The 56,791-nt window shown below is 69.3% G+C and carries 49 protein-coding genes (2 of these 49 cut by a window edge); 18 read left to right on the top strand and 31 right to left on the bottom strand.

From position 1 onward, the window contains the following. Positions 1-1,068 carry the 3' portion of an MFS transporter gene (locus EX20_RS09000; RefSeq protein ID WP_014722882.1) on the top strand. 171 nt of this gene lie to the left of the window's left edge, so 1,068 of the gene's 1,239 nt are visible here — the last part of the coding sequence; its start codon lies off the left edge, out of view; the stop codon is at positions 1,066-1,068. 66 nt (positions 1,069-1,134) lie between these two features. Here the strand turns inward: EX20_RS09000 and EX20_RS08995 are convergent, their stop codons facing one another. Both EX20_RS08995 and EX20_RS08990 read right to left on the bottom strand, forming a co-directional pair. After that, entirely contained in the window at positions 1,135-1,932 is a 798-nt protein-coding gene (locus EX20_RS08995; RefSeq protein ID WP_034193315.1) for a 5'-methylthioadenosine/adenosylhomocysteine nucleosidase, read from the bottom strand. Further along, complete coding sequence (locus EX20_RS08990) at positions 1,929-4,292, bottom strand: UvrD-helicase domain-containing protein (RefSeq protein ID WP_011884498.1); 2,364 nt, start codon at positions 4,290-4,292, stop codon at positions 1,929-1,931. Before EX20_RS08990 ends, EX20_RS08995 begins: the two co-directional genes overlap by 4 nt. A 226-nt stretch (positions 4,293-4,518) precedes the next feature. Here EX20_RS08990 and EX20_RS08985 point away from each other — a divergent pair, with 226 nt between their 5' ends. Continuing rightward, entirely contained in the window at positions 4,519-7,386 is a 2,868-nt protein-coding gene (locus EX20_RS08985; RefSeq protein ID WP_034193314.1) for a valine--tRNA ligase, read from the top strand. Between the two features lie 85 nt (positions 7,387-7,471). Next, positions 7,472-8,356 carry a UTP--glucose-1-phosphate uridylyltransferase GalU gene (galU, locus tag EX20_RS08980; protein WP_011884488.1) on the top strand — a complete coding sequence of 295 codons (885 nt, stop codon included), beginning with the start codon at positions 7,472-7,474 and terminating at the stop codon, positions 8,354-8,356. Between the two features lie 49 nt (positions 8,357-8,405). Here galU and EX20_RS08975 read toward each other — a convergent pair whose 3' ends face one another. From EX20_RS08975 to EX20_RS08945, 7 genes are all read right to left on the bottom strand, one after another. Further along, the gene (locus tag EX20_RS08975) at positions 8,406-9,023 is read right to left on the bottom strand and encodes a DUF4136 domain-containing protein (protein WP_034193313.1); all 618 of its coding nucleotides are present in this window, start codon (positions 9,021-9,023) and stop codon (positions 8,406-8,408) included. A gap of 37 nt (positions 9,024-9,060) precedes the next feature. After that, positions 9,061-11,448: a CHASE2 domain-containing protein gene (locus EX20_RS08970; RefSeq protein WP_034193312.1), complete on the bottom strand. Its 2,388-nt coding sequence runs from the start codon at positions 11,446-11,448 to the stop codon at positions 9,061-9,063. Positions 11,449-11,458: 10 nt separating this feature from the next. Beyond that, on the bottom strand, positions 11,459-12,781 hold the full coding sequence (locus EX20_RS08965; RefSeq protein ID WP_045579220.1) for a FecR family protein: 1,323 nt from the start codon (positions 12,779-12,781) through the stop codon (positions 11,459-11,461). 35 nt (positions 12,782-12,816) lie between these two features. After that, positions 12,817-13,521 (bottom strand): response regulator transcription factor, encoded by a 705-nt coding sequence (locus tag EX20_RS08960; RefSeq protein ID WP_011884479.1) that lies wholly within the window; start codon positions 13,519-13,521, stop codon positions 12,817-12,819. Positions 13,522-13,800: 279 nt separating this feature from the next. After that, a complete protein-coding gene (locus EX20_RS08955; RefSeq protein ID WP_051974417.1) occupies positions 13,801-14,193 on the bottom strand; it encodes a hypothetical protein in 393 nt (130 codons plus the stop codon). Positions 14,194-14,408: 215 nt separating this feature from the next. Further along, a complete protein-coding gene (locus tag EX20_RS08950; RefSeq protein ID WP_011884475.1) occupies positions 14,409-14,636 on the bottom strand; it encodes a sulfurtransferase TusA family protein in 228 nt (75 codons plus the stop codon). Positions 14,637-15,000: 364 nt separating this feature from the next. Beyond that, positions 15,001-15,936, bottom strand: coding sequence for a LysR family transcriptional regulator (locus EX20_RS08945; RefSeq protein WP_011884472.1), 936 nt, complete (start codon positions 15,934-15,936; stop codon positions 15,001-15,003). Positions 15,937-16,043: 107 nt separating this feature from the next. Here EX20_RS08945 and EX20_RS08940 point away from each other — a divergent pair, with 107 nt between their 5' ends. Next, entirely contained in the window at positions 16,044-17,564 is a 1,521-nt protein-coding gene (locus EX20_RS08940) for a CoA-acylating methylmalonate-semialdehyde dehydrogenase (protein ID WP_034193311.1), read from the top strand. A 64-nt stretch (positions 17,565-17,628) separates the two neighbouring features. Here the strand turns inward: EX20_RS08940 and EX20_RS08935 are convergent, their stop codons facing one another. From EX20_RS08935 to EX20_RS08910, 6 genes are all read right to left on the bottom strand, one after another. Further along, positions 17,629-18,513, bottom strand: a complete 885-nt coding sequence (locus EX20_RS08935; RefSeq protein WP_014722874.1) for a MurR/RpiR family transcriptional regulator — start codon at positions 18,511-18,513, stop codon at positions 17,629-17,631. A gap of 255 nt (positions 18,514-18,768) precedes the next feature. Then, positions 18,769-19,941, bottom strand: coding sequence for a Gfo/Idh/MocA family protein (locus EX20_RS08930; RefSeq protein WP_034193310.1), 1,173 nt, complete (start codon positions 19,939-19,941; stop codon positions 18,769-18,771). A gap of 151 nt (positions 19,942-20,092) precedes the next feature. Further along, positions 20,093-21,106, bottom strand: a complete 1,014-nt coding sequence (locus EX20_RS08925) for a bifunctional inositol 2-dehydrogenase/D-chiro-inositol 1-dehydrogenase (protein ID WP_011884463.1) — start codon at positions 21,104-21,106, stop codon at positions 20,093-20,095. Between the two features lie 128 nt (positions 21,107-21,234). Continuing rightward, entirely contained in the window at positions 21,235-22,260 is a 1,026-nt protein-coding gene (locus EX20_RS08920; RefSeq protein ID WP_034193309.1) for an ABC transporter permease, read from the bottom strand. Positions 22,261-22,287: 27 nt separating this feature from the next. Next, positions 22,288-23,862, bottom strand: coding sequence for a sugar ABC transporter ATP-binding protein (locus EX20_RS08915; protein WP_034193308.1), 1,575 nt, complete (start codon positions 23,860-23,862; stop codon positions 22,288-22,290). A gap of 68 nt (positions 23,863-23,930) precedes the next feature. Next, positions 23,931-24,857, bottom strand: a complete 927-nt coding sequence (locus EX20_RS08910; RefSeq protein ID WP_011884459.1) for a sugar ABC transporter substrate-binding protein — start codon at positions 24,855-24,857, stop codon at positions 23,931-23,933. A gap of 315 nt (positions 24,858-25,172) precedes the next feature. On the opposite strand from EX20_RS08910, the gene EX20_RS08905 reads away from it, so the two are divergent. The 5 genes from EX20_RS08905 to EX20_RS32815 all read left to right on the top strand — a co-directional run bounded on the left by EX20_RS08905 (position 25,173) and on the right by EX20_RS32815 (position 31,258). Next, positions 25,173-27,128, top strand: coding sequence for a bifunctional 5-dehydro-2-deoxygluconokinase/5-dehydro-2-deoxyphosphogluconate aldolase (locus tag EX20_RS08905; RefSeq protein WP_034193307.1), 1,956 nt, complete (start codon positions 25,173-25,175; stop codon positions 27,126-27,128). Positions 27,129-27,216: 88 nt separating this feature from the next. Continuing rightward, a complete protein-coding gene (iolD, locus tag EX20_RS08900) occupies positions 27,217-29,100 on the top strand; it encodes a 3D-(3,5/4)-trihydroxycyclohexane-1,2-dione acylhydrolase (decyclizing) (protein ID WP_034193306.1) in 1,884 nt (627 codons plus the stop codon). A 60-nt stretch (positions 29,101-29,160) separates the two neighbouring features. Then, positions 29,161-30,090 (top strand): myo-inosose-2 dehydratase, encoded by a 930-nt coding sequence (gene iolE, locus EX20_RS08895; RefSeq protein ID WP_034193305.1) that lies wholly within the window; start codon positions 29,161-29,163, stop codon positions 30,088-30,090. A 45-nt stretch (positions 30,091-30,135) separates the two neighbouring features. After that, positions 30,136-30,954 carry a 5-deoxy-glucuronate isomerase gene (iolB, locus tag EX20_RS08890; RefSeq protein ID WP_014722868.1) on the top strand — a complete coding sequence of 273 codons (819 nt, stop codon included), beginning with the start codon at positions 30,136-30,138 and terminating at the stop codon, positions 30,952-30,954. Between the two features lie 115 nt (positions 30,955-31,069). Further along, positions 31,070-31,258 carry a heme-degrading domain-containing protein gene (locus tag EX20_RS32815; RefSeq protein WP_014722867.1) on the top strand — a complete coding sequence of 63 codons (189 nt, stop codon included), beginning with the start codon at positions 31,070-31,072 and terminating at the stop codon, positions 31,256-31,258. A gap of 47 nt (positions 31,259-31,305) precedes the next feature. On the opposite strand, the gene EX20_RS08880 is transcribed toward EX20_RS32815, so the two are convergent. The 8 genes from EX20_RS08880 to EX20_RS08845 form a co-directional block, all read right to left on the bottom strand. Beyond that, a complete protein-coding gene (locus EX20_RS08880; protein WP_011884441.1) occupies positions 31,306-32,052 on the bottom strand; it encodes a glucose 1-dehydrogenase in 747 nt (248 codons plus the stop codon). 207 nt (positions 32,053-32,259) lie between these two features. After that, the gene (locus tag EX20_RS08875) at positions 32,260-32,964 is read right to left on the bottom strand and encodes an ABC transporter ATP-binding protein (protein ID WP_014722866.1); all 705 of its coding nucleotides are present in this window, start codon (positions 32,962-32,964) and stop codon (positions 32,260-32,262) included. Next, positions 32,961-33,710 (bottom strand): ABC transporter ATP-binding protein, encoded by a 750-nt coding sequence (locus EX20_RS08870; protein WP_011884438.1) that lies wholly within the window; start codon positions 33,708-33,710, stop codon positions 32,961-32,963. Before EX20_RS08870 ends, EX20_RS08875 begins: the two co-directional genes overlap by 4 nt. After that, positions 33,710-34,951, bottom strand: a complete 1,242-nt coding sequence (locus EX20_RS08865; RefSeq protein ID WP_034193303.1) for a branched-chain amino acid ABC transporter permease — start codon at positions 34,949-34,951, stop codon at positions 33,710-33,712. Before EX20_RS08865 ends, EX20_RS08870 begins: the two co-directional genes overlap by 1 nt. Next, on the bottom strand, positions 34,944-35,882 hold the full coding sequence (locus EX20_RS08860; RefSeq protein ID WP_034193337.1) for a branched-chain amino acid ABC transporter permease: 939 nt from the start codon (positions 35,880-35,882) through the stop codon (positions 34,944-34,946). The genes EX20_RS08865 and EX20_RS08860 overlap by 8 nt, the downstream gene beginning before the upstream one ends. Positions 35,883-35,901: 19 nt before the next feature. After that, entirely contained in the window at positions 35,902-36,339 is a 438-nt protein-coding gene (locus EX20_RS08855) for an acyl-CoA thioesterase (protein WP_011884432.1), read from the bottom strand. 97 nt (positions 36,340-36,436) lie between these two features. Beyond that, positions 36,437-36,973: an NUDIX domain-containing protein gene (locus EX20_RS08850; RefSeq protein ID WP_011884430.1), complete on the bottom strand. Its 537-nt coding sequence runs from the start codon at positions 36,971-36,973 to the stop codon at positions 36,437-36,439. A gap of 127 nt (positions 36,974-37,100) precedes the next feature. Beyond that, positions 37,101-38,483 carry a YbfB/YjiJ family MFS transporter gene (locus tag EX20_RS08845; protein WP_034193302.1) on the bottom strand — a complete coding sequence of 461 codons (1,383 nt, stop codon included), beginning with the start codon at positions 38,481-38,483 and terminating at the stop codon, positions 37,101-37,103. Between the two features lie 118 nt (positions 38,484-38,601). Between EX20_RS08845 and EX20_RS08840 the strand changes: the two genes are divergently transcribed. Beyond that, complete coding sequence (locus EX20_RS08840; protein ID WP_034193301.1) at positions 38,602-39,516, top strand: LysR substrate-binding domain-containing protein; 915 nt, start codon at positions 38,602-38,604, stop codon at positions 39,514-39,516. A 524-nt stretch (positions 39,517-40,040) separates the two neighbouring features. On the opposite strand, the gene alaS is transcribed toward EX20_RS08840, so the two are convergent. Further along, the gene (alaS, locus tag EX20_RS08835) at positions 40,041-42,665 is read right to left on the bottom strand and encodes an alanine--tRNA ligase (protein WP_034193300.1); all 2,625 of its coding nucleotides are present in this window, start codon (positions 42,663-42,665) and stop codon (positions 40,041-40,043) included. Positions 42,666-42,902: 237 nt separating this feature from the next. On the opposite strand from alaS, the gene EX20_RS08830 reads away from it, so the two are divergent. After that, a complete protein-coding gene (locus EX20_RS08830) occupies positions 42,903-44,123 on the top strand; it encodes a CaiB/BaiF CoA transferase family protein (protein WP_011884420.1) in 1,221 nt (406 codons plus the stop codon). A gap of 243 nt (positions 44,124-44,366) precedes the next feature. On the opposite strand, the gene EX20_RS08825 is transcribed toward EX20_RS08830, so the two are convergent. Both EX20_RS08825 and EX20_RS08820 read right to left on the bottom strand, forming a co-directional pair. After that, positions 44,367-44,930, bottom strand: coding sequence for an RBBP9/YdeN family alpha/beta hydrolase (locus EX20_RS08825; protein ID WP_014722858.1), 564 nt, complete (start codon positions 44,928-44,930; stop codon positions 44,367-44,369). Between the two features lie 168 nt (positions 44,931-45,098). Further along, entirely contained in the window at positions 45,099-45,308 is a 210-nt protein-coding gene (locus tag EX20_RS08820; protein WP_011884418.1) for an ornithine acetyltransferase, read from the bottom strand. A 252-nt stretch (positions 45,309-45,560) separates the two neighbouring features. Between EX20_RS08820 and EX20_RS08815 the strand changes: the two genes are divergently transcribed. Then, positions 45,561-47,270 (top strand): glutamine--tRNA ligase/YqeY domain fusion protein, encoded by a 1,710-nt coding sequence (locus EX20_RS08815; protein WP_034193299.1) that lies wholly within the window; start codon positions 45,561-45,563, stop codon positions 47,268-47,270. A 133-nt stretch (positions 47,271-47,403) separates the two neighbouring features. On the opposite strand, the gene EX20_RS08810 is transcribed toward EX20_RS08815, so the two are convergent. The 3 genes from EX20_RS08810 to EX20_RS08800 all read right to left on the bottom strand — a co-directional run bounded on the left by EX20_RS08810 (position 47,404) and on the right by EX20_RS08800 (position 49,781). Continuing rightward, positions 47,404-47,874 carry an NUDIX hydrolase gene (locus EX20_RS08810; protein ID WP_011884413.1) on the bottom strand — a complete coding sequence of 157 codons (471 nt, stop codon included), beginning with the start codon at positions 47,872-47,874 and terminating at the stop codon, positions 47,404-47,406. 11 nt (positions 47,875-47,885) lie between these two features. Continuing rightward, a complete protein-coding gene (locus EX20_RS08805; protein ID WP_011884411.1) occupies positions 47,886-48,272 on the bottom strand; it encodes an RT0821/Lpp0805 family surface protein in 387 nt (128 codons plus the stop codon). Between the two features lie 156 nt (positions 48,273-48,428). Beyond that, entirely contained in the window at positions 48,429-49,781 is a 1,353-nt protein-coding gene (locus EX20_RS08800) for a cytochrome-c peroxidase (RefSeq protein WP_034193298.1), read from the bottom strand. Between the two features lie 218 nt (positions 49,782-49,999). Here EX20_RS08800 and EX20_RS08795 point away from each other — a divergent pair, with 218 nt between their 5' ends. After that, the gene (locus tag EX20_RS08795) at positions 50,000-51,586 is read left to right on the top strand and encodes an acid phosphatase (RefSeq protein ID WP_034193297.1); all 1,587 of its coding nucleotides are present in this window, start codon (positions 50,000-50,002) and stop codon (positions 51,584-51,586) included. A gap of 415 nt (positions 51,587-52,001) precedes the next feature. Here the strand turns inward: EX20_RS08795 and EX20_RS08790 are convergent, their stop codons facing one another. Further along, positions 52,002-52,682, bottom strand: a complete 681-nt coding sequence (locus EX20_RS08790; RefSeq protein WP_011884406.1) for a YoaK family protein — start codon at positions 52,680-52,682, stop codon at positions 52,002-52,004. Further along, a complete protein-coding gene (locus tag EX20_RS08785) occupies positions 52,679-53,593 on the bottom strand; it encodes a VOC family protein (protein WP_034193296.1) in 915 nt (304 codons plus the stop codon). Before EX20_RS08785 ends, EX20_RS08790 begins: the two co-directional genes overlap by 4 nt. 132 nt (positions 53,594-53,725) lie before the next feature. On the opposite strand from EX20_RS08785, the gene EX20_RS31815 reads away from it, so the two are divergent. The 5 genes from EX20_RS31815 to EX20_RS08765 form a co-directional block, all read left to right on the top strand. Beyond that, the gene (locus EX20_RS31815; protein WP_131929045.1) at positions 53,726-54,121 is read left to right on the top strand and encodes a hypothetical protein; all 396 of its coding nucleotides are present in this window, start codon (positions 53,726-53,728) and stop codon (positions 54,119-54,121) included. Positions 54,122-54,310: 189 nt separating this feature from the next. Beyond that, positions 54,311-54,574 carry a DUF1427 family protein gene (locus EX20_RS08780; RefSeq protein WP_034193295.1) on the top strand — a complete coding sequence of 88 codons (264 nt, stop codon included), beginning with the start codon at positions 54,311-54,313 and terminating at the stop codon, positions 54,572-54,574. Further along, positions 54,571-56,151: a cation:proton antiporter gene (locus EX20_RS08775; RefSeq protein WP_011884401.1), complete on the top strand. Its 1,581-nt coding sequence runs from the start codon at positions 54,571-54,573 to the stop codon at positions 56,149-56,151. The genes EX20_RS08780 and EX20_RS08775 overlap by 4 nt, the downstream gene beginning before the upstream one ends. Before the next feature lie 48 nt (positions 56,152-56,199). Further along, a complete protein-coding gene (locus EX20_RS08770) occupies positions 56,200-56,592 on the top strand; it encodes an OsmC family protein (RefSeq protein ID WP_011884400.1) in 393 nt (130 codons plus the stop codon). 26 nt (positions 56,593-56,618) lie between these two features. Beyond that, a protein-coding gene (locus EX20_RS08765) for a pirin family protein (RefSeq protein ID WP_014722848.1) crosses the window boundary here: on the top strand, positions 56,619-56,791 show its 5' portion. 712 nt of this gene lie beyond the right edge of the window; the window shows 173 of its 885 coding nt (coding positions 1-173); its start codon is at positions 56,619-56,621; the stop codon falls past the right edge of the window.

The raw sequence follows: 56,791 nt of genomic DNA, 5'->3' as shown, positions 1-56,791 counted from the left end.
TTCGCGCTGTCGTTCGCGCAGATCGGCCTCATCACGCTGACGTACCAGATCACCGCGTCGCTGCTGCAGCCGCTCGTCGGCCTCTACACCGACAAACGGCCGAAACCGTATTCGCTGCCGGTCGGGATGGGCTTCACGCTGGCCGGGCTGCTGCTGATGTCGGCCGCGAACAGCTTCCCGATGCTGCTGGTCGCGGCGGCACTGGTGGGCTGCGGCTCGTCGGTGTTCCATCCGGAATCGTCGCGCGTGGCGCGGATGGCGTCGGGCGGCCGGCACGGGCTCGCGCAGTCGCTGTTCCAGGTCGGCGGCAACGCCGGCTCCGCGCTCGGGCCGCTGCTCGCCGCGCTGGTGATCATTCCGCACGGCCAGCACAGCATCGCGTGGTTCTCGGCGGCCGCGCTCGTCGCGATGCTGGTGCTCACGCAGATCGGCCACTGGTACAGGAAGCACCCGTCGATGAAGAAGAAAGCGGCGGCCGCCGGCCATCCGACGCTCTCGCGCGGGCGCGTGCTGGCGGCGATCGGCGTGCTGGTGCTGCTGGTGTTCTCGAAGTACTTCTACCTCGCGAGCATCAACAGCTATTTCACGTTCTATCTGATCGACAAGTTCCACCTGTCGGTCCAGGCCGCGCAGATCCACCTGTTCGTGTTCCTCGCGGCGGTCGCGGCCGGCACGCTGATCGGCGGCCCGGTGGGCGACCGGATCGGCCGCAAGTACGTGATCTGGGTGTCGATCCTCGGCGTCGCGCCGTTCACGCTGCTGCTGCCGTACGCGAACCTGTTCTGGACCAGCGTGCTGAGCGTGATCATCGGCGTCGTGCTGGCGTCGGCGTTCGCCGCGATCCTGGTCTATGCGACCGAACTGATGCCCGGCAAGGTCGGCATGGTCGCCGGGCTGTTCTTCGGCTTCGCGTTCGGACTGGGCGGCGTGGGCGCCGCCGTACTCGGCCAGCTCGCCGATGCGACCAGCATCACGTTCGTCTACCGCGTCTGCTCGTTCCTGCCGTTGATCGGCGTGCTGACCGTGTTCCTGCCGAACCTCGAAAGCGCACGTCGCAAGCGCGCGTGACGACGCAGCCGCGGCATGCGTGCCGCGGCCGGCCGGTCGCTTCGAAGGGGAACGACGACGGCGGCTTCAGGCCGCCGTCGTCGCGTGCAGCGTCAGGAAACGCTTGAGGATGCCGGACGAATAGCTGCTCGCGATCGCCGACAGGAAGTGCGAGAACGACTGCGTCGCGTGATCGTCGGCCGTGTCGGAGATCGTGCGCACGAGGGCGAACGGCACGTCGTGTTCCGCGCACACCTGCGCGATCGCCGCGCCTTCCATCTCGACCGCGAGCGCGTCCGGCAGCGCGTCGCGCAGCGCGACGACTTCCGGCTCGCTCGATACGAAGCGGTCGCCGCTGATGATGAGCCCGCCGTGCAGCGTCGCGCCGGCGAGTCCGAACCGTTCGCCGAAGCGCGCGCCCTCCTCGGCGACGAACAGCGCGCACGCGGCCTTCAGCCGGGCCGTCAGCTCCACGTCGGTGGCAAAGTGCGTGATGCCGAGCAGCGGCACCTCGTAGCGCGGAAACAGCGGCGACGCGTCGAGATCGTGCTGCAGCAGCGTATCGGCGACGACCACGTCGCCCACGCGCACCGTGCGCGACACGCCGCCCGCGACGCCGGTGAACACCACGCCGGACACGCCGAACACGTGGATCAGCGCGCTGACCGTCGCCGCGGCCGCGACCTTGCCGACCCGCGCGAGCGTGACGACGCAGGCTGCGCCATGCACGGTGCCGACGTGATAATCGCGGCGGCCGAGCGTGACCGTCTTCATTTCGCCGTCGGCGCGCATCGCGGCGATCAGATCGCCGAGTTCCTCGGGCAGCGCGGCCAGGATGCCGAGCGGGCGCGCCGCGAGTGTATCCACCATGTCGATCCCCATCATTCCACCGCCTGCAGTTTCGCGACCGCGAGCGCGAGCCACTTCTCGCCGTGCCGCTTGAACTTCACCTGCGCCTTTGCATCGGCGCCGCTGCCTTCGAGCGCGGTGACCACACCCTCGCCGAATTTCGTATGAAACACCTGCTGGCCGATGCGGAACCCGGTGTCGGCCGCGCGCTGCTTGTCGGCGAACGCCGGCAGCGGCGCGGACACGGCCGCATCGACGATCTGCTCGCGATGGCCGCCGCCCGGCCGCGCGAACCAGTCGCGCCCCCAGCCGGCGTTGTCGGCGCGGCCGCCCCAGCGCGAACCGGCTTCCACTTTCGGCGTGAGCCACTTCAGCACGTGCTCGGGCAGCTCGTCGAAGAAGCGCGAGCGCACGTTGTAGCGCGTCTGGCCGTGCAGCATGCGGCTCTGCGCGAACGACAGATAGAGCCGCTCCTTCGCGCGCGTGATCGCGACGTACATCAGCCGGCGCTCCTCCTCGAGCCCGTCGGACTCGAGCACGCTGTTTTCGTGCGGGAACAACCCTTCCTCGAGGCCGGTGATGAACACGGCCGAGAATTCGAGCCCCTTGGACGCATGCACGGTCATCAGTTGCACGGCGTCCTGGCCGGCCTGCGCCTGGTTGTCGCCGGCCTCCAGCGACGCGTGCGACAGGAAGCCCGCCAGCGGCGTCATCGTGTCGGGGTTCTGCGCGGGGTCGTCGAGCGGCGCCGGATCGAGTACGTCGACCGACGGATCGTCGGCTTCCGCGCGCAGCGCCGGCGCCGCGATCGCGCCGGCGCGCAGCGGAATCGCGCGCGCCGGTGCATCGAGCCCGTAGCCTTCCTCGCTGACGAACGCGGTGGCCGCGTTCACGAGTTCCTGCAAGTTTTCGAGGCGGTCCTGGCCTTCGCGCTCGCCCTGGTAGAAATCGGCGAGGCCGCTCGCACGCACCACGTACTCGACCGTCTCCGGCAGGCTCATCTGCTCGGTCTCGGCGCGCATCTTCGCGATCAGCGTCGCGAACGCGCCGAGGCTCGTGCCGGCCTTGCCCGTCACGTACGGGATTGCGGCGGCCATCGAGCAGTCGTACAGGCGCGCGGCATCCGCGAGCTGCTCGATCGAGCGCGCGCCGATCCCGCGCGTCGGGAAGTTGACGACGCGCACGAACGCGGTGTCGTCGTTCGGGTTGTCGATCAGGCGCAGATACGCGAGCGCGTGCTTCACTTCCTGACGCTCGAAGAAGCGCAGGCCGCCGTACACGCGATACGGGATGCCCGACGTCATCAGCGTGTGCTCGATCGCGCGCGACTGCGCGTTGCTCCGGTACAGCACCGCGATCTCGCTGCGCGACATCCCGGTATTGATCAGCGAGCGGATCTCCTCGACGATCCAGCCGGCTTCCTGCGCATCGGTGCTCGCCTCGTACACGCGCACGGGCTCGCCGTGGCCGGCGTCGGTGCGCAGGTTCTTGCCGAGGCGGTGCGCGTTGTTCGAGATCAGCTGGTTGGCCGCGTCGAGGATGTTGCCGTGCGACCGGTAGTTCTGCTCGAGCTTGATCAGGTTGCGCACGCGGAATTCGTCTTCGAAGTCGCGCATGTTGCCGACGTTCGCGCCGCGGAACGCGTAGATCGACTGATCGTCGTCGCCGACCGCGAAGATCGCGTTCCCGGCGCCCGCGAGCATCTTGAGCCACGCGTACTGCAGCTTGTTGGTGTCCTGGAACTCGTCGACGAGAATGTGCCGAAAGCGCGCCTGGTAATGCGCGCGCAGCGGCGCGTTGTACGCGAGCAGCTCGTAGCAGCGCAGCAGCAGCTCGGGGAAGTCGACGACGCCCTCGCGCTGGCATTGCTGATCGTATGCCTGATACAGCTCGACGAACTTGCGGTTGAAGTTGTCGGTGGCGTCGACCTTGTCGGGACGCAGCCCCTGCTCCTTCGCGTTGTTGATGAAGTACTGGACGTTCTTCGGCGGGTATTTCTCGTCGTCGACGTTCGCGGCCTTCATCAGCCGCTTGATCGCGGACAGCTGGTCGGCCGTGTCGAGGATCTGGAACGTCTGCGGCAGGCCCGCGTCGCGCCAGTGGGTGCGCAGCATCCGGTTGCACAGCCCGTGGAACGTGCCGATCCACATCCCGCGCGTGTCGATCGGCATCATCGCGGACAGCCGCGCCATCATTTCGCGCGCGGCTTTGTTGGTGAACGTGACGGCCAGCACGGTGGCCGGCGACGCGTAGCCCTGCTGGATCAGCCACGCGATCCGCGTGATCAGCACGCGGGTCTTGCCGCTGCCCGCCCCCGCGAGGATCAGCGCCGGTTCGTTCGGCAGCGTGACGGCGGCGTATTGTTCAGGGTTCAGATTGGCGAGCAGATCGGGCATGGAGCGGCAGCGGACGGGCGAGAAAAATGCGGACCCGCCATTATAAGTCGGCCGGGCGATGGCGTTTTCGATCGGCTCGGCACGAGGGCTCGCCACGAGCCGCGCGCGGCGCCGGGCGAGCATGCGCGCGTCCCGCGCGGGCGCTGCGATGGCTGGCCGATGTGCATCCATTTATAATTGTCGGATTCAGCATCCAATTCACGCATTTTTCGGCAAATTTCCAACCATGAGCGACAACACGCTGGCGAAGAGTTTCGAGCCCCATACCATCGAGTCCCAATGGGGGCCGGAGTGGGAAAAACGCGGCTATGCCGCGCCGGCATTCGATCCGGCCCGCCCCGATTTCGCGATCCAGCTGCCGCCGCCGAACGTCACCGGCACGCTGCACATGGGCCACGCGTTCAACCAGACGATCATGGACGGCCTCGCGCGCTATCACCGCATGCTCGGCGAGAACACGCTGTGGGTGCCGGGCACCGACCACGCGGGGATCGCGACCCAGATCGTCGTCGAGCGTCAGCTCGATGCGCAGGGCGTGTCGCGCCATGACCTCGGTCGCGAGAAGTTCGTCGAGCGCGTGTGGGAATGGAAGGAGAAATCCGGCTCGACGATCACGGGCCAGGTGCGCCGCCTCGGCGCGTCGACCGACTGGTCGCGCGAATATTTCACGATGGACGACAAGATGTCGGCCGCGGTGCGCGACGTGTTCGTCACGCTCTACGAACAAGGGCTGATCTACCGCGGCAAGCGCCTGGTGAACTGGGATCCGGTGCTGCTCACCGCGGTATCGGACCTCGAAGTCGCGAGCGAGGAAGAAAACGGCCATCTGTGGCACATCCGCTACCCGCTCGTCGACGGCTCCGGCACGCTGACCGTCGCGACCACGCGCCCCGAAACGATGCTCGGCGACGTCGCCGTGATGGTCCATCCGGAAGACGAGCGCTATGCGCACCTGATCGGCAAGCTCGTCACGCTGCCGCTGACCGGCCGCGAAATCCCGGTGATCGCCGACGACTACGTCGACCGCGAATTCGGCACGGGCGTCGTGAAGGTCACGCCCGCGCACGACTTCAACGACTACCAGGTCGGCCTGCGCCACAACCTCGCGCCGATCGAGATCCTCACGCTCGACGCGAAGATCAACGACAACGCCCCCGAGCAGTATCGCGGCCTCGACCGTTTCGACGCGCGCAAGGCGATCGTCGCCGATCTCGACGCACAGGGCTTCCTCGAGTCGGTGAAGCCGCACAAGCTGATGGTGCCGCGCGGCGACCGCACGGGCGTCGTGATCGAGCCGATGCTGACCGATCAGTGGTTCGTCGCGATGACGAAGCCGGCGCCGGAAGGCACGTTCAATCCGGGCAAGTCGATCACCGAAACGTCGCTCGACGTCGTGCGCAGCGGCCAGATCAAGTTCGTGCCGGAAAACTGGACGACCACCTACTACCAGTGGCTGGAAAACATCCAGGACTGGTGCATCTCGCGCCAGCTGTGGTGGGGCCATCAGATTCCCGCGTGGTACGGCGAGAACGGCGAGGTGTTCGTCGCCCGCAACGAGGACGACGCGCGCGCGCAGGCCGCCGCGCGCGGCTACACCGGCGCGCTCAAGCGCGACGAGGACGTGCTCGACACGTGGTTCTCGTCGGCGCTCGTGCCGTTCTCGTCGCTCGGCTGGCCGAACCAGACGCCGGAGCTGCAGCACTTCCTGCCGTCGTCGGTGCTGGTCACCGGCTTCGACATCATCTTCTTCTGGGTCGCCCGGATGGTGATGATGACGACGCACTTCACCGGCAAGGTGCCGTTCCATACGGTGTACGTGCACGGCCTCGTGCGCGACGCCGAAGGCCAGAAGATGTCGAAGAGCAAGGGCAACACGCTCGACCCGATCGACATCGTCGACGGCATCGACCTCGAAACGCTGGTCGCGAAGCGCACGACGGGCCTGATGAACCCGAAGCAGGCCGCCACCATCGAGAAGAAGACGCGCAAGGAATTCCCGGACGGCATTCCCGCGTTCGGCACCGACGCGCTGCGCTTCACGATGGCGTCGATGGCGACGCTCGGCCGCAACGTGAACTTCGACCTCGCGCGCTGCGAAGGCTATCGCAACTTCTGCAACAAGCTGTGGAACGCAACGCGCTTCGTGCTGATGAACTGCGAAGGCCACGACTGCGGCGCCGACAAGCCCGAAGTGTGCGGCGCGGGCGACTGCGGCCCCGGCGGCTACCTCGACTTCTCGGCGGCCGACCGCTGGATCGTGTCGCTGCTGCAGCGCACCGAGGCCGACATCGCGAAGGGCTTCGCCGATTACCGCTTCGACAACATCGCGACCAGCATCTACAAGTTCGTGTGGGACGAGTACTGCGACTGGTATCTCGAGCTCGCGAAGGTGCAGATCCAGAACGGCACGCCGGAACAGCAGCGCGCGACGCGCCGCACGCTGCTGCGCGTGCTCGAGACGGTGCTGCGCCTCGCCCACCCGATCATCCCGTTCATCACCGAAGCGCTGTGGCAGAAGGTCGCGCCGCTCGCGGGCCGTTATCCGCAAGGCAAGGCCGACGGCGAGGCATCGCTGATGACGCAGGCGTATCCGCTCGCGAACCTGCAGAAGATCGACGAGGCGTCCGAACAATGGGCGGCCGACATGAAGGCGATCGTCGACGCGTGCCGCAACTTGCGCGGCGAGATGAACCTGTCGCCGGCGACCAAGGTGCCGCTGCTCGCGGCCGGCGACGCCGAGCGCCTGCGCTCGTTCGCGCCGTACGTGCAGGCGCTCGCGCGTCTGTCGGAAGTGCAGATCCTCGCCGACGAGGCGACGCTCGACCAGGCCGCGCACGGCGCGCCGATCGCGATCGTCGGCCCCAACAAGCTGGTGCTGAAGGTGGAAATCGACGTCGCGGCAGAACGCGAGCGCCTGTCGAAGGAAATCGCGCGTCTCACCGGCGAAATCACGAAGTGCAACGCGAAGCTCGGCAACGAGGCGTTCGTCGCGAAGGCGCCGCCGGCCGTCGTCGAACAGGAACAGCGACGCGTCGCGGAGTTCCAGAGCACGCTGGACAAGCTGCGTGCGCAGCTGGATCGGTTGCCTGCGTAACAAAGGGTAAGGTCGTTTGCGTTCACTATAATCGGAACGTGAACATAGACTCTGACAAGTCGATTACAGGAATAAAGGTTCGATCATGTTGAAAGTCACCAAGGCGGTATTCCCCGTTGCCGGTCTCGGCACGCGGTTCCTGCCCGCAACGAAGGCGAGCCCGAAGGAAATGCTGCCCGTCGTCGACAAGCCGCTGATCCAGTACGCCGTGGAGGAAGCGATCGCCGCGGGCATCACCGAGATGATCTTCGTGACGGGGCGCAGCAAGCGCGCGATCGAGGACCACTTCGACAAGTCGTACGAGGTCGAGGCCGAACTCGAGGCGCGCGGCAAGGAAAAGCTGCTGGAGCTCGTGCGCAGCATCAAGCCGAGCCACGTCGACTGCTTCTACGTGCGTCAGCCGGAAGCGCTCGGCCTCGGCCACGCGGTGCTCTGCGCGGAAAAGCTGGTCGCCGACAACCCGTTCGCGGTGATCCTCGCCGACGACCTGCTCGACGGCAACCCGCCGGTGATGAAGCAGATGGTCGACGTGTTCGACCACTATCACAGCTCGGTGATCGGCGTCGAAGAGATCCCGCCGTCGGAGACGAAATCGTATGGGATCGTCGACGGCAAGGAGTGGGAAGAGTCGATCGTCAAGATGTCGGCGATCGTCGAGAAGCCGGCGCCGGAAGACGCGCCGTCGAACCTCGGCGTGGTCGGCCGCTACATCCTGAAGCCGCGGATCTTCCAGCATCTGCGGGCGCTGAAGCCGGGCGCGGGCGGCGAGCTGCAGCTCACCGACGCGATCCAGGCGCTGCTCGCCGACGAGCAGGTGCTGGCCTACAAGTATCAGGGCACGCGCTACGACTGCGGCAGCAAGCTCGGCTACCTGAAGGCGACCGTCGAATTCGCACTGCGCCACCCGGAAGTCGGCGCGGAGTTCGAAGCGTACCTGCGCACGCGCGGCACCGCGCAACCGGCCGCCTGAACGCGGCAACGGGCCGCGCGCGGCCCGCAGTTCCCGAGCCGCCCGCGCGTCAGCGCGCGGCGGCCGGCTTCACCGAGACGACGCCCGGCATTGCGCCCGCGTCGTCTTTTTTCGTCTTCACGAGCCAGCCGCCGCCCTGCCCGAACGGCAGCTTCGCCAGCGCGCTCGTCACGAGCGCAGGCGCGGCGTGCTGCGAACCGGCATCGCGATCGCGCAGCGACGCCGACACGCGGTACACGTCCGCGCCCGATCGCGCGTCGACGAACAGCAGCGTCAGCACATGGCGATACACCGCGCCCGCGAACGGGATCGCGAGCGGCGCCGGCCCGTCGACGCTCACGCACGCACGGCTGCTCGCGGCGCCGCACCGCTCGGACGTCGCCGCGACCGACGCCGGCTGCGTCGCATAGGCGATCGACAGCCGGTAGCGGGCGTCCTGCCCGGACTGTGCGTCGAAGCCGCGCTGCGCGAGCGCATCGCGCACGAGCGTCTCGATCTGTCGGTACTCCGGATCGTCGGCCTGTGCGCCGGCGCGGATCACCTCGTAGCCGCGCGCCCCGGACGCGAACGCATCCGCTTGCCCCACGGCGCTCACGCCGGTCGTGATCCCGGCGCAACCGGTCAACAGCGCTACCGCCAGCGCGGCCGCTGCCCATTCCTTTCTCATGACTATCCCCAAATGCCAGCCGTCGCGCCCGGCCCTGTCAGGCCGACGGCTCGTCGATCGCGGGCAGCGACACCGTGACCGCGGTGCCGACGCCCACTTCGCTGTCGACCGTCACGCTGCCGCCGTGGCGCGTGACGACCGTCTTCACGAACGCCATGCCGAGCCCGGAGCCCGAGATCTCGGGCCGCTCGCCGGCATGGAATCGTTTGAAACGCTCGAACAGATGCCGCTGATCTTCCGGCGAGATGCCGTAGCCCTGATCGCGAATCGTACAGAACATCCGCTTCGATGCGTGCTCGACCGTCAGCGTACACGTGATCGCCGTGTCGGTCGGACTGTATTTGACCGCGTTGTTGAGCAGGTTGACGAACGCGCGCGTAAGCAGCGACCGGTCCGCGCGCATCCAGTACATGCCGGTGCCGACGTCGGTATCGATGCGGATGCGCTTGGCCTGCGCCTGCGGCCAGACTTCGTCGCACGCGTCGATCAGCACGTCGGCGAGGCTCGTCGGCTCGAGCTGGTAGGCCTGCGACTCGGCGCGCGCGAGCTGCACGAACTCGTCGGCGAGCGACAACGCGCGCTGCGCATAGCGCTCGACCCGCGCGAGCAAGGTGCGCATCGACTCGGATTCGACGCGGTCGCGCTCGATCTCGACCAGCGCGAGGATCGACGACTGCGGCGAGCGCATGTCGTGCGACAGCAGGTGCAGCGCCTCCTCGCGCTGACGCTCGGCCGCATGCAGCTCGGTCACGTCGACGAGACCGGCGATCCAGCCGGTCACACGGCCCTGCGCGTTCGTACACGGCGCGTAGCGCAGCAGATGATCGAGCCCGGCTCGGTCGCGCACCTCGATGCCGCGCGCCATCAGGTCGTCCTCGGCGCCGAGCGTCGGGTCGAGCGCGGCCGGCCAGCGGGCGCGGATCGCGGCGTCGTGCTCGGCGTTGCCGTCGACCGTCTTCATGAAGGTCAGCTCGCCGAGCGCGGCGCGCAGCGTCAGCCCTTCCGGCATCGGCAGCGACAGGCGCGCCGCGTAGCGCTTCGCCGCGTGGTTCGCGATCAGCACGGTGCCGGCCAGATCGGTGACGAAGATCGGCTCCGGCATGCTGTCCAGGCTGTCCCACACGAAGCGCTTCATGTCCTGCACGCGCTGCGCGGCCTGCGCCATCAGCGCCATCTGCCGTTCGAGCACGTCGCCGCCGACGCTGCGCTTGCGCGGCGCCTCGGGCAGCAGATGCGGCTCGTCGGCGAGCCGCTGCAGCTCGCGGCGCAGATACGACATCGTCATCTCGAGCCGCCGCCAGTTCCAGATCGGGTACACGGCGATCAGGCCGAAGATCGCGGGCGCGGGCGACAGCCACACGCGCGCCTCGAACAGCAGTGCGACGCTCGCGACGACGGCCAGCGCGGCGAGGCTCAGCGTGAGCAGCAGCGCACGCCACGGCGACAGCATCAGGAAGCCGCCCAGCAGCACGGCGAGCGGCAGCAGCGACGCGGCGAACAGCCCCGCGCGCGACGCCGGCAGGATCGCGCTGCCGGTCGCCAGCATGTCGAGCACGTTCGCGTGGATGTACACGCCCGCGAGCGGGCCGAAATCGCCGGACACCGGCGTCGCGAAGCGGTCGTACAGGCCCGACGCGGTCACGCCGACGACGACGATCTTGCCGCGCAGCGCGTCGGCTTTCACGCGGCCGTCGAGCACGTCGGCGAACGACAGCGTCGGATACGCGGGCGTGCTGCGGCTGAACGGAATCAGGTAACGGCCTTCGTCCGCCGCGTCGCGCGCGAGGTCGTGCACGTTCGCGCCGCGTGCGCCGCCGAGCGGCGGCAGGCGGCCGGCCCGGATCGCGCCGTACACCGGCACCATCAATTGCGGCCAGCGCACGCGTCCATCGCTTTCGAACAGCGCGACGCTGCGCACGATGCCGTCGGGATCGACTTCGAGATTGATGTGGCCGAGGCCCATCGCGTGCGCCGCGAGTTCCGTGACCGGCGGTTCGACGGTGCGCGTGCCGTCCGCGCGCTCGGGGCTCAGCAACACGGGCAGGAAGGTCGGCACGCGGGTCATCGCATCGGAGAACGCGCGATCGTCGGGCGACGGCTCGGTAAACAGCACGTCGTAGACGACCGCGGCCGGCCGCGCGCGCGACAGCGTGTCGAGCAGCCGCGCGTGCACGCTGCGCGGCCACGGCCAGCGGCCGAGCGCCGACACGCTCGCATTGTCGATGTCGACCACGACGACGTCGGGCGACAGCGGCAGGCTGCGCAACATCAGCAGCCGGTCGTAGATCAGCCCGTCGACATCCGACGACAGCCGGCCGAGCGCGCACCCGAGGACCACCGCGATGCCGAGACAGCCGATCGCGATCCATTCGATCAGGAAGCGGCGGCCGAGATGCCGCAGCGGAGAAACGGAGCCGTGCTTCATGCGCTGCGGATCAGCGCGACAAGGTGAACGCGCTGACCGGACTGGTCTTCTGATAGAACTTGCCGCCGTCGAACGCCTCGACCGTCACCGCCCAGTAGTAGTCGCCGGGCGGCAGGTGCTCGACGTTGATTCGACGCGCCTGCAGGCCCATCTCGTCGACCACGGGTGCGCTCAGATCCTTCGAGCGCGACAGCACGAAGCGATAGCGCGCGTCGTCGCCCGAGCCGTCGGCCGCCCAGCGGAACTCATACCCGCTCGGGCCGGGCGACGCGCTCGCGTCGAGCCCCATCCGGCGCCGCTCGAACGCGTAGATGTGCGGCGTGCCTTCGAGGCCGTTGTCGTCGATCGCGGCGACGCGCACGAAGTACGTGCCGTTCGGCACCTCACGGAACACCGCGCGCGTCGAGACGGTGCGCGTTTCGCTGAACAGGTCGAGCATCCCCGCGTCGCGCCCGAGCTGCAGGTGATACGCGTTCGCATGCTCGAGCGGGACGACGTCGAACGCGATGTCCGGCTCGTCCTGCACCTTGTCCGGATGGGCGAGCGCCGGCGCCGGCAGCAGCGGGATCGGCGCGCCGACCGTGCCTGACGACGTCGCGACGCTGCCGAAGTCGGCATGCACGAGCGTGGCGTCGGCCAGTTGCTGCTTGCCCGCGACGCCGACCGTGCCGTCGAGCACTTCGACGCGCGTGGCCGCATTGCCGTCGGCGTCGTAGTTCACGCGAAAGCGCGTCCCGCGCACGCCGGCCACCACCGACGGCGAACGGATCTGGAAGCGGTCGTCGCGTTTCTTCAGATGCGTGACCTCGCTGTCCACCTCGCCGCGCGTGAGTTCGAACACGCGATCGAGCATGCCCGTCAGCACGGTGCGACGCAGCGTCTTCAACTCGAGCTGGCTGTCGGGCGGCAGGCTCATGTGCGTGCCGTCCGCGAGTTCGAGCGTCACGAAGCCGTTGGCGCCGGTGCGCACGCGCTCGCCCTCGGCGAGCGTCGTGTTGTTCGCCAGCGGCGCATACGCGCCGCCGGACCAGCGCTGCGCGCTGCCCTGCACCGCCACGATGCGCGCGGTCAGCTTTTCCTTGCGCAGCCGCACGACCGGCAGCTTCAACGCGGTGCCCGGCTGCAGATGCTTCGGTGCCGGCACGTGGTTGATCCGTTGCAGCAGTTGCCAGTCGTCCGGCCCTTGCAGGTAACGCGTGGCGACGTCGTAGAGCGTGTCGCCGGCTTGCGTGCGGTAGACGACCGTCTTGCCCGTCGCGGCGCTCGGCTGCGCGGCAGCCTGGTGCGCGGCGACGGCGAACGCGAGCGCACCGGCGACGCGCAATGCGGTCATGCGCCCGCTCGCGGGGCGCTGCGGGATGCGTGCGATCACTCCGGTTCTCCGTGACCGACGCGTTCGAGCCGGTAGCCGTAGCCGTAAATCGGCGCGAGCCGGTAGCCGTTTTCCGGCCGCAGGCCGAGCTTCGTGCGCAGCATCGAGATGTGGGTGTCCATCGTACGCGACGGAATGTCGGTCGCCTGCTTCCAGACGAGATCGAGAATGTGCGCGCGCGACAGCGGCCGGTCGAGGTGCTGGAACAGCAGCAGCGCCAGCTCGAACTCCTTCTGCGTGAGGCTCACGGGCTTGTCGCCCGCGTAGGCCTGCTTCAGGTTCACGTCGAAGCGGAACTGGTCGAATTCGCGTATGGCCGCCTCGGCATTGACCGGATACGCGCGGCGCAGCAGCGAGCCGATGCGCGCGCGCAGGATCGGGCCCGACACGGGCTTGACCACGTAATCGTCGGCGCCCGCGTTGAGAATTTGCGTGATGCCGGCTTCGTCGTCGCGGCTCGTCATGAAGATGATCGGCAGCGTGTGCTCGGTCTGATTCTCGCGCACCCACTTGAGCACTTCCTCACCCGACATGTCCGGCACGTTCCAGTCGAGCACGAGCAGATCGAACGTCTCTCGCTGCAGACGCTTCTTCAGAGCCTTGCCTTCCTTGAACGCGTAGCACGTGTGGCCGGCGGCCGTCAGCGTTTGACTGACAAAATCCGTCTGGGCCGGATCGTCATCCAGTACAGCAATTCTCATAACACCCCGCAAATCCAAATCGGTTCGTCCAGCCCGGCTCTGCACGTTCAGCCCGCCGCGTAGCACACGCGACTTCGGACTCCGGCCGGCGAACCGCCGTTGACCGCCCGCGCAACGCGCGAGACGCGTCGCCTTGCCCGCCATCTCGAAAATGGGGCGCGGACCAATCGGCGATTTCGTCATAGTAGTACGAAATCTGCCGGGAAATTGCGCGGCCCACGGCCCATTATTCGAATAATCGTTCTGCGCGCCCGCTCGCGCAATCAGTCGGTGAATCGGCTAATCGGCGCCCGCCATGTGGGCGGCCAACGCGGCTGGCGCGCCCGGCGCCGGCTCCTGCAGCATCCGTTGCAGCTGCGCGCGCACGCGCTCCCAGGCCGTCGATGCATAGTCGGGCTGCCCGGCTGCCCACGCGTGCGCGAGCTCGAACACGCGTTCGATCGTCGCGCCGCAATACGTTGCTCCCGTGTGATCGCCGCGTGCGGCGTCGCGTAGTTGTTCGTCGAGCGATTCGGCAAGCCATGGCATCTCGGCTGCGGCCGAATCGGCATACGCCTCCAGCGCGGCACGCGCGTGGCGATCCCGGCGCGGGTCGAGCTCGATCCGGCTCGACTCCGGCGCGCTGCGTTCCGAACCGGATGGACTGCGAATGGTCCCTGGTCTGAAGGACATGTCCTTTCCCCGTTGGTACGACGGTCGCGTCGGGCATGGCCCCCGTGCCTGCCTCGTATGACGTACCGCGGCCGGCGCATCGGTCCGAGACGGACGACCGGCCGCGCCAGTATACGCAAGCGGCCGCGGGACGAGGTTTAAGAATTGTCAGAGACGGCGAGACGTGGGCGCACCGCCCGCCCCGGATGCCGTGAGAGGCGCGTGATGCGCGGCCGTCAACGGCGGCGCATCAGGAACACGAAAGTCTTGTCCTGCGTCGTCACGTCGACGATCTCGTTGCCGGTCTGCTTCGCAAACGCGGCGAAATCGCGCTGCGAGCCCGGATCGGTGGCGAGCACCTTGAGGATCTGCCCGCTTTCCATATCGGCGAGCGCTTTCTTCGCGCGCAGGATCGGCAACGGGCAGTTGAGCCCGCGCGCGTCCACTTCCTTGTGAATCTGCATCGGCTGTCGACCTTCGAATGACGCGCCACACGGGCGCGGGAGGAAGCGGCGATTTTACCGCAGCGCGCGTGTGGGCGCCTGCGGGGGGCGGCAATGGGCGCTCGCGCGGTGTGGGGGTGATGGGGGTTTGGCGGGTGGCTGTCGAGGGTCTTGTCGGTCGGTGGTCGATTGGCCGTCGAATGCACGTCGGTTGGCCGTTGGCTGGTGGTTGGCTGGTGGTCGGCTGGTGGTCGGCTGGTCGTCGGCTGGTCGTCGGCTGGACGTCGGCTGGACGTCGGCTGGACGTCGGCTGGACGTCGGCTGGACGTCGGTATGCCGCCGAATGCTCACCGGCTGCCCGGCGACGGCCCGACCCGATCGCCCCTCAAGCGCCGCCGAATCCGCCCGCGAGCCGCTCGCGCAGGTGCCGCACCAGCGCGCGCACCGCGCTCGGCACGACCGCGCTGTACGGCCGGATCGCGAAGATGTGGTCGCCGAACGCGCCCGACGGCCGCCAGCCGTCGAGCAGCGCGACGAGCCGGCCGGCGTCGAGGTCGCGCTGCGCGCTGAAATCCGGCAGCAGCGCGATGCCGAGGCCGCCGAGCGCCGCCTCGCGCATCGCCTCGCTGTTGTTCGCCGCGAAACTGCCGCGCACCGGCACGCTCACGCGCTGCCGACGCCGGCCGTGCGGCTCGAAGCTCCACGCGGCCGGCTCGTTGTCGCGCAGGTAGCACAGGCAGCTGTGATCGACCAGTTCGGACGGATGGCGCGGCGCGCCGCGCGCATCGAGGTAGTCGCGGCTCGCGACCAGCAGCGAGCGCGTGTCGCACAGCTTCCACGCCACGTGCGTCTGCGGCGCGGTCGTGGTGTGGCGGATCGCGAGGTCGAAGCCCTCCTGCGTCAGCGAATGCAGCCGGTCGGACAGGTCGAGCTCGATCTGCACGCCCGGATGCTGCCGCAGAAAATCGGGCAGGTGCGGCACGACCTGCTGACGCCCGAGCGCGACCGGCGCAGTCACGCGCAGCAGGCCGCGCGGCTCGCCGGCCAGCTCCTTCACGCGCGCGAAGTGCTGGCCGATCGATTCGAACGCGTCGCGCGTGCTGTCGACCAGCGTCTGCCCGGCGTCGGTGAGCCGCACGCTGCGCGTCGTGCGCCGCACGAGCGGCACGCCGGCCGCCTTCTCGAGATCGGCGATGCGCTGGCTCATCGCGGCCTTGCTGATGCCGAGCCGCTGCGCGGCGGCCGTGAAACTGCCGGCCGCGGCCAGCACCGTCAACGAATGGATATGCGGCCAGAGCGCCTGGACATTTTGCTGATTCATCCGCCGATTATTCAGAATTCTGAACAGTGAATCAAGTTTCGCGGCCTTCTCCCGCCCCGCCGCTTTGCCTAGACTAGCCGTCGTACCCCCATCCCCCAGGAGACACGATGAACCCGGTTCCCGCCTACACGTCCGACGCCGACGTCGGCCACTACCTCGACGGCGCGCCCGTCGCCGGCCGCAGCGGCCGCTTCCAGGACGTCCTCAATCCGGCGCTCGGCCGCGCCGTGCGCCGCGTCGCGCTCGCCGACGGCGACGAAGTGCAGCGCGCCGTCGTGTCGGCCCATGCCGCGTTCCCCGAGTGGGCCGCGACGCCGCCGATCCGCCGCGCGCGCGTGCTGCATCGCTTCCTGCAGCTGATGAACGAGCACCGCGACACGCTCGCGGCAATCATCACGGCCGAGCACGGCAAGGTGTTCTCCGATGCGCAGGGCGAAGTCGCGCGCGGCATCGACATCATCGAATTCGCCTGCGGCGTGCCGCAGTTGCTCAAGGGCGACTTCACCGACCAGGTCAGCACCGGCATCGACAACTGGACGATGCGCCAGCCGCTCGGCGTGGTCGCCGGCATCACGCCGTTCAACTTCCCGTGCATGGTGCCGTGCTGGATGTTCCCGGTCGCGCTCGCGACGGGCAACACGTTCGTGCTGAAGCCGAGCGAACGCGATCCGTCGGCCGCGCTGTTCATGGCCGACCTGCTCACCCAGGCCGGCCTGCCCGCCGGCGTGTTCAACGTCGTGCAGGGCGACAAGGGCGCGGTCGACGCGCTGCTCGATCATCCGGACGTGCAGGCCGTCAGCTTCGTCGGCTCGACGCCGATCGCGGCCTACGTGCAGCAGCGCGCGGTGCAGTCGGGCAAGCGCGTGCAGGCGCTCGGCGGCGCGAAGAACCATCTCGTCGTGATGCCCGATGCGAACCTCGAGCAGGCCGTCGACGCGCTGATCGGCGCCGCCTACGGCTCGGCCGGCGAACGCTGCATGGCGATCAGCATCGCGGTGCTGGTCGGCGACGTGGCCGACCGGATCGTGCCGGCCGTCGCGGAGCGGGCGCGCAAGCTCGTGATCGGCGACGGCATGTCGCCCGAAGTCGAGATGGGCCCGATCGTCACCGGCGAAGCGCTCAAGCGCATCGAAGGCTACATCGAGCAAGGCGTCAGCGAAGGCGCGCAACTGGTGGTCGACGGCCGCGGGCTGCGCGTGCCGGGCCGCGAGCAAGGCTTCTTCACCGGCGGCACGCTGTTCGATCACGTGACGCCCGACATGCGCATCTACAAGGAAGAGATCTTCGGGCCGGTGCTCGGCTGCGTGCGCGTGAAGGACTTCGGCGCGGCGGTCGACCTGATCAACGCGCACGAATTCGGCAACGGCGTCGCATGCTTCACGAGCGACGGCGGCATCGCGCGCGAATTCGCGCGGCGCATCCAGGTCGGCATGGTCGGCATCAACGTGCCGATTCCGGTGCCGATGGCGTGGCACGGCTTCGGCGGCTGGAAGAAGAGCCTGTTCGGCGACATGCATGCTTATGGCGAAGAAGGCGTGCGCTTCTATACGCGCCAGAAGTCGGTGATGCAGCGCTGGGCGTCGAGCATCGGCAAGGGCGCCGAATTCGCGATGCCGACCGCGAAGTAAGCCGGCCGGTGCGCCCTGCGCCGCTGCGTCCGGCGGACGGCGCGCGGCGCACCGGCAGTCGGACTCAACCGGCCTTCGTGCCGTGCGCGCCGTCGGCGGTCGGCCGGTACGACAGCTCGAGCCGGTACGCGAGCGCGACGAACAGGCTCTGGGCGAGGCCCATCGTCGCGGTCAGCGCGCGAAAGCCGAACGTCGCGCTGTCCTGCACCATCAGCGTGACCTCGGCGTCGCGCGCGAGCGGGCTCATCCGGCTGTCGGTGATCGCGATCACGCGCGCGCCGCGCTGGACGGCCTCCTGGGCGACTTGCACCGTCTCCTCCGCATACGGCATGAACGAGATCACGATCATCACGTCGCCTTCGCGCACCGAGCGGATCTGGCCGAGATGCATGCTGCCGAGCGCGCTGAACAGCCCGATGCGCTTGTCGGTGTGCTGCAGCGCGTAGTCGAGATAGACGGCGATCGGAAACGCGCGGCGCGAGCCGGCGATCCAGATCGCCTGCGTGTCGGCGAGCAGCTCGACGGCCTGCGCGAGCGCCTGCGGATCGAGCGTCTGCCGCAGCTGCTGCATCCCGGCGATGCTGCCCTTGATGAACTCGTCGGCGATCTGCTCGGGCTGCAGGCTCGACGAGCCCGATTCGATCACGTCGCGCACGCGCAGGTTGTACGCGCGGCCCGGCGCGATCTGCTGCGCGAGCCCCTCGCGAAACAGCCGCTGCATCTCGGAGAAGCCGGAGAAGCCGAAGTGCTTCGCGAAGCGCACGACGGCCGACGGCTGCACGCCGCACGCCTGCGCAAGCGACTGGATGCCTTCGAGCCCAAGCTGGTCCCGATGCGTTTCCACATGACGCGCGATCGCCTTCAGGCGATTGCTGAGGCCGTCGTATTCCTGCGTCAGATGCTGCATGAACTGCTCGACGGTGGCGGGAGGTTTCTCGGATGAAGTCATCGGATGGCGCGAAGTTGACGGCCCCGATGCGCGGCTTGCGCACGCGGCCCGGGGCTTCACTGAATACCTGCATGAAGGGCGAATTTAATCACGTTTGCGGCACGGGCCGCGCCGCACGCCCGCTCCCACGCGCTCGATCGTCTGCTGCCTGCGACCGGCGGCGTCGTTCGAAACGATTGTCCAACGCCAGCGCCAGCGCGTAAAGATCGGGGCGTTTACCGACCTGCCGCCTGCACGGACAGCACAAGCCCCCGCTCAACGATAGTCGACCCACACGCCGCCCGCGTCGGCGGAGCGCACGCAGTTCTCGACCCACCGCACGCCTTCGACGCCCGCATGGACGTCCGGAAAACGAATCTGCCGCAACGTCTGCGCATCGCCGCGATCGGTCGCGTCCATCCCGAGCGCGAAACGCGCATACAGGTTCGACCACGCATCGAACAGCCCTTCGGGGTGCCCGGCGCCGATGCGGTCTTCGCGTAACGCGTGCGGATGCAGATAGCCCATTGCACGATCGAGCAGCTGCGCCGGCTGCCCCTGGATTTCATAGCGCAACTGGTTCGGATGCTCGTCCCACCATTCGACGCTCGCCTTCGAGCCGATCACGCGCACCTTCTGCCCGTGCATCGAGCCCGCGTTCACCGCGCTCGACCACACGTAGCCGATCGCGCCGGTGTCGTACTCCATGAGTGTGAACGCGTTGTCCTCGAGCGGCGCGCGGCTCTTCACGAAGCTCTGCCGCGAACACATCAGCCGGCGAATCTTCAGCTCAGGCGCCATCACTTCGGACAGGTACAGCGGATGCGTGCCGATGTCGCCGAGCACGTAGCTCGGCCCGGCGAACTTCGGGTCGACGCGCCAGCGCGCGGCCGCGCTCGCCGCTTCGACGCCGTCGCTGTGAAAGCCGTGCGCGAACTGCATCTGCACGATGCGGATCTCGCCGAGATCGCCGCGCGCAATCATCTCGCGCGCCTGCTCGATCATCTGGTAGCCGGCATAGCCGTACGCGACGCCGACGATCCGGTTGCGCTCGACCGACAGCCGCTGCAGCGCCTGCGCCTCGTCGGTCGTGAAGCACAGCGGCTTCTCGCAGACCACGTGCAGCCCCGCGTTCAGCGCGGCCCGGCAGATCTCGAAGTGCGTGTTGTTCGGCGTCGCGATCGACACCGCGCGGATGCCGTCGGCGCGCTGCGCTTCCGCGTCGAACATCGTCCGGTAGTCCGGATAGCAGCGCTCGGCGTCGACGCCGAGCTTCACGCCGAACTGCCGGCCGCGCGCCGCGTCGAGATCGAATGCGCCCGCAACCAGTTGAAAGCTGCCGTCGCGCAGCGCCGCCGACCGGTGGCTATAGCCGATCTGGCTGCCGAGCCCGCCGCCGACCATGCCCCAGCGGATCGAATGGCCGAGCACAAGCTGTCCGTCGATCATGATTGTCGTGTCCCTGTTCGTGTTCTTGTGCTGAAGCGCGGTGAGCCGGGCGCGACACTGCGGGCGCGAGTCGCTCGCGTCAACGTCTGCATCGGCATCGACGCAGCGGCAGCACGCCGCTCACTCCGTCACGCCCGCGCCGCCCCACCGCTCAGCCGCGATAAAACGCCGGCCGCTCGGCCATCGCGATCGGCTCGACCGCCGCGCTGCGTTGCGCGCGCACGCACGCATCGGCCGCGACCGCGGCCGCGTAGCCGTCCCACGCGGACGGCCCCGTGAGCGCGCCTGCGCGCACGCCGTCGATGAACGCCTGCAGCTCGACGTCGTATGACGCGATGAAGCGCTCCTTCCAGTCGGTCATGATCTCGACCGACTGCCGCGCCGCATGCTTGAGCCCGACGGCCGGCGGATCGGGCAGCTTCGCGATGCCGTTTTCGCCGACCACCTCGCACTGGATGTCGTAGCCGTACTGGCAGTTCACGAAGATCTCGACGTCGATGCGCACGCCGCTCACGGTTTCGAGCAGCACGATCTGCGGATCGGCGAGATGCGCGCTCGCATGACGCGTCTTCTTCGGGTAGACGACCTGCGCGCTCGCGTAGTCCTCGCCGAGCAGCCAGCGCAGCACGTCGAGTTCGTGGATCAGCGTGTCGGTGATCGCCATGTCGGTGGTATAGCGCTCGCCGACCGACTGGTTGCGATGCGCGCAATGCAGCATCAGCGGCGCGCCGATCTCGCCGCTGTCGATCACGCGCTTGAGCGCGCGATAGCCTTCGTCGTAAGGCCGCATGAAGCCGACCTGCACGAGCCGCTTGCCGTGCGCGACTTCGGCTTCGACGATGCGCATGCAGCCGTCGGCCGTCACCGCGAGCGGCTTCTCGCAGAACACCGGCTTGCCGTGCGCGATCGCGTCGAGCACGAACGCCTCGTGCGTCGGCCCCCACGACGTGACGAGCAGCGCCTGCACGTCCGCGGCCGCGACGACGTCGTGACCGTCGCCGTAGATCTCCGCGTCGAGCCCGTACTTCGTCACGGCGTCGCGCGCCTGTTGCGGGTCGATGTCGTTGACGGCAACCACGCGCGCGCCGGACAGCGTGCGCGTGAGCCGGCGGATATGGTCCTGGCCGATCGCGCCGCAGCCGATCACGCCGATTTGCAAGGTCATCCTGTTATCTCCGGTCTATCGTTGTTCAACGGCGCGGCCCGTGCCGCGCCGGTTCGATCGTCGATCTGCGCGCCGCGCCGAAGCCGTTGCGCGGCGCGCCGCACGCATGCGGCCTCGCATGCCGCCGTTCAGCGGCGCGACTTCTTGTTGCGATACTGGTCGGCGATCACGGCCGCGACGATGATCGCGCCCTTCACCATCTCCTGGTAGTACGCGTCGATGCGGATGAACGTGAAGCCCGACGTCATCACGCCAAGGATCAGCACGCCGATCACGGTGCCCGTCACGCGGCCGAGGCCGCCCGACAGCGACGTGCCGCCGATCACGACGGCCGCGATCGCGTCCAGCTCGTACATCACGCCCATGCCCGACTGCCCGGAGATCGCCCGCGCGGCCGTCACCGTGCCGGCGATGCCGCTCAGCAGCCCCGCGATCGCATAGACGAACACCAGATGGCGCGTCACGTTGATGCCCGACACGACGGCCGCGTGGCGGTTCGCGCCGATCGCATACGTGTACTTGCCGAAGCGCGTGTAGCGCAGCACGACGTGGAAGATCGCGGCCACCACGACGAAGATGATCACCGGGTTCGCGCCCGCGCCGATCGCCGCGAACTGGTCGGTCAGCATCGACACCGGCATCCCGTTGGTGAACCACTTCGCGAAGCCGCGCGCGGCGACCATCGTGCCGAGCGTCGCGATGAACGGCGGGATGCCGGTCAGCGCGATCAGCGAGCCGTTCAGCAGGCCGACCAGCAGCCCCACGCACACGCCGGCGAGCACCGGCCAGACGATCGGCAGGTCGGTGAGATGCGGGAACACGGCGCGCGGAAAGTCCGACACCTGCGCGAGGCTCGCCGACACGACGGCCGCCGCGGCGACCACCGAGCCCGACGACAGGTCGATCCCGCTCGTGATGATCACGAGGTTCACGCCGACCGCGATGATGCCGATCACGGCCATCTGCAGCACAATGATCTCGAGCCGCTCGGCGTTGAACAGGAAGCTCTGGCCGACGACGAGCCAGCCGATCCCCTCGAAGAACAGGCTGATGCCCACCAGCACCAGGAAGATGCTCAGCTCGGGCGGCCACTTCGCGTGCCGCGTCTTGATCGTCATGGACTGCGCGTCCGCGACCGGATTCAGGTTGCCCATCTGTTTGTCTCCATGCTTGATTGCAGGTCAGCGCGACGCGAGGTCCATGATGCGGACCTGGTCGGCGTCCTTGCGTTCGACGATGCCGGTCATCCGGCCTTCGTGCATCACCATCACGCGATCGCTCATGCCGAGCACCTCCGGCATTTCCGACGAGATCATCAGCACGGCGACGCCCTTCGCGGCGAGCGCGCTGACGAGCCGGTGAATCTCGGCCTTCGCGCCGACGTCGATGCCGCGCGTCGGCTCGTCGAGGATCAGGATGCGCGGCTGCGTCAACAGCCAGCGGCCGATCAGCACCTTCTGCTGGTTGCCGCCCGACAGGTTCTGGATCTCCTCGTGCAGCCCCGGCGCCTTCACGCGCAGCATCCGGCTCATTGCCTCGCAATCGCGCCGCAGTTGCGCCTGCTGCACGAAATTGAACTTCACGTAGCGGTTGCTGAGCACCGCCGCCTCCATGTTCGCGAGCAGGTCGAGATTGAGGAAGCAGCCGCTGTCCTTGCGATCCTCGGTGAGAAACGCAATGCCGTGCTTCATCGCCTGCGCGGGCGTCGCGATGCGCACCGGCTTGCCGTCGATCAGGATCTCGCCGGAGGTCGCCGGCACGACGCCGAACAGCGCCTCGGCGACGTTCGAGCGGCCCGAGCCGACCAGCCCCGCGACGCCGAGAATCTCGCCCGCGCGCAGCTCGAAGCTGACGTCGCGGAACACGCCGTCGACGCCGAGGTTCTTCACCGCGAGCACGACGTCGCCGATCGGCACCGTCTCCTTCGGAAACATCTGCGTGATCTCGCGGCCGACCATCATCCTGATGATGTCGTCGCGCGTGACGTCGCTCGACGCGTGCGTGCCGATGTAGCGGCCGTCGCGGAACACCGAGAACTCGTCGGCGATCTCGAACAGCTCGTTCATCTTGTGCGTGATGTAGACGATGCCCTTGCCCTGCTCGCGCAGCTGCCGAATGATCCGGAACAGGTGCGTGACCTCCTTGTCGGTCAGCGCGGAGGTCGGCTCGTCCATGATCAGCACGTCCGAGTCGAACGATACGGCCTTCGCGATCTCCACCATCTGTCGGCTCGCGACGGTCAGCGTGCGCACGTCGGCTTCCGGGTCGATGTCGATCGACAGCCGCTCGAACAGCGCGGCCGTGCGGCGGCGCAGCTCCGCGTGATCGATCAGGCCGAAGCGGTTCTTCGGTTCACGGCGGATCCAGATGTTCTCCGCGACCGTCATGTACGGCATCAGGTTCAGTTCCTGATGGATCATCGCGATGCCGCGCTCGAGCGCATCGAGCGGCCCGTTCAGCACGACCGGCTCGCCGTCGATCAGGATCTCGCCGCGGTCGGGCGTGTAGACGCCGGCGATGATCTTCATCAGCGTCGACTTGCCCGCGCCGTTCTCGCCCATCAGCGCATGCACGGTGCCGCGCCGCACGCGGAACTGCACGCCGTCGAGCGCGACGACGCCGGGAAAGGACTTGCCGACGCCGCGCACTTCGAGCAGGCAGTCGGACGCGGCCGCAGCAGGCCCGGCCGATGCGGGCGCCGACGCGGCCGGCGCGCTTTCGCTGGCCATCGAGCGCGCCATCCTGGCAGTAAACATGGACGTTCCTCGCAAGTCGCACGCGCGCCCGGACCGGCCGGGCACGCGCAATTCAGCGGAAAAACCGGTCAGTGCTTCGCGTACTGGCTCATGTTCTCGGGGGTGACCAGCTCGAACGGCACGTTCACGAAGCGCTCGACCGGCTGCTTCTTCGCGAGCTTGAGCGCGGCGGCCACCGCCTGCGCGCCCTGCCCGGCCGCGTTCTGGTACACCGACACCTTCAGGTCGCCGCTCTTCATCGCGGCGAGCCCGTCGGGCGTCGCGTCGATGCCCGCGACGACCGTCTTCGGCGTCAGCTTGCGCGCGGCCTTCAGCGCGTTGATCGCGCCGATCGCCATCTCGTCGTTGTTCGACACGATCGCATCGAACTTCGCGCCGGAGCTCAGCCAGTTCATCGTGATGTCCTGGCCCTGCGTGCGGCTCCACTTGCCTTCGCGCTTGTCGACGATCTTCATGCCGGCGCATTCCTTCGTCGCGATCACGTCCTCGATGTCCTTGGTGCGCGCGCGCGCCGACTCGTTCGACAGCTCGCCCATCAGCACCAGGATGTCGCCCTTGCCGCCGAGCAGCTTGCACACCTGGCGCGCCTGCAGCGTGCCCGACTGCTTCTCGTCGGACGCGACCACCGCGACGCCGGCCGGCAGCTTGTCGAAGTCGACCGGCTTGCGGTTCACGTAGACGAGCGGGATCTTCGCGGCCGTCACCATCTTGGTGATCTTCGGCGTCGCGTCGGTGTCGACCGCGTTCACGATGATCGCGTCGACCTTCTGCGCGATCATGTTCTGCACCTGACTCAACTGCTTGCCGACGTCGTTGCCGCCGTCCTCGATCTGCACCGTCGCGCCGTCCTTCTTCGCCGCGTCGCTGATACTGTTGCGCAGGATCGTCAGGAACGTGTCGTCGAACGATGCCATCGTCACGCCGATCTTCTCGGCATGCGCGAGCGGCATCGCCAGGATCGCGGCGGCCGCGGCGGCCATCAGCTTGGTCTTCATGATCACTCTGTCTCCTCATCTCCGGGGGCGGAAGACGGCGCGTTGCGCGCCGCCGGGCCGAGTCCGATCTGGTCCGATCGGGACTGAAGCATCCGGATGAAACTGTAGATCACTTCGTCGCGAATTTGGAAATTTATTTCTACGTGATTTCACCTAGGGAACAGGATTTCCAAAAAGTCTAGACTCCGTTCCGTAGCCCGATTCGTTGCGGCAGGCGCGTTCGCGCCGGGCCGTGCAGGCGGCCGAGCATCGTCGCCCGATCGATCCCCCAACAGCCGGCCGCGTCGCGCGCCGGCCGCGAGCGTGATACGTGATATGAGCCCGTTGAACTTTCCGACTGACCGCCCCATCGATCTCGCCTGCCTCGGCCGCGTGGCCGTGGACCTCTACGCGCAGCAGTACGGCAGCCGCCTCGAGGACGCGCGCAGCTTCCAGATGTACCTCGGCGGCTCGTCGGGCAACGTCGCGTTCGGCGTCGCCCGCCTCGGGCTGAAGACCGCGATGATCTCGCGCGTCGGCGACGAGCAGATGGGCCGCTTCGTGCGCGAGACGCTCGAGCGCGAGGGCTGCGACACGAGCCAGCTGCAGACCGATCCGGAGCGCCTCACCGCGCTGGTGCTGCTCGGCCTGAAGGATCGCGACACGTTCCCGCTGCTGTTCGTGCGCGAGAACTGCGCGGACATGGCCGTGCGCGCCGACGAGATCGACGAGGGCTTCATCGCCCGCTGCCGCGCGCTCGCGATCACCGGCACGCATCTGTCGACGCCGGCGACCCGCGAGGCGTCGCTGACCGCGCTCGGCTACGCGCGCCGCCACGGCGTCGTGCGGATTCTCGACATCGACTATCGGCCGGTGCTGTGGGGGCTGACCGCGCGCGGCGCGGGCGAGAACCGCTACGTGCCCGACGCGCAGGTCACGCGGCAGTTGCAGCAGGTGCTCGGCGAATTCGATCTGCTGGTCGGCACCGAAGAGGAATTCCTGATCGCGGGCGGCGCGCCGGACGACCTGATCGCGTCGCTCGAGGCCGTGCGGCGCGCGAGCGGCGCGGTGCTGGTGGTCAAGCGCGGCGCGCTCGGCTGCTGCGTGATCGACGGCGACGTTCCCGCGCGGATCGACGATGCGCCGACCTTCCACGGCGAGCGCGTCGAAGTGCTGAACGTGCTCGGCGCGGGCGATGCGTTCCTGTCCGGCTTGCTGTCCGGGCTGCTGCGCGGCCGCGACTGGGCGGAAGCCACGCGCATCGCGAACGCGTGCGGCGCGATCGTGGTGTCGCGTCACGCGTGCTCCGCCGCGATGCCGACGCCGGCCGAACTCGCGCACTGGTTCGGCGGCAGCCGCAATCCGCAGGTGGACGCCGATCGCACGCTCGCGCATCTGCATCGCGTGACGGTGCCGCGTCGCGACTGGGACGACCTGTGCGTGATGGCGTTCGACCATCGCAGCCAGTTCTACGAGCTGGTCGTGCAGGCCGGCGCGGACGAGGAGCGGATCAAGACGCTCAAGCGCCTGCTGGTACGCGCGGCCGAGCAGGTCGAGCGCGAGCGCCACATCGAGGGTCACGTCGGCGTGCTGATCGACGGCGGCGCATACGGACGCGATGCGCTCGCGGCGGCCACCGGCCGCGGCTGGTGGGTCGGCCGCCCGGTCGAGCTGCCGGGCTCGCGCCCGCTGTGCTTCGACGACACGCGCTCGGTCGGCTCGACGCTCACGCACTGGCCGACCGAACAGGTCGTCAAGTGCCTCGTCCACTATCACCCCGACGACGACGTCGACCTGCGCGTCGCGCAGGAGCAGCGCGTGCTCGAGCTGTGGGAAGCCACGCGCGCGAGCGGCAACGAGCTGCTGCTCGAGATCATTCCGCCGCGTGCGGTGACGCCGCCCGGCACCGAAGACGACGCCGTGCTGCGCACCGTCGCGCGCTTCTACAACCTCGGCGTGATGCCCGAATGGTGGAAGCTCGCGCCGATGAGCGCCGACGGCTGGGCGCGGCTCGAATCGCTCGTCGCCGAGCGCGACCGCTATTGCCGCGGCGCTGTGATCCTCGGGCTGAACCAGCCGCTGCAGTATCTGGTCGACAGCTTCCGCTCGGCGACCAACCCGATCGTCAAGGGCTTCATGGTCGGGCGTTCGCTGTGGGTCGACGCATCGCTGGCGTGGCTCGCCGGCCGCATCGACGACCGCGCGCTGATCGACGCAGTCGCCGCCAATTTCGCGCAGCTCGTCGACGCGTGGCTCGGCCGCCGCGACCCCGCGCGCGCCGCCGCAGCGTGAGCGCACCGGCCGTGCGCGCGATCCCTGCACCGAGTTCAGCGACTTCACCGACTTTGCCGACTTCACCGACTCTTCCGATCGACAGACGATGACCACCACCGTGAGACTGACCGTCAGCCAGGCGCTCGTGCGCTACCTGGCCGCCCTGCAAGCCGAAGTCGTCCAGCCGGACGGCCGCACCGACGTCCTGCCGTACTGCGGCGGCGTGTTCGCGATCTTCGGGCACGGCAACGTGGCCGGGCTCGGCGAAGCGCTGCATGCCGAGAAGGACCGCCTGCCCACGCTGCGCGCGCACAACGAGCAAGGGATGGCGAACGCGGCCGTCGCGTTCGCGAAAGCGAATTTCCGGCAGCGGATGATGGCCGCGACGTCGAGCATCGGCCCCGGCGCGACCAACATGCTGACGTCGGCGGCGCTCGCGCACGTCGGCCGCCTGCCGCTGTTGCTGCTGCCCGGCGACGTGTTCGTGTCGCGGCTGCCCGACCCGGTGCTGCAGCAGGTCGAGGACTTCGAACAGGGCGACGTCAGCGCGAACGACTGCTTCCGGCCGGTCACGCGCTACTTCGACCGCATCACGTCGCCGGAGCAATTGCTCGTCGCGCTGCCGCGCGCGATCCAGGTGATGACCGACCCCGCGCAGTGCGGCCCCGTGTGCCTCGCGTTGCCGCAGGACGTGCAGACCTTCGCATACGACTGGCCCGCAGATTTCTTCGCGCCGCCGCTGATCCGGATGCGCCGGCCGCCGGCCGACGCGCTCGAGCTCGCCGATGCGCTCGACGTGCTGAAGGCTGCGCAAAGGCCGCTGATCGTCGCCGGCGGCGGCGTGCTGTACAGCCAGGCATGGGACGCGCTGCGCACGTTCGCCGAGACGCACGGCGTGCCGGTCGCCGAATCGCAGGCCGGCAAGGGCAGCCTCGCGTGGGACCATCCGCTGAATCTCGGCGCGATCGGCGTGACGGGCTCGCCCGCCGCCAACCGCGCGGCCGCGCAGGCCGACGTGGTGTTCGCGGTCGGCACGCGCCTGCAGGACTTCACCACCGGCTCGCATGCACTGTTCGGCGACGCGACGCTGCTGAGCCTGAACGTGCAGCCGTTCGACGCGGGCAAGAAACGCGGCCGGCAGCTGATCGCCGATGCGCGCACGGGCCTCGGCCAGGTGTCGGCGGCGCTCGCGGGCTGGCGCGCCGACGCGGGCTGGACCGCCACGAACCGCGACCACGCGGCCGCGTGGAACGCGCGCGTGACCGAGCTGACCACGCACGTGCCGCAGGACACGCTGCCGTACGACGCGGAGGTGATCGGCGCGGTGCGCGATTCGGCGGCGGACGCCGGACGCGACAGCGCGCGCGACGATCTGGTCGTGTGCGCGGCCGGCACGCTGCCGGCCGAGCTGCACAAGCTGTGGCGCAGCGGCGTGCCGGGCAACTATCACATGGACTACGCGTACTCGTGCATGGGCTACGAAATCGCCGGCGGCCTCGGCGCGAAGCTCGCGCGGCCCGAGCGCGAAGTGATCGTGATCGTCGGCGACGGCTCGTACATGATGCTCAACGCGGAACTCGCGACGTCGGTGATGCTCGGCCGCAAGATCATCGTCGTGATCCTCGACAACCGCGGCTACGGCTGCATCGAGCGGCTGCAGCTGAGCTGCGGCGGCGCGAGCTTCAACAACATGCTCGACGACTGCGTGCCGGAAGGCGGCGCGCGCTCGACGATCGACTTCGCGATGCATGCGCGTGCGATGGGCGCCGAAGCCGTGCACGTGCGCGACGTGGCCGAACTGCGCCGCGAACTGACGCGGGCGCGCGCGGCGAGGACGAGCCAGGTGCTGGTGATCGACACGACGCACGCGCGCACGACCGCCGACGGCGGCGCATGGTGGGAAGTCGCGGTGCCGCAGGTGTCCGCCCGCGACGGCGTCGAACGCGCGCACCGTACGTATCTCGACGCGAAAACCCGGCAGCGGCGCTGACGTCGCCTCGCCTGCAACGGTGAAACCCCTGTTCGACCTTCTAACCCAGGAACGCACGTGATGAGCTGGAACGTTCGCATCGGTATCAATCCCCTGTCGTGGATGAACGACGACCTGCCGTCGCTCGGCGGCGAGACGCCGCTGGAGACGGCGCTGAAGGAAGGCGCCGAGATCGGCTATGCGGGCTTCGAGCTCGGCAACAAGTTTCCGAAGACCGGCCCCGAGCTGAAAGCGAAGCTCGCGGAATTCGGCCTCGTGTGCGTGTCGGGCTGGTATTCCGGATTCCTCGCGGAAGTCGCGCCGGGCATGACCGATGCCGATGCGGTCGCCGCCGAGATCGAGCGCTGCCGCGCGCACCTGACGAAGCTGCAGCACAACGACGTGAAGGTGGTCGTCTACGGCGAATGCGCGGGCACGATCCAGGGCAGCATCGACACGCCGGTCGCGAAGCGGCCGCGCTTCGTCGACGACGAAGCGTGGCAGCGCTATGCGGCCCGGCTCGACGCGTTCGGCGCACACCTGCTCGACACCTACGGCATCAAGCTCGCGTACCACCACCATATGGGCGCGTACGTCGAATCGCCGGCCGACGTCGACCGCCTGATGGCGCTGACCGATCCAGCCAAGGTGTTCCTGCTGTTCGACACCGGCCACGCGTACTTCGGCGGCGCGGCAGATCCCGTCGCGCTGCTGAAGAAGCACGTCGCGCGCGTCGTGCACGTGCACTGCAAGGACGTGCGGCCGCAGGTCGTCACGCAGGCGCGCAACGGCGGCTGGAGCTTCCTGAACGGGGTGATCAACGGCACCTTCACGGTGCCGGGCGACGGCGCGCTCGATTACGAGGCGACGCTGCGCACGCTGCGGGACGCCGGCTACGAAGGCTGGCTGGTGGTCGAGGCCGAGCAGGATCCGGCCGTCGCGCCGAGCTATCAGTATGCGAAGAAGGGTTACGACACGCTGCGCGCGATCGTCGAACGGCTGAGCGCCTGAGCGCTCCCGTACGACGCGCACCGTCATCTGAACGAGGACCACTCCATGACGATTTCTCCCCTGCTGGTCAAGGCGTCGCCCGAGCGCGAAATCTGCAACGTGACGCCGGAGTCAGCCGGCTGGCAGCACGTCGGCTTTCGCGCGCTGCGCCTGCGCGCCGGCGACACCGAAACGCTCGACACCGGCGCGCGCGAGCTGTGCGTCGTCGTGCTGACCGGCACGGTGCGCGCCGAGGTCGACGGCCACACGTACGACGCGCTCGGCAAGCGCGACAGCGTGTTCGACGACGTGTCGCCGGACGCGCTGTACGTGCCCGGCGGCAAGACCGTCACGCTGGTCGCGACGCGCGACGCGGAAGTCGCGCTGTGCACCGCGCCGTGCGTGAGCGGCGACAAGCAGGTGCAGCGGCTCGACGGCGAACGGATGCGCCGCGCGGTGCGCGGGCAAGGCACCAACACGCGCTACGTGTGCGACATCCTGATGGGCGACAACCCGGCGGCGGACCGCCTGCTCGTCGTCGAGGTGGTCACGCCCGCGAGCCATTCGAGCAGCTACCCGCCGCACAAGCACGATCGCGACGCGGCGCCCGACGAGACCTCGCTCGAGGAAACCTATTACCACCGGATCGATCCGCCGCAAGGCTTCGCGTTCCAGCGCGTGTACACCGACGATCGCAGCCTCGACGAGGCCTGCGTGGTGGAGAACCACGACGTGGTGATGGTGCCGCGCGGCTATCACCCGGTGGTCGCGCCGCACGGCTACAACCTGTACTACCTGAACGTGATGGCCGGCCCGAGCCGCGCATGGGCGTTCAAGAACGATCCCGCGCACGAGTGGATGCTCGATGCGGCGCCGAAGCGCTGACGTGCGGAAACGTCCGAGCAGTGAATGGAACGTGGGCTGGGCGGCCCGTGACGATGGGACGCCCGGCATGCGCATGCGCATGAGCCTGCGCAGCCGGCAATGCTACGGAGCCGTCATGGCGACGCCCCGCTTTCGCCTCGCATCGCACACGTTCGACGACGATGCGTCGAGCCCGGCGCTGCCGCACTTCAATGCGGCCGTCGCGCGTCGAATCGGCGAACTCGCGCGTCGTCGAATGTTTGCGGCGGCACGTCGGCGCGACCGCGCTGGCGATGCGCGCATCACGGTGCGCGTCGACGCATAACGGCGCGAACGGCGCACGCGCACCGTTCGCGCGATCCCGCGCGCCGGTCAGTTCAACCCGCCGCTCACCACCACGTGCTCGCCGGTCATCCAGCGCGCATCGTCCGACGCGAGGAACACGGCGACCGAGGCGATGTCGTTCGGCTCGCCGAGGCGGCCGAGCGGCGTCTGGCTGAGCACCTGTGCTTCGAGATCGGAACCGGTGATGCCCGCGGCATGCGTGCCCTCGGTCACGATCATCCCCGGGTTGATCGCGTTCACGCGGATCTTGCGCGCGCCGAGTTCGAGCGCGAGCACGCCGGTGATCGCGTCGACCGCGCCCTTGGTGCCGCTGTACACGGCGCTCGCCGGCGGCGTGATGCTCGTCACGACCGAGCTGATGTTGATGATGCTCGCGCCTTCGCCGAGATGCTTGACGGCCGCCTGCGTCGTCAGCAGCAGGCCGAACACGTTGGTGTCGAACTGCCGGCGATAGTGCGCTTCGGTGATCGCTTCGATCGGCGCGAATTCGTAGACGCCGGAGTTGTTGACCAGCACGTCGAGACGGCCATAGGTCTCGATCGCGGTGTCGACGATGCGCTGCGCATCCGCGCCCTTCGACACGTCGCCGCCGACGGCGACCGCGCGCCCGCCCGCCTCGACGATCGCGCCGACGACCGCGTCGGCGCCGGCCTTGCTGCTCGCGTAGTTGACGACGACCGACGCGCCTTCGGCGGCCAGCGCCTTGGCGATTGCTGCGCCGATGCCCTTGGATGCGCCCGTGACGATTGCGACCTTGCCTGCCAGCTTGCTCATGATTTCGTTCCTCGATCGGAAGACTTCGATGGATGGGTACCGGTTACGCGCGATGCGCTGCACCGTCCTTGCTGGCAATCTTCGCGGTTTGGGCCGCCGCGATAAAGCGGCTCGACGCGAATTGACTGGCGGGGTTTGACGAACAATCGGCGCAACGCGCGTGCGCTCGGTCGGGGCTCGGTCAGCGCTCGGTGGCCCGGTCGGGCATCAACCGGCGCTCAACCACGCGCTGACGACGTCGCCGCCGAGTTCGGCGAGCGCGCCGTCGTGGACGATCCGTCCGCGCCCCATCACCGCGACGCGCTGCGCGAGCCGCGGCGCGAGCTGGAGCCGCTGCTCGATCAGCAGGATCGCGACGCCGTCGGCCTGCAGCGCGGCGAGGCACGCGCCGACTTCGTCGACGGCGCGCGGCGCGAGCCCTTCGGCCGGCTCGTCGACGATCAGCACGCGCGGCCGGCCGGCGAGCGCGCGCACCAGCGCGAGCACCTGCTGCTCGCCGCCCGACAGCCGGCCGGCCTTCACGTCGGCGCGCGCGCCGAGCAGCGCAAAGCGCTCGAGCAGCGCGTCGAGCGCGGCGCGCCCGGCCGCGCCGCGCATGCCGCGCAAGCCGAGCCGCAGGTTGTCGCGCACGCTGAGCAGTGGAAACACGTCGCGACTTTCGGCCACGTACGCGACGCCGCGCCGCGCGATCTCGAACGTGCGCGCGCCCGCGGATTCGACGCCGTCGATGCGCACCGAGCCCGCGGTGCGCACGAGCCCCATCACGGCCTTCGCGAGCGTCGAGCGGCCCGAGCCGTTGCGGCCGAGCAGCGCGAGCGTCTCGCCCGCGGCGAGCGTGAGATCGACGCCGTCGAGCACGGGCTGCAGCGCATACCATGCGCGCAGGCTGCGGATGTCGAGCAGCGCGCTCATGCGCCGTCACCGAGATACGCGGCGCGCACGGCGGCATCGGCGCGGATCGCATCGGGCGCGCCGGTCGCGACCACCGCGCCGCGCACGAGCACCGTGATGCGCTCGGCGAAGCCGAACACCGCGTCCATGTCGTGCTCGATCATCAGCACCGTGCGGCCTTGCGTGGTCGCGCGGATCAGCGCGAGCATCCGCGCCGCCTGGTCGCGGCTCATGCCGGCCGTCGGTTCGTCGAGCAGCAGCGTGCGCGCGCCGCTCGCGAGCGCGATGCCGAGATCGAGCGCGCGCTGCTCCGCGTAGCCGAGCTCGCCCGCACGCGTCGCGTGCCACGCATCGAGGCCGACGTCGTGCAGCACGCGCGCGGCCGCGCGATCGACGGACGGCGACTCGCGCAGCCGGTTCCACCAGCGGCGCCGCTCGGCCGGCGCGTGCAGCGCCGCGCAGCGCAGGTTGTCGAACACGCTGAGTTGCGCGAACGCGCTGGTCTGCTGAAAGCTGCGGCCGATGCCGAGCCGGCTCGCGACGACCGGGCCGCGCCCGCGCAACTCGACGCCGTGCAGCACGACGCGCCCGCGGGTCGGCCGCGTCGCGCCGGCGATCACGCCGAACAGCGTCGACTTGCCGGCGCCGTTCGGCCCGATCAGTGCGTGACGCTCGCCGCTCGGCACGCTCAGGTCGATCCCGTCGAGCACGGTCTGCGCGCCGAAGCGCTGGACGATGCCGTGCAGTGCGATCGCATCGCCGTTCATCAGCCGTCCTCGCGCACATCGGGCACATCGGGCACTTCGTGCGCGCGGCCCGCGAGCCGCGCGCGCCAGCCCCACAGCAGCATGCCGATGCCGGCCGCCGAAGCGGCGACGGCCCAGCCGGCCGGCGCGTCGGCGTCGATCCGCCATACGCCGAACGCGCTGCCGCCGCCGTCGTCCTGCGCGAAGCGCCAGGCGTAACCGAGCTCGGCCGCGCAGACGATCGCGATCGCCCAGAACGCGCCCGCGCCGACGCCGCACAGCATGCGCCAGCGCTCGACGGCCGGCGCGCCGCGGCGCCACGCGTGCGCGCAGGCCTGCGCGACGCCCGCGATCCCGCGCGGCGCGGCGACCACGACCGCGACGAACAGCACGCCGAGATACAGCGCCCACGCGCGCGACACGCCGGCGACGACCACGCTGAGCGCGGTCAGCACCACCGCGCCGAGCGCCGGCCCGAAGAACGTGCCGGTGCCGCCGATCACCGCGGCGATCAGCACGATCGCGGAGCGCGCCATCGACACGCTGTCGGGCGTCGCGATCTCGACGTCGATCAGCGTCAGCGTGCCGGCGACGCCCGCGAAGAACGAGGCGCAGGTGACCATCGCGAGCCGCACGTGGCGCGGCTCGGTGCCGAGCGCGGCGACGCGCGCCGGGTTGTCGCGCACCGCGTTCGCGAGGCGCGCGAGCGGCGTGCGCGTCAGCGCGTACATCGCCAGCGCAGAGCCGATGCACCATGCGGCGATCAGCGCGTACGCGTGCGTCGGCGCGCCGAATTGCCAGCCGCCCCACGGCGCGCCGCCCGCGCGGTCGATCGGCACGCCGCCGACGCCGCCGAACCATGCGGGCACGCTCCACGCGGCCGCCGCGACGCACTCGCCGATGCCGAGCGTGATCATCGCGAACACGGTGCCCGCGCGACGCGTCGCGAGCAGGCCGGCGACGCAGCCGAACGCCGCGCCAGCCACGCCGCCGACGAGCGGCAGCAGCGGCAGCGGAGCGCCCACCCGATTGAACCAGTGCGCGGCGGCGAACGCGCCGACGCCGGCGACGGCCGCATGGCCGAACGACAGCAGCCCGGTCGTGCCGAGCTGCAGGTTGTACGACAGCGCGAGCACGACGAGCGCGGCCGTCTGCGCGAGATAGCCGAGTACCGCGCCCTGCGGCCACAGCCATGCCGGCAGCACCGCGCATCCGACGAACAGCGTCCAGCGCAGCGCGCCGTTCGGCATGCGGCTAGCCATCGACACGCTCGCCGAACAGCCCGCGCGGCCGCACGGCCAGCACCGCGACGAGCAGCAGGTACGGGACCAGCGGCGCGAGTTGCGCGAGCGACACGGCCGCGACGCCATCGGGCAGCGCGACGCCGGCCCAGTGCGCGAGATCGCGCAGCGACGTGTCGCTGGACGCCGCGCAGGTCTGCGCGAACCCGACCGCGAGCGACGCGACGAACGCGCCGCCGAGCGAGCCGAGCCCGCCGATCACGACGATCGCGAACACCACCGAGCCGACGGTCTCGGCCAGCGCCGGTTCGATCACCGCGAGCGGCGCGCCGATCACGCCCGCGAGCGCGGCGAGCGCGGTGCCCGCGCCGAACAGGCCGGTCATCACGCGCGGCACGTCGTAGCCGAGCGCCTCGACGGCCGCACGATGGGTGAGCGCGGCGCGCACGACGAGGCCGATGCGCGACGCGCGCAGCAGGACGCCGAGCGCGATCAGCATCGCGGCGGACATCGCCATCATGAACAGCCGGTAGCGCGGCAGCGCGACGCCGAACGCGCTCACCGGCGCGCCGTCGAGCAGCGGCGGCACCGGCGCCGGCAGCGGCGCGAGGCCCCACAGCAGCTTCGCGGCCTCGCCGATCAGATACGCGAGGCCGAAGGTCAGCAGCAGCTCGCTCGTGTGGCCGCCGCGCGCCTGCACGCGGCGCAGCAGCCAGCGCTCGCAGCCGGCGCCGAGCAGCCCGACCGCGAGCGGCGCGAGCACGAGCGCCGGCCAGAAGCCCACGCGCGCCGCGATGCTGTAGCCGACGTACGCGCCGAGCATGTAGAAGCTCGCATGCGCGAAATTGAGCACGCCCTGCACGCTGAAGATCAGCGTGAGGCCGGCCGACAGCATGAACAGCAGCAAGCCGTAGCTGAGGCCGTTGAATGCCTCGAGCGCGAACGCGTGCAACGCCGTCACCGCGTGCCGGTCAGCGGGCGAGCGGTTCGAGCGCCGCGCGCAGCGCGTCGGGCAGCGGCACCGGGCGGCGTGTCGCGCGATCGACGTACACGTGCACGAAATGCCCCTGCGCGGCCGGCGCCGCCTCTCCGGCCGCGAACAGCCCGATCTCGTAGCGCACGCTCGACGTGCCGAGCTTCGCGACCCGCAAGCCGGCATCGACCGACTGCGGAAACACGAGCGGCGCGAAGTAGTTGCACTGCGTCTCGACCACGAGGCCGATCGTCTGCCCGTGCTCGACGTCGAGCACGCCGGCGCGGATCAGGTATTCGTTCACGACGGTGTCGAAGTAGCTGTAGTAGACGACGTTGTTCACGTGGCCGTAGACGTCGTTGTCCATCCAGCGGGTCGTGATCGGCAGGAAGTGGCGATAGGCGTCGCGCGAACGCGCTTGCGGCTTGTCGGACATGGCGGTGATGGTCAGAGGGAGGATGACGTGGCGACGCTCGCGGGCGGCACGGCGCGATGCGACGCGGCGGAGCATGGACGGGCGGCGGCGCGGCCCGTCACTGGCCTGCCCGCTCGACGAATTCGAAGTCGAGGCCGCGCGCGCGCATCCAGTCGGCCAGCGCGTAGCCGGTGCCGGCGCGCCACGGGCGCAGCAGCGGCGGATCGACGAGCCGGTATTCGAGCAGCTCCGGCGACAGCGCGACGGTGCCCGACGCGCGCACGTGGTACGCGATGATCAGTTCGTTCTTGCGCATGAATTCATAGACGCCGACGAGCGTGACCTGCTCGGCCTTCAGCGCCGTTTCCTCGAACACTTCGCGCGCGATGCCGTCCTCGGGCGTTTCGCCGTTCTCGAGGAAGCCGGTGATCAGCGCGAACATCCCTTCCGGCCAGGCCGCGTTGCGCGCGAGCAGGATCTTGCCGTCGAGCTCGACGATCGCGGCCACGACCGGCAGCGGATTGTTCCAGTGCACGTAGCCGCAGGTGTCGTCGGGGCACGCGCGGCGCACGCGGCCGCCTTCATGGGCGGGATCGGCGCGGTCGGTCAGCGGACGCGCGCATTGCGGGCAAAAACGGTAATCGGCGGTGGTCATCGATCGGGAGTTGGGCGGACGCCGGCGCGGCCTGACGGCCGCATCGCGCGCCCGCTCGGCGCGGGAAAGGCTTCATTCTAGCGAGTTTGCCCGCGCCGCAGAGGGTGCGACGGCGAGCGTGCGGCGCTCATGCGCGCGGGCGTGCGCCGCGGGCCGCGAAGCCGGCGGCGCCGGCCAGCAGCGCGCCGGCCGCGACCCACAACGCCGGCGAAAACGACCCGAACCGCGCGGTGAGCGGCGCCGCGACGAGCGGCCCGAGGATCTGGCCGACGCCGTACGACGCGGTCGCATAGCCCATCAGTCCGGCCGCGCGCTCGCCGTGCAGGCGCCGCGCCTCGCGCATCGCGAACAGCGTGATCGCGGTGAACGGCAGGCCGAGCAGCACGCTGCCGATCGAGAAGCCGGCGGCGTTCGGCCACACGATGCCCGCCGCGATCCCGAGCGCCTGCGTCGTGCAGCCGGCGGCGAGCAGCAGGCGGTTGTCCCAGTGGCCGGGCAGCCGCGCGGCGGCGATCGCGCCGACGATCAGCGCCGCACCGAACATCGGCCAGAACAGGTCGGGCCACGGCGAGCCGGCCGGCAGCGCGGCGCGCGCGATCACGGGCAGGAACGTCGCGGTGATGATGTAGCCGAAGCCCGGCATCCCGTACAGCGCGACGAGCCATGCGGCGTCGGCGCGACGGCGGCGTGCGTCGGGCGGCGCGGTGGGGGCTGGCGCGGTGGGGGCTGGCGCAGCGGTGGGCGGCGCGGCGGTGGCTGGCACCGCGGTGGCTGGCGCGGCGGTGGCAGGCGCGGTAGGGGCCGGCACGGCGGTGGCTGGCACTGCGGCAGGCGTCACCGCGGCGGCCGGCGCGTGCGCGGTGGGCACCACCGACGCGGCTGCGGCTGCGGCTGGGGCCACCGGTGCCGGCGCGCGGCCGAAGGTGCGCCAGATCGCCGCCGACAGCAGCGCCGACAGCGCCGCGAACCCCAGCCAGCCCGGCGCCGCGCGGTGGCCGGCAAGTGCCCCGCCGATCAGCCCCGTCAGCACGATGCCGACGCCGGGTCCCGCATAGATCACCCCGCTCCACTCGGGCGCGTGCAGTTCGGCGAGCCGCCGCAAGCCCCATTGCGACACGAACACGAAGGTCCAAGCGCTGACCACGCCGGCGACGAAACGCACCGCGAGCCACGCGGGCAGCAGGTGGCCGACGCCCATCGCGGCGGTCAGCAGCACGGTGGCCGCCAGCCCGAACCGGACCATGCGCGCGGGCGCGACGGGCAGCGCCGCGCAGCTGAGCGCGCCGACGAAATACCCGGCGTAGTTCGCCGACGCGAGCCAGCTGCCGGCCCGCAGGCCGATCGAGCCGTCGGCGAGCATCAGCGGCAGCAGCGGCGTGAACGCGAAGCGCCCGACGCCGAGCGCGACCGCGAGCCCGACCATGCAGGCGAGCGCGGCCGTGCGCGCGCGGCGGTCGGCATCGGCTGACGGGCGGGCACGGGAGGCGGTATGAGCATCGGAACGGGACATGGCGGCGGCGGCCGGCGCGCGCCGGCCGGAACAGGAATCGGACGAGCTTCATCGTAGCTTGACCGACCCTTCTCGAAAAATGAATAATCAAGAATCCACCTATCTCCCGGAGAGAACCATGGACCTGGCCGCGCTGGCGATTTTCCGCGCCGTCGTGCGCGAGAACGGCGTGACGCGTGCGGCGGCGAAGCTCAATCGCGTGCAGTCGAACGTGACGACGCGCATCAAGCAGCTCGAGGAGGAGCTGGGCGCGGCGCTGTTCGTGCGCGACGGCCGCCGGCTCGTGCTGACGCCGGCCGGCCACACGCTGCTGCCGTACGCGGAGCGACTGCTCGCGCTGGCCGACGAGGCGCGCGACGCGGTGCGCGAAGATACGCCGCGCGGGCGGCTGCGGCTCGGCACGATGGAGAGCACGGCCGCGAGCCGGCTGCCGGCCGTGCTGGCGCGCTACCACCATGCGTGGCCGGCCGTGTCGCTGGAGCTCGTCACCGGCACGAGCGGCTGGCTGATCGACAAGGTGCGCGACTTCGAGATCGACGCCGCGCTGTTCGCGCGGCCGCCGGCGCCGGACACGCTGCCCGACACGTTCGAGACGGTGCCGATCTACCGCGAGGACCTCGTGCTGCTGACGCCGCGCGGCCATCCGCCGGTGCGCACGCCGCGCGACGTGATGCTGCCGACGCTGGTCGCGTTCGAGCGCGGCTGCACGTACCGGAAATACGTCGAGCAATGGTATGCGGCGCAGGGGATGAAGCCGGCGCGCGTGCTCGAACTCGGTTCGTATCATGCGATCGTCGCGTGCGTCGCGGCCGGCGCGGGCGTCGCGGTCGCACCGCGCTCGGTGCTCGAGCTGCAGCCGCATACCGACAACGTCGCGGCCCATACGATCGCCGAATTCGAAGGCATCGACACGCTGCTCGCATGGCGGCACGGTTACGCGTCGGCCGCGCTCGCCGCGCTGCGCGATGCGCTCGCGGAGGGCGCGCGGCGGCCGGTCGATGCGGGGGTCGCGGCGGTGGCTGTGCCGGTCTGAGGCGGGGACGCGGCGGGCGGCCTTCGCGGGCATGGGTTGGGCTGGGCCGAATCGAATCAAGTCGAGTCGAGTCGAGCCGGACGGACGGAATCGAATCGAGCCGGCACGAGCCGAACCACCGGACCTGATCGGATTGAGCCGAATCGCGCCGCGCCGGGGCGAGCCGAACCGAACCGAACCGAACCGAGCCGAATCGAATCGAATCGAGCCGGGCCGGGCCGGCCGAACCAGCCGAGCCGAGCTGAACCGAACCGAACCGAATCGAGCCGAATCGCGCCGAATCGCGCCGAACCGAATCGCGCCGAACCGAATCGCGCCGGGCCGAATCGAACCGGGCCGCACCGAGCCCTACCGGGCCTAGCCAAACCCAACCGGCCCCCGCCCAGCCGCACCCACCCCCACCGCCCCCACCCCACCGCAAAAAACAAAGCGACCCGCCCGGCCAACGCCGAACGGGTCGCTTTCCCCAAGACGCGCGACGCGGTCAGCGAGACCGCATCGCGCCGTCGGCAACGATCAAGCGATCAAAGACGCGCTTCGATCCAGCCCTTCACGCCCGCGAGCGCGCCCGGCAGGTTCGCCGGTTCCGTGCCGCCCGCCTGCGCCATGTCGGGGCGGCCGCCGCCCTTGCCGCCGACCTGCTGCGCGACGAAGTTCACGAGCTCGCCGGCCTTGACCTTCTTGCTCGCCTCGGGCGTGACGCCCGCGATCAGGCTGACCTTGCCGCCTTCGACGGCCGCCAGCACGATCGCCGCGCTCTTCAGCTTGTCCTTGAGCTTGTCGACCGTCTCGCGCAGCGTCTTCGCGTCCGCGCCGTCGAGCGTCGCCGCCAGCACGAACACGCCACCCACTTCGACGGCCTGCTGCGCGAGCTCGTCGCCCTGGCTCGACGCGAGCTTCGACTTCAGCGCGCCGAGCTCCTTCTCGAGCGACTTCACCTGCTCCTGCACCTGCGCGATGCGCTGCGTGAGCTCCGACGGCTGCGCCTTCAGCGCGGCCGCGGCTTCGTTCACGCGCGCATCGAGTTCCTGCACGTAGCGCACCGCGTTGTCGCCGGTGATCGCCTCGACGCGGCGGATGCCGGCCGCGACGCCGCCTTCGACGACGATCTTGAACAGCCCGATGTCGCCGGTGCGCTGCACGTGCGTGCCGCCGCACAGCTCGCGCGAGAAGCCGAGGTCAAGCACGCGCACTTCGTCGCCGTACTTCTCGCCGAACAGCGCCATCGCGCCGCCCTTCACCGCTTCGTCGTACGGCATTACGCGCACGATGCCCGGCGCGTTGGCCAGGATTTCGTCGTTGACGATCTGCTCGACGCGACGGATTTCGTCGTCGGTCAGCGGCGCGTTGTGCGCGAAGTCGAAGCGCGTCTTGTCCGCATCGACGAGCGAACCCTTCTGCTGCACGTGCGCGCCGAGCACTTCGCGCAGCGCCTTGTGCATCAGGTGGGTCGCCGAGTGGTTGCGCTGCGTGCGGGCGCGGCGCTGCGCGTCGATTTCGGCGCGCAGCACGTCGCCGACCTTCAGCGTGCCCTGCTCGAGCGTGCCGTGGTGGCCGATCACGTCGGCCTGCACCTTCAGCGTGTCGGCCACCGCGAAGCGCGTCGCGGCGTTCGCGAGCACGCCCTGGTCGCCGACCTGGCCGCCCGATTCCGCGTAGAACGGCGTGTGGTCGAGCACGACGACCGCATCCTGGCCGGCCTTCACTTCGCCGACCGACGACCCTTCGACATACAGCGCGACGACCTTCGCGTCGTCGAACGCGATTTCCTCGTAGCCGTGGAAGGTGGTCTTCGCGCCCGTGTATTCGAGGCCCTGCGTGGCCTTGAACTTGCCGGCCGCGCGCGCCTGCTCGCGCTGACGCGCCATCGCGTCGTCGAACGCCGGCTCGTCGACCGTCATGCCGCGCTCGCGGCACACGTCGGCGGTCAAATCGAGCGGGAAGCCGTAGGTGTCGTGCAGCTTGAACGCGAGTTCGCCGTCGAGCACCTTGCCGCCCTTCGCCTCGACGTCGGCGAGCGCCGCCTCGAGGATCGACATCCCGTGCTCGATCGTTTCGAAGAAGCGCTCTTCTTCCTGGCGCAGCACGTCGGTCACGCGCTGCTCGGCTTCCCTGAGCTCCGGATACGCGGCGCCCATCTCGGCGACCAGATCGGCCACCAGCTTGTGGAAGAACGCGCCCTTGCGGCCGAGCTTGTAGCCGTGGCGGATCGCGCGGCGCACGATCCGGCGCAGCACGTAGCCGCGGCCTTCGTTGCCGGGGATCACGCCGTCGACGATCAGGAACGAGCACGCGCGGATGTGATCGGCGATCACCTTCAGCGAGTTGTTGTTCAGATCGGCGGTCTCGGTCACGCGCGCGGCGGCCTTGATCAGGTTCTGGAACAGGTCGATTTCATAGTTGCTGTGCACGTGCTGCAACACCGCGGCGAGGCGCTCGAGGCCCATGCCGGTGTCGACCGACTGCTTCGGCAGGCGCGTCATGTTGCCCTGCGCGTCGCGGTTGAACTGCATGAACACGAGGTTCCAGATCTCGATGTAGCGGTCGCCGTCTTCCTCGGGCGATCCCGGCGGGCCGCCCCAGACGTCCGGGCCGTGGTCGTAGAAGATCTCGGTGCACGGGCCGCACGGGCCGGTGTCGCCCATCGTCCAGAAGTTGTCCGACGCGTAACGCGCGCCCTTGTTGTCGCCGATGCGGATGATGCGCTCGGCCGGCACGCCGACTTCCTTCGCCCAGATGTCGTACGCCTCGTCGTCTTCCTGATAGACGGTCACCCACAGCTTGTCCTTCGGCAGCTGGTAGACGGTCGTCAGCAGCTCCCACGCGAAGCGGATTGCGTCGTGCTTGAAGTAGTCGCCGAACGAGAAGTTGCCGAGCATCTCGAAGAACGTGTGGTGGCGCGCCGTGTAGCCGACGTTCTCGAGGTCGTTGTGCTTGCCGCCGGCGCGCACGCTGCGCTGCGCGGTGGTCGCGCGCGTGTACGGGCGCTGATCGGTGCCGAGGAACACGTCCTTGAACTGGACCATGCCCGAGTTGGTGAACATCAGCGTGGGGTCGTTACCGGGCACGAGGCTCGACGAGCGGACGATCGTATGGCCCTTCGATTCGAAGAATTTGAGGAATTTCTCGCGGATTTCGGCAGCTTTCATGGCGTGCGGGGAATGTCTGGCTAAGACGGCTTCAAGCGCCGGCCGTCCTCGCGGACGCACGGCGGGCGAATATCGTAAACGATCGATTATACGATAGAGACCGGCGGCCGCAGACGGCAGCGGCCCGCCTCGCCGGACGACCGGAATGGGCCACCGGCCGGGACGATTCGCCTTAAGATGCTCGGCATGCCAATCCTTCGCCGGCCGCGGCGAGCCATGACAGGAGACGAATCGACGATGGGTGCCCTGAGCCATATCCGCGTGCTGGACCTCACCCGCGTGCTCGCGGGCCCGTGGTGCGCGCAGACGCTTGCCGACTTCGGTGCGGACGTGATCAAGGTCGAGCGCCCCGGCGCCGGCGACGACACGCGCCACTGGGGGCCGCCGTACCTGAAGGACGCGAACGGCGCCGACACCGCCGAGGCCGCGTACTATCTCGCGGCGAACCGCAACAAGCGCTCGGTGACGGTCGACATCGCGACGCCGGAAGGCCAGCAGATCGTGCGCGAGCTCGCCGCGCAAAGCGACGTCGTGCTGGAGAACTACAAGGTCGGGCAGTTGAAGAAGTACGGGCTCGACTACGAATCGCTGCGCGCGGTGAAGCCCGACCTGGTCTACTGCTCGGTCACCGGCTTCGGCCAGACGGGCCCGTACGCGCATCGCGCGGGCTACGACTTCATCGTGCAGGGGATCGGCGGCTTCATGAGCATCACCGGCGAGCGCGACAGCGAGCCGGGCGGCGGCCCGCAGAAGGCCGGCGTCGCGATCGCCGATCTCGCCACCGGCCTCTACGCGACGATCGCGGTGCTCGCCGCGCTCGCGCACCGCGACCGCACGGGCGAAGGCCAGCACATCGACATGGCGCTGCTCGACGTGCAGGTCGCGCTGCTCGCGAACATGAACACCAACTTCCTCGCGAGCGGCAAGCCGCCGGTGCGCTGGGGCAACGCGCATCCGAACATCGTGCCGTACCAGACGTTCCAGACGAGCGACGGCTGGATCATCGTCGCGGTCGGCAACGACGGGCAGTTCCGCAAGTTCGTCGAGGCCGGCGGCCGGCCGGAGCTCGCGCTCGACGAGCGGTTCGCGACCAACCCGTCGCGCGTGCGCCATCGCGACACGCTGGTGCCGATCCTCGCGGAGATGGTGAAGACGCGCGGCAAGACCGACTGGATCGCCGCGCTCGAAGCGGCCGGCGTGCCGTGCGGGCCGATCAACGAACTCGACGAAGTGTTCGCCAACGAGCAGGTGGTCGCGCGCGGGATGCAGGTGTCGCTGCCGCACCCGTGCGGCGCCGACGTGAAGCTGGTGCGCAATCCGATCCGGATGAGCGCGACGCCGCCCGACGCGCGTACGGCCCCGCCGCTGCTCGGCGCGCAGACGGAAGACGTGCTGCGCGACATGCTCGGCTACGACGACTCGCGGATCGCGGCGTTGCGCGCGAAGCAGGCGATCTGAGTATGTCGCGGACGCGGCGCGGCGCTCGTAGTGTTAGCCGCGCGCGGGAGCCGATCGGTGCGGCGCAACCTGTGCCGCATGGCGAGCGCCGGCCAAGCCGGCGCAGCGTGAAGGACAAGGCGGGCGCCAGCTAATCCGGTGCGGTGTGAGCGGCGCGTAGTGCCCCCCCAGCCGATGATCCGCCGTTCGCGCCCGGCCGGCGCGACGGCCAGCACTCGGCACTCAGCACTCGGCACGCACGCGTCAGCCGCGTTCCGCCCCACCGCCCAGCGCGTCGAGCCAACGGCGCCCGTCAGGCCAGTCGCCGAGCCCGCTGTCCGCATTGATATGACCACGCGGGCCGAGATCGTGGAACACACTGCCCCACGCCTGCGCACAACCGCGTGCGAATGAAATCGAGCCGTACGGATCGTCGCTGCTCGCGACCACGCGGGTCGGAAACGGCAGCCGTTCGTGCGGCACCGGCCCGAAGCCGTGCGCGTCGGCCGGAAATGCGGGCCCGGCCGGATCGGGCAACGCGACCAGCAGCGCGCCGCGCACCTTCGCCAACGCGGCTGGCCGCGCATAGCGGGTGGCCCACCAGGCCGTGGTCAACGTGCCGAGGCTGTGCGCGGCAATCGTCACCGGGCCGCGCGCGGCGTCGATCGCACGGTCGAGCGCGAGACACCAGCCGTTACGGAATGCGTGGTTCCAGTCGGGCATCGCCACGCGCACGAAGCGCGCGTCGGCCCGCTCCCAGCGGCTTTGCCAATGCAGCGGGCCGGAGTTGGCGTAGCCCGGCAGCACGAACACGAGTGAATCGCTCATGAAGGTTTCGTCGACGAATGAAATCGTTATGTGAAGCCGACGAAGTGTCGCACATCCGCTCCTCCCTGATTGCTGCCTGTCGAATTGCGGAATGGATGCGCGGGAAACCGGTGCGTCGCGTGCCGCGCGCGCCGTCACGAGCGGTCAGCGCTCATGCGCCGGCTTCGCTCAACGCACGCCGGCGCCGACCAGGCCGCCGGCCGCCGCGCCTGCGACCGTGCCGATCGGGCCGCCGGTAATGAGATAACCGAGCGCGCCGCCCGCGGCCGCGCCGATGCCGGCGTTGCGCTGCGTGTGCGTCATCGCGCATGCGCCGAGTTGGGACAGGGCCGCGACGATCACGGCGGTACGAACGAGAAAAGTGGTCTGCTTCATCATGATTGTTGGCTTCCTTTCGCCGGCAAATAATACGAATGGCGGCGTCGAATCGGTAAAGCCATCATAGAAACAGCCGAACACGCGCGGCAAACCGATTTACCTCGTGTTACAGCCGACACACTATCGAGATACTGGGTTGCGCGGCGCGCACCGGCGCGGGCGCCGCCGCAACCCGCGCGGGACGGACCCCGGTCAGGTAGAATTGCAGGATTAAACCGGCGCGACGCGCCGACACAACCTGACGCCAACCGCATGAGCACCGAACGTAACGACGCCCCCGCGGCTTCCAATTTCATCCGCAACATCATCGACGACGACAACCGCACCGGCAAATGGGGCGGCCGCGTCGAGACGCGCTTCCCGCCCGAGCCGAACGGCTATCTGCACATCGGCCATGCGAAGAGCATCTGCCTGAACTTCAGCGTCGCACGCGACTACGGCGGCGTGTGCCACCTGCGCTTCGACGACACGAACCCGGAAAAGGAAAGCGTCGAATACGTCGACTCGATCGTCGACGCGGTGCGCTGGCTCGGATTCGACTGGCGCAAGAACGCGGTCGATCATCAGTATTTCGCGAGCGACTACTACGACAAGCTCTACGAATTCGCCGAGCTGCTGATCCAGCGCGGCAAGGCGTACGTCGACAGCCAGAGCGCGGACGAAATGCGCGCGAACCGCGGCTCGCTGACCGAAGGCGGCAAGCCGTCGCCGTATCGCGACCGTTCGCCCGAGGAAAACCTCGACCTGTTCCGCCGGATGAAGGCCGGCGAGTTCAAGGAAGGCGAGCACGTGCTGCGCGCGAAGATCGACATGGCGTCGCCGAACATGAACATGCGCGACCCGGTGATCTACCGGATCCGCTACGCGCACCACTATCGCACCGGCGACGCGTGGTGCGTGTATCCGATGTACGACTACACGCACTGCATCTCGGATGCGCTCGAAGGCATCACGCATTCGCTGTGCACGCTCGAATTCGAGGATCACCGTCCGCTGTACGACTGGGTGCTCAACGAGCTCGCCGAAGCCGGCGTGTTCACGCGGCCGCTGCCGCAACAGATCGAATTCTCGCGCCTGAACCTCACGTACGCGATCACCAGCAAGCGCAAGCTGCTGCAACTGGTGACCGAAGGCCACGTCGAAGGCTGGGACGACCCGCGCATGCCGACCATCGTCGGGATTCGCCGGCGCGGCTTCACGCCGGAGAGCATCCAGCTGTTCTGCGAGCGGATCGGCGTGACGAAGGTCGATTCATGGATCGACATGAGCGTGTTCGAAGGCGCGCTGCGCGACGACCTCGACGACAAGGCGGCGCGTACGGTCGGCGTGCTCGATCCGCTGAAGCTCGTGATCGACAACTATCCGGAAGACCTCGAGGAAGCCTGCACGGCGCCCGTGCATCCGCATCATCCGGATCGCGGCGTGCGCACGTTCCCGATCTCGCGCGAGCTGTGGATCGAGCGTGACGACTTCGCCGAAGCTCCGCCGAAGGGCTATTTCCGGCTGTTCCCGGGCAACAAGGTGCGCCTGCGCTACGGCTACGTGGTTGAATGCACGGGTTTCGACAAGGACGCCGACGGCAACGTGACGGCCGTGCACTGCAACTACTTCCCGGACAGCAAGTCGGGCACCGAAGGCGCGAACAACTACAAGGTCAAGGGCAACATCCACTGGGTCAGCGCGAAGCACGCGCAGCCGGCCGAAGTGCGGATCTACGACCGGTTGTTCAAGGAGCCGCACCCGGACGCAGGCGGCGCGAACTTCCTCGACGCGCTCAACCCGAATTCGAAGAAGGTCACGCAGGCCTACGTCGAACCGGGCGCCGGCGACGTCGCGCCGGAAACGCGCCTGCAGTTCGAGCGCCACGGCTATTTCGTCGCCGATCGCATCGACTCGAAGCCGGGCAAGCCGGTGTTCAACCGCATCGTCGGGCTGCGCGACAGCTGGGGCAAGCCGGCCTGACGGGCCGTTGCGCGCGCGGGCCGGTGGCCTGCGGCGCACATCGCGCGATCGCCGCGACGCATGTCGCACGATCGAAAAAAACGGCCTTCGGGCCGTTTTTTCATTGCCTGCACACAAGGCCGCGCCGCCGGTGTCACCCGCCCGCGAGCCGGCGCTGCACATCCGCGAGCGGCAACGCCGTGTGAAACAGCCGCGCGAGGCTACGGCTCGCATACGCGTCGATTTCGTCGGGCGCGGTCCACCGGTACGCGTCCATCTCGGGAATCAGCGAGCCGTCGCGACGGCTCGGGAACAGCGACGTGCACGTGCAGCGCGCGGGATCGATCTCGTCGTCCGCGACCTGCACCGCGAACAGATGCAGATCCTTGTCGTGACGATAGGCGAAGCGGCCGAGATCGACGAGCCGCGCCGCCGCCAGCTCGACGCCGGTTTCCTCGCGCAGCTCACGCAGCGCCGCATCGGCCGGCGTCTCGCCGGGCTCGCCCTGCCCTTTCGGGATGTCCCAGTGCGTGGTGTCCGTCGCATGCGCAAGGAACACGCGGCCCGCCGTATCGAGGATCACGACGCCGCACGACACCGTGCGCGTCGCGCCGCCGCGCGTCATTGCGCGTGCGCTCAGCGCTTCTGCAACTGCCACGCGCCCGCGGCCGTCTTGCAGTAGAACGGCTTGAGCGTCAGCGTCTGGCCCTTCGCGGCAATCTCCGTCACGACCTCGCGGCACGTGCGGCCGTCGCTGTGGCTCGTCGACGGCGTGAGCTTCGCCACGATCTGCGTGCCGCTGCTGCTGCTCCGCCACGTCGACGTCTGGCCGTCCTTGCTGGTGTCGCGCGCGTGCGCGACGGCGTCGGCCAGCGACTCCTGGTCGGCGTTGCTGAAATAGGTCAGCGGCGTGTCGTTCAGAAAGCCCAGGTTGCTTTGCGCATGGGCGGGCAGCAGCGCGGCTGCGCACGCGACGCCGGCCAGCACGCGCGTGACGACGGAAAGGGATGCACGCATCGACATGTGTTGTTCTCCTTGGATGTTCGATCGAACGGCGCGGCGCGCGGCCGGTGCGCCGGTGGCTGGCCAGCCGGCAAACCGGCGGCCGCCGAACCGGCACGCGCCACTCGCCACGCCTGTCAGCGAGCGAGCATAGCATGCGTGCCGCGTGCGCTGCGCTCAGCGCGCCGCGTGATCGGCCGCAGGTTGATATCCGTCGGTCAGCGTGTTCAGGAACGCGATCACATCCTTGATCTCGGCGGCGTTCAGCGCGGGCGCGTCGCCGCGCTTGCGGTCGAACGGCGGCTCGCGGTTGATGTTCGGCCAGTAGCGTTTCGGCAGGTCGTCGTAGATCTGCACCTTGCCGTGCACGACCGGATAGAACTTCTCCGGATGGATGTCGCGCTCCGCGTAGAAGCGCAGCACGTCGTCGAGCGAGTGGTACACGCCGTTGTGGAAGAAGGTCTTGCGCAACGCCACGTTGCGCAGCGACGGCGTGCGGAACAGCCCGCAGAATTCGTCGCGACCCTTCAGGTCGGTGCGCTGTGGCCCGCACGCGCCGAGATCGTGGAAGCGCGCGTCGCGATTGACGGCCAGCGCGCGGTTGCGCGGCACCGCGATCGCGATCAGCCCGAAATCGCTGAATTGCGGCGGCCCGCCTTCGAGCGTGCGCTGGCTCACGTGACAGCTCGCGCAATTGCCCTTGCGCTCGTCGTTGAACAGCTGCAAGCCGTGCAGTTCGGCCGGCGTGAGCTTCGCATGGCCGGCCAGATACGCGTCGTACTTGCTCGTGTACGGATCGAACAGCGCCGGCTGCTGCTGGAACGCGTCGAGCGCGCGCAGCACCGCGGCGAAGGTCGCCTGATCGTCGGCGAGCACCGGGTCGCCGAACGCGCGGCGGAACGCGTCCGCATACGGCGCCGCGCGCACGGCCTGCGCGACGCGCTTGGGCGAGCTGCTCATCTCGAACGGCGACGTGAGCGGGATGCGCGCCTGCGCATCGCGCGTATCGACGCGGCCGTCCCACGTCAGGCCGCCCGTCGGCCCCGCGTCGATGCTCTCGTCGCCTTCGTCCGGCGAATCGTGGAAGTGCTCGCTGAACGGCGGGATCCCGCGCAGGTACTTCAGCGACGGCGCCGCGCGAAAACCGGTGCGATGCATGTCGTCGCCGCCGAGCTGCACCGACAGCGCGTTCGGCGGCCCGAACGCATGGTCGGGGCTGTGGCACGACGCGCACGCGAGCTTGCCCGAGCCCGACAGCGACGGATCGAAGAACAGCTGCTTGCCGAGCGCCGTCATCTGCTTCACACCCTCGAACACCTGCGCGCGGCTCTGCGGCTGATTGGGCGGCGCGACCGCCGGTGCGAGCGTCGGTGCGGCCTGGGCGGCGGAAATGACCGCTGTGGCCACGGCAGTCACGGCGGGCCGCGCATCGCACCCGGCCAGGGCGGCGAGCGCGCCGGCCGCGAGCAGCGCCGCCATGGCCGGCAGCAACGATCGCGCTGACGCGCGGGAGTTCGGAAGGCTGTGCATCGTCGTTCTTCTTGTAGCGGTGGTCGATCGGCCGGAGCTTATGTCAGTTGCATGACGGTCGCATGACGGTAAGCCGACAGCGAATTGAAAGCAGCCCTACACCAGCCTGTCAAATGGGTTCCAGATAATGCGCGCAGCCGGTCGATGCCACGCCGCGTCCGCGCCGGCCGAACACCACCCGGTTCCCACACGTGACAAACGACGAGAGAGAAAAACGCATGAAGAAGCACGCCTGGATTCGCTGTACGCCGATCGCGCTCGCGGCCGCGCTGAGCCTGACCGCCTGCGGCGGCGACGATGTCACGCAACAGGGTCTGTCGGCCGTCAAGAACGTCGTCGTGATCTACGCGGAAAACCGCAGCTTCGACAACCTGTACGGCAACTTCCCGGGCGCGAACGGCCTGCAGAACGCGACGGCCGCGAACTCGGTGCAGAAGGACCGCGACGGCTCGACGCTCGCGACGCTGCCGAAGGTCTGGGGCGGCCTGACCGCGACCGGCATCACGCCGGCGGTCACCGAGGCGATGACGGCGAACCTGCCGAACGCGCCGTTCGCGATCGACGATCCGAAGGGCTTCAACCAGCCGATGAGCATCGCGACGCGCGACATCGTGCACCGCTTCTATCAGGACCAGATGCAGATCGACGGCGGCAAGAACGACATGTACGCCGCCTGGACCGATGCGGGCGGCCTGACGATGGGCCACTACACGCCCGATCCGTCGAAGCTGCCGCTGTGGAAGCTCGCGCAGCAGTACGTGCTGGCCGACAACTTCTTCATGGGCGCGTTCGGCGGTTCGTTCCTGAACCACCAGTACCTGGTGTGCGCGTGCGCGCCGTACTACCCGAACGCCGACAAGAGCGTCGCGGCCGGCAAGATCGCGGTGCTGAACGCCGACGGCAAGTCGCTGAAGGTCGCGTCGAACTCGCCGGCGTCGGCCCTGAGCGGCCCGCCGAAGTTCGTCAACGACGGCGCGCTCACGCCCGACTTCTACGGCGTGAACACGATGCAGCCGGCCTACCAGCCGAGCGGCAACAAGGCCGCCAGCGGCGGCGATCCGCTGCTCGCCGACCCGGCGAACCCGTCGACGATGCCGCCGCAGACGACGACCAACATCGGCGACCTGATGACCGGCGCGGGCGTGTCGTGGGCATGGTATTCGGGCGCGTGGGGCCAGGCGCTGCAGGCGAGCCAGAACGGCACGTCGAACGTGATCTACGGCGCCGATCTGTCGACGCCGAACTTCCAGCCGCACCATCAGCCGTTCAACTACTACGCGAACCAGGCGCCGGGCACCGCGAACCGTGCGCAGCATCTGCTCGACGGCGGCGCGAACGGCGCGGACTTCATCAAGGCGATCGACGCGGGCACGCTGCCGCAGGTGACGTTCTACAAGCCGCAAGGCAACCTGAACGAGCACCCGGGCTACACGGACGTCACGTCCGGCGACCAGCACATCGCCGACGTGATCGCGCACCTGCAGGCCAGCCCGCAGTGGAAGAACATGGTCGTGATCGTCACCTACGACGAGAACGGCGGTTTCTGGGATCACGCCGCACCGCCGAGCGGCGACCGCTGGGGCCCGGGCACGCGCATTCCGGCGCTCATCGTGTCGCCGTTCGCGAAGAAGGGCTTCGTCGACCATACGCAGTACGACACCGGCTCGATCCTGCGCTTCATCACGCGCCGCTTCTCGCTGCCGCGCCTCGCGGGCCTGCAACAGCGCGACGACGCGCTGAAGGCGAACGGCGCACAGCCGATGGGCGACCTGACGAACGCGCTCGCGCTGTCGCCGAACCTGTAACACGCAGCATCGTCACGACCGGACCGGCCACCACGCCGGCCGGTCGAACCAAGGGCAGCCCGTCGCGGCTGCCCTTTTTTCATCTGCCGCGCCGTGGCGCGTGCGTCACCCGTCTTGCTTCGACTCGGCGCCGACGTGATGCACATCGTGCCTGCGGCCTGCTCGATCGCGTCGCCGCCTCGGCGTTGCGCGGGCTTGAGCATGCCAGTCAGGGGCGCCGACGGTCGTGCGGTCGGCACGCGGTTGCACATGGATTTTGTGCCCACGATCGGCTCATCCCCACCGTACCGACAGCGCAACGTTCGCCCACCGACGGACCAAGCCGCCGATCGTCGCGCGCTACCGCAACGAAACGCGAGCGCGGCCAGCCGCGCTGGCAAACCTGCCAATCACGAAGCGCGCACGCGCGGCCCCGTCACGCACGCTCCTGCGGCGCCGCGCCGAGCGCGAGCACCGCGAGCGCGGCGGCCGGCGCGAGCAGCGCGAGAAAACCGACGTAGCGGAACCCGAGCGCGCCGCACGCCGCGCCGAATGCGAACGCGACGATCGCCGGCAGCATCTTGCCGAAGCGCGCGCGTGCGGTCGCACGCGCGGCGTCGGCCGTGCCGCGCGAGCACAGCTCGACGACGTCGAGGATCGCCTGCGTGACGTTGCCGGTCATCACCGTATTCGGCACGCCGGCGGCGCGCGGGATCACCCGCGCATGCGCATTCTGCACGCCCATCGCGAACGTGCCGACGATGCCCGCGACGAGCGCCGGCAGCGCGTCGGGCTGCGTGACGGGCGTCGCCCACCAGCCGGCCGCGCAGAAGCCGAGCAGCAGCGCGGCCTGCACCGTATGCAGCACGCGCGCGCCCTGCCATGCGGGCCGCGCGGACATCGAGCGCGCGATCAGGCTCGCCGCGATCACGCCGCACACGAACGCCGGAAACACGCTGAGCTTGAGCACGACGCCTTGGCCGAAGCCCGCGATGCCCGCACCGATCAGCACGAAGTTGCCGGTCACGTGCGCGGTGAACAGCCCGAACAGCGCGACGAAGCTCAGCGTGTCGACAAAGCCGGCCACCGCGGCCAGGATCGTGTCCTCGTGCTTCATCGCGTCGCGCTCGCGTGGATTTCGGCGACGTAGCCGCCCGGGAACTGCACGAGCGCCGCGTCGCGGCCGTCCGATGCGAACGGCGGCACGAGCACGGTCACGCCGGCGGCTTGCGCCTTCTGCAGCGTCGCGGCGAGATCGGCGACCGCGTAGCCGGTCATCTCGCGGCCGAACGGATAGGGCAACTGCCCGTCGGTGACGAGCACGGTCATCTTGCCGAAACCCGATTCGATGCGGATGCGCCGATACGTGTCGTTCGGCCGGCCGATTTCGATGCCGGGCGCGTTGGCATCGTCGGACACCACCTTGCCTTTCGAGAACTTCACGAAGTCGTGCACGAACTTGCGCATGCTTTGCGGCGACACGTACACGCGATTCTCCGGCACGCTCTGCAGCGCGTCGTAGTGCGGCGCCTGGTTGTGCCAGTACAGCTGCATGTTCACGCCGCCGGGCCACGAGACGAGCGCATCGCGGCCGATCGGATCGGCGAACGTGTCGACGATCACGTCCGCGCCGTGCTCGCGCGCGACCTTCACCGCCGCGTCCATGTCGGTCACCAGATAGCCGGTGCGCTCGGCGCCGAACGGCCAGGGCACCGGCGTCTTGAAGCCGAACACCGAAAGCGTGCCGACCGGCGTGAACACGAGCTGCGACATCGTCCGGCTCGGCGTCGGCGTGACCTGGAACACGCCCTGCTTCGACTTGCTGCCGCCGAACGTCGCGACGAAGCTGTCGGTGAAGCGCGCGAAGTCCTCGGGCGCGACGTACACGTGCGTGGTGTCGTACTGCGCACCGACGGCAAGCGTCGGCGTGACGGCCGGCGGCACCGGCGGCTTCGCGAACGCGGCCGGCGCGAGCGCGAGGCCGCCCGCGATCAGCGCGGCGACCAGCATGGAGCGAATGGATTGCATCACGAAGTTTCCTGTTGTTGCATCGTCATCGAAACGGGCCGTCGCCGGGCGGTGGGTGTGCAGCGTCGGGCGTCGGGGTGGCTGCAAGCACGCGTGCCGCGAGTGGCCCGAGATGCACGAAAAAATTGTCGAGTGAACCGAAGCGAGCGACGCCCGCGGTTGCGGACCTCGCTCGTCGCGAAGCTCGCCGTCGCGCTCGACGACGTGCTCGCGCCGGTACGCGATCCGGTGCCGCGCGGCCACGCCGCGGCATCATGCTGCGCTGCGGTTCATCGACCGCCCGGAAAGCGTTTCCGCATGATCGGGGAACCGGTTGAGCCCGTCGAGCGGATTTTCACGATTCACTTTTTCGAATTCGCCCTGCAAACGGCCGGTCGTCTCGTGATATCCGGCATAGCCGTGCGCGGTGCGGCCGGCTCGTGGATCGGAGCGACATCGAACAGCACGTCGGCGTTATCTGCACGAAGTTGCGGACGTCTGAACAGCGGCGCTTCCATCACACAGCGTCGGGCGAGAACGTCGGCGTGACCATGCGTGACCTCTTCCGCACCCACACGCGAACGTCATCCTTGCCGCGCTCGCCATCGGTCACGGCCTCACCGGACGCGCCGTCCGTCTCGGCAGTCCGCCCTTTTTTTCTTCACGCAAACCCGATACGCTTTCAAAACATTGACGAAGCCCTTGCGCCGCCGCCCGGCGATCACGACACCCGCCTCCATGAAACCGTCTGTCTTCTCGCTGCTCGCCGGCATGCTCTACGGCGCGCTCGAACTGAACTCGCCCGCCCCGCCGCGGTTCGCGCTCACCGGCCTGCTCGGCCTGCTGGCCGGCGAACGGCTCCCGTCCGTCGCGAGGCGCATGCCCGCAGGTCATCGGCCGAGCGCCGCATGGCGCGACGCAACCTGCAGCCAGCGCACCTTGCCGCAGCACGAACGCGCGCAAGTCATCGTGATCCACACCGCACCCCGATACCACGCATGAGCAACGTCGAACTGTTTCATTACCTGCTGCTGTTGATCTGCGGCGCGGGCGCGCTCACGTGGCTCGCCGAGCGCGTGTCGATTCCGCCGGCCGTCGTGCTGCTCGTCGGCGGCTGCGTGGTGGCCGTCGCCGGCAAGCGGGTGCCCGACATGGACCCCGCGCTGCTGCTCGCGGCCGTGCTGCCGCCGCTGCTGATGTCGAGCGGCTTCTATACCGCGTGGAAGGAATTCCGGCACGAGCTCGCGTCGATCGCGTCGCTGGCGCTCGGCGCGGTGGCGTTCACGACCGTGGCCGTCGCGCTCGCCGTGCATGCGGCGAACCCGGCGCTGCCGTGGGCCGCGTGCTTCACGCTCGGCGCGATCGTGTCGCCGCCCGACGCGGTCGCCGCGAAGGCGATCCTGCAGCGCCATCCGCTGCCCGCGCGGCTCGTCGCGGTGCTCGAAGGCGAAAGCCTCGTCAACGATGCGTCGGGCCTGCTGCTGTACCAGATGGCCGTCTCCGCCGCGCTGGCGGTGACGATCACGACCGCGGGCGCCACCGCGCTGTTCTTCTCGCTCACGCTGATCGGCATCGTGACCGGCCTCGTATGCGGCCACGCGATGTGCTGGGTGCTGCAGCGCGTGCGCGAGCCGATGCTCGGCATCGTCGTCACGTTCGCGATGGCGTGGGGCAGCTACGGAATCGCGGAGGCCGTGCACGGCTCAGGCGTGCTGTCGGTCGTGACCTGCGGCCTCGTGCTCGGCGTGCGCCAGCACCGCGTGTTCGGCGCCGATCTGCGGATCAAGGCGAAGGCCACCTGGGAAGCCGTCGTGTTCGTGCTCGACGCGCTCGTGTTCATCCTGATCGGCCTCGCGCTGCATGCGATTCTCGCGCGCGTGAACCAGGAAGGCGCGGTGCTGATGGCCGGCCTGCGCGTCGCGCTGCCGGCGACGGCCGCCGCGATCGCCGCACGCGTCGTCTGGGTGTTCGTCGCGATGTGGCTGCCCGCGCGGCTGCGCGCGCCGCGCGCCGGCCATCCGCCGTGGTCGTGGCGCGAGGCCGTCGTGCTCGGCTGGTCGGGCATGCGCGGTGTCGTGAGCCTCGCCGCCGCGATCGCGCTGCCGGCCGATTTTCCCGCGCGCGACCTGATCCTGTTCAGCACGTTCCTGCTGATCATCGCGACGCTGGTGGTCCAGGGCGGCACGCTCGCGCCGCTGATCCGCGTGCTGAAGCTGCGCCCCGCCGTGCGCCGCACGATGTCCGAGCACGCGGTGCGCGCACACACGTTCGGCGCGGCGCTGGCGGCGCTCGATGCGCGCGGGCCGGACGGCGACGGCCTCGAGCGCGCGTCGCGCGAGCGGCTGCTCACCGAATACCGCAACCGCGTCGCGTTCAACGAGCGCGCCCACCGCGACGGCGCGCAGCCGGCGCAGGTGCGCGCGCGGATGCTGGGCGTCGAGCTCGAGATGGTCGGCGTGTCGCGCGATGCGCTGCTCGCGCTGCATCGCGACGGCCGCGTCGACGACGCCGTGCTGCACCGCATAGAATCCGAGCTGGATTTCGAGGAGCTGCGGCTGCAGCGCCTGCTCGAGCCGTGACGCCCGGCACGCGATCGCCGGCCGCCCCTACCCCAACCTGGAATTGCAATGAGCGAACTGTCCGTCGAAGCGAGCATCGGCTCGGTCGATTATCTGGTCCATTTCACCGACGGCGTGCATCAATGGCGCGCCGACGAACCGGTGGCGCTCGGCGGCGGCGACACCGCGCCGACGCCGGTCGCGCTGCTGCTGTCGAGCCTCGGCGCATGCACCGCGATCACGCTGAAGATGTACGCGCAACGCAAGGGCTGGCCGCTCGCGGAGGTTCACGTGAAGCTCGCGCACGAGGCCGGCAGCGCCGGCAGCACGATCGTGCGTCGCATCACGCTCGACGGCGACCTGTCGGACGAGCAGCGCGCGCGCCTGCTGCAGATCGCGAACGCGTGCCCGGTCCACAAGATCCTGTCGCATCCGATCACGATCGACACGGCCATCGCCTGAGTTCACCCGCGCACGAGATCCCCACCATGTCCGCATCGATCAAGACCCTGCTCACGCCGCGCGAAAGCGACATCGGCAACCTCGTCGTGCGTCGCGTGCTGCCCGCGCGCGCGGCCCGGCTCGTCGGCCCCTTCATCTTCTTCGACGAAATGGGGCCGGCCGTGCTGCCGCCCGGTCGCGGCATCGACGTGCTGCCGCA

The sequence above is a fragment of the Burkholderia sp. WP42 genome, from assembly GCF_000745665.1.
Taxonomy (GTDB): Bacteria; Pseudomonadota; Gammaproteobacteria; order Burkholderiales; family Burkholderiaceae; genus Burkholderia; species Burkholderia vietnamiensis.
Note: the sequence above shows the minus strand (reverse complement) of the source record. Positions and strands in the feature narration are given on the sequence as shown.

Coding starts and splice junctions, on each gene's coding strand:
- EX20_RS08920 (WP_034193309.1), bottom strand. CDS start 22,260: ATGGGCAACCTGAATCCGGTCGCGGACGCGCAGTCCATGACGATCAAG.
- EX20_RS08775 (WP_011884401.1), top strand. CDS start 54,571: ATGAGCAACGTCGAACTGTTTCATTACCTGCTGCTGTTGATCTGCGGC.
- EX20_RS08875 (WP_014722866.1), bottom strand. CDS start 32,964: ATGAGCGCGCTGCTCGACATCCGCAGCCTGCGCGCATGGTATGCGCTG.
- alaS (WP_034193300.1), bottom strand. CDS start 42,665: ATGAAAGCTGCCGAAATCCGCGAGAAATTCCTCAAATTCTTCGAATCG.
- EX20_RS08825 (WP_014722858.1), bottom strand. CDS start 44,930: ATGAGCGATTCACTCGTGTTCGTGCTGCCGGGCTACGCCAACTCCGGC.
- EX20_RS08785 (WP_034193296.1), bottom strand. CDS start 53,593: ATGCAATCCATTCGCTCCATGCTGGTCGCCGCGCTGATCGCGGGCGGC.
- EX20_RS08805 (WP_011884411.1), bottom strand. CDS start 48,272: ATGTCGATGCGTGCATCCCTTTCCGTCGTCACGCGCGTGCTGGCCGGC.
- EX20_RS32815 (WP_014722867.1), top strand. CDS start 31,070: ATGGCGACGCCCCGCTTTCGCCTCGCATCGCACACGTTCGACGACGAT.
- EX20_RS08950 (WP_011884475.1), bottom strand. CDS start 14,636: ATGCAGATTCACAAGGAAGTGGACGCGCGCGGGCTCAACTGCCCGTTG.
- EX20_RS08845 (WP_034193302.1), bottom strand. CDS start 38,483: ATGTCCCGTTCCGATGCTCATACCGCCTCCCGTGCCCGCCCGTCAGCC.
- EX20_RS08930 (WP_034193310.1), bottom strand. CDS start 19,941: ATGATCGACGGACAGCTTGTGCTCGGCCATTCGATCCGCTGGGGCATG.
- EX20_RS08985 (WP_034193314.1), top strand. CDS start 4,519: ATGAGCGACAACACGCTGGCGAAGAGTTTCGAGCCCCATACCATCGAG.
- EX20_RS08865 (WP_034193303.1), bottom strand. CDS start 34,951: ATGGCTAGCCGCATGCCGAACGGCGCGCTGCGCTGGACGCTGTTCGTC.
- EX20_RS08830 (WP_011884420.1), top strand. CDS start 42,903: ATGGGTGCCCTGAGCCATATCCGCGTGCTGGACCTCACCCGCGTGCTC.
- EX20_RS08970 (WP_034193312.1), bottom strand. CDS start 11,448: ATGAAGCACGGCTCCGTTTCTCCGCTGCGGCATCTCGGCCGCCGCTTC.
- EX20_RS08925 (WP_011884463.1), bottom strand. CDS start 21,106: ATGACCTTGCAAATCGGCGTGATCGGCTGCGGCGCGATCGGCCAGGAC.
- EX20_RS08770 (WP_011884400.1), top strand. CDS start 56,200: ATGAGCGAACTGTCCGTCGAAGCGAGCATCGGCTCGGTCGATTATCTG.
- EX20_RS08955 (WP_051974417.1), bottom strand. CDS start 14,193: ATGTCCTTCAGACCAGGGACCATTCGCAGTCCATCCGGTTCGGAACGC.
- EX20_RS08975 (WP_034193313.1), bottom strand. CDS start 9,023: ATGAGAAAGGAATGGGCAGCGGCCGCGCTGGCGGTAGCGCTGTTGACC.
- EX20_RS08840 (WP_034193301.1), top strand. CDS start 38,602: ATGGACCTGGCCGCGCTGGCGATTTTCCGCGCCGTCGTGCGCGAGAAC.
- EX20_RS08815 (WP_034193299.1), top strand. CDS start 45,561: ATGAGCACCGAACGTAACGACGCCCCCGCGGCTTCCAATTTCATCCGC.
- EX20_RS08880 (WP_011884441.1), bottom strand. CDS start 32,052: ATGAGCAAGCTGGCAGGCAAGGTCGCAATCGTCACGGGCGCATCCAAG.
- EX20_RS08855 (WP_011884432.1), bottom strand. CDS start 36,339: ATGTCCGACAAGCCGCAAGCGCGTTCGCGCGACGCCTATCGCCACTTC.
- EX20_RS08810 (WP_011884413.1), bottom strand. CDS start 47,874: ATGACGCGCGGCGGCGCGACGCGCACGGTGTCGTGCGGCGTCGTGATC.
- EX20_RS08940 (WP_034193311.1), top strand. CDS start 16,044: ATGAACCCGGTTCCCGCCTACACGTCCGACGCCGACGTCGGCCACTAC.
- EX20_RS08780 (WP_034193295.1), top strand. CDS start 54,311: ATGAAACCGTCTGTCTTCTCGCTGCTCGCCGGCATGCTCTACGGCGCG.
- iolD (WP_034193306.1), top strand. CDS start 27,217: ATGACCACCACCGTGAGACTGACCGTCAGCCAGGCGCTCGTGCGCTAC.
- EX20_RS08850 (WP_011884430.1), bottom strand. CDS start 36,973: ATGACCACCGCCGATTACCGTTTTTGCCCGCAATGCGCGCGTCCGCTG.
- EX20_RS08990 (WP_011884498.1), bottom strand. CDS start 4,292: ATGCCCGATCTGCTCGCCAATCTGAACCCTGAACAATACGCCGCCGTC.
- galU (WP_011884488.1), top strand. CDS start 7,472: ATGTTGAAAGTCACCAAGGCGGTATTCCCCGTTGCCGGTCTCGGCACG.
- EX20_RS08960 (WP_011884479.1), bottom strand. CDS start 13,521: ATGAGAATTGCTGTACTGGATGACGATCCGGCCCAGACGGATTTTGTC.
- iolB (WP_014722868.1), top strand. CDS start 30,136: ATGACGATTTCTCCCCTGCTGGTCAAGGCGTCGCCCGAGCGCGAAATC.
- EX20_RS08820 (WP_011884418.1), bottom strand. CDS start 45,308: ATGATGAAGCAGACCACTTTTCTCGTTCGTACCGCCGTGATCGTCGCG.
- EX20_RS08800 (WP_034193298.1), bottom strand. CDS start 49,781: ATGCACAGCCTTCCGAACTCCCGCGCGTCAGCGCGATCGTTGCTGCCG.
- iolE (WP_034193305.1), top strand. CDS start 29,161: ATGAGCTGGAACGTTCGCATCGGTATCAATCCCCTGTCGTGGATGAAC.
- EX20_RS08870 (WP_011884438.1), bottom strand. CDS start 33,710: ATGAACGGCGATGCGATCGCACTGCACGGCATCGTCCAGCGCTTCGGC.
- EX20_RS08915 (WP_034193308.1), bottom strand. CDS start 23,862: ATGTTTACTGCCAGGATGGCGCGCTCGATGGCCAGCGAAAGCGCGCCG.
- EX20_RS08790 (WP_011884406.1), bottom strand. CDS start 52,682: ATGAAGCACGAGGACACGATCCTGGCCGCGGTGGCCGGCTTTGTCGAC.
- EX20_RS08910 (WP_011884459.1), bottom strand. CDS start 24,857: ATGAAGACCAAGCTGATGGCCGCCGCGGCCGCCGCGATCCTGGCGATG.
- EX20_RS08795 (WP_034193297.1), top strand. CDS start 50,000: ATGAAGAAGCACGCCTGGATTCGCTGTACGCCGATCGCGCTCGCGGCC.
- EX20_RS08935 (WP_014722874.1), bottom strand. CDS start 18,513: ATGACTTCATCCGAGAAACCTCCCGCCACCGTCGAGCAGTTCATGCAG.
- EX20_RS08945 (WP_011884472.1), bottom strand. CDS start 15,936: ATGAATCAGCAAAATGTCCAGGCGCTCTGGCCGCATATCCATTCGTTG.
- EX20_RS08905 (WP_034193307.1), top strand. CDS start 25,173: ATGAGCCCGTTGAACTTTCCGACTGACCGCCCCATCGATCTCGCCTGC.
- EX20_RS08965 (WP_045579220.1), bottom strand. CDS start 12,781: ATGACCGCATTGCGCGTCGCCGGTGCGCTCGCGTTCGCCGTCGCCGCG.
- EX20_RS08995 (WP_034193315.1), bottom strand. CDS start 1,932: ATGATGGGGATCGACATGGTGGATACACTCGCGGCGCGCCCGCTCGGC.